The sequence below is a fragment of the Pseudomonas sp. NY11955 genome (assembly GCF_048068035.1).
In the GTDB taxonomy this organism is placed as follows: domain Bacteria; phylum Pseudomonadota; class Gammaproteobacteria; order Pseudomonadales; family Pseudomonadaceae; genus Aquipseudomonas.
The window spans coordinates 57,546-113,920 of sequence record NZ_JBLUPS010000003.1 but is presented as its reverse complement, the minus strand read 5'-3'; the positions used below and the strand labels follow the sequence as shown (position 1 = coordinate 113,920).

Here is a 56,375-nt window from a genome sequence, read left to right as displayed (position 1 = left end):
CTTCGACATGATCCTGGCAGTCGGTGGCGGCAAGTCGATCGACGCCGGCAAAGCCCTGGCCCACGCCTCTGGCGCCGCCCTGATCAGCATGCCCACCGTGGCCTCCAACGATGCGCCGACCTCGAAGAACTTCGTCGTCTACGACGAGCATCATCAGCTCAGCGAAGTCGGCCACCTGCTGAGCAGCCCACGCTATGTGCTGGTCGATACCCGCCTGATCGCCCAAGCCCCCCGCACGTTCCTGCTGGCGGGCATCGCCGATGCCCTGACCAAGAAGTTCGAAGCCGAACAGTGCCTTAAGGCTGGCGGCGTCAATATGTTCGGCGCCCGCCCTTCGCTGGCCGGCGTGACCCTGGCCCGCGAGTGCTACCAGGTGCTGCGCGCGCACGCTGAAGACGGCCTGGCGCTGGCAGGCAGCGGCGAAGTCAACGAATCGTTCGAACGCCTGATCGAGGCCGTGCTGCTGATGAGCGGCCTGGGCTTTGAGAGTGGCGGCCTGTCGATCGCCCACGCAATGACTCGCGGCCTGTCGAAGATCCCTGGCGCACGCGACCAGGTGCACGGCTGGCAGGTTGCCTATGGCCTGCTGGTGCAGCTGGTACTTGAGGACCGCGAAGCGTCGTTCATGGCTGAGCTGCTGGCCTTCTACCGACGTATCGGCCTGCCCTGCAACTTGGTCGATTTGGGCGTCGATGTGCTCGATCAAGCGACCCTGCTGCAGGTTGCCGAGCCGACCCTTCAAGCGCCCCACGCGCGCAATTTCGTGCGCGCCAACGGCCATCCCCTAACCAGTGATGAACTGATCGAGGCCATGCGCGCGCTCGAATCTTTGACCCGCTGAATTTCCCCGGCAACACCCACCCTGCGATGCCTGCATTTGGAGGTAGAGATGGCTACACCCCGTAAAACCCTCGAGGCCTGGAAAGCCAGCGATTTCGTGCCTAGCGCCGAGACCGTCGCCCACCTGCGCGACCGGGCGAAATTCGTCCGCCTGGAAACCATCCGCCTGATCGAGATCGCCAAGACTGGCCACTACACCTCGGTGTTCTCCGCCGCCGAGCTGTTCTCCGCCCTTTACTACGACGTACTGAACCTGCGCCCAGAAGAGCCAAACTGGGCTGGCCGTGACCGCTTCCTGATGGGCAAGGGCCATGCTGCCGTCGGCCAATTTCCGATTCTGGCCGACCTCGGCATCTTCCCCAAGCAATGGCTGGATGACTACACACGCCTGGGTAGCCCTCTGGGCGATCACCCTGATATGCGCAAAGTACCCGGTATCGACTTCTCGTCCGGCTCCATCGGCCATGCCCTGTCCGGCGGCTTGGGCATGTGCCTGGCCCAGCGCTTCACCGGCCATGAATATGACGTTTTCGTCATGCTCGGTGACGGCGAAATGCAGGAAGGCCAGGTCTGGGAAGCAGCCATGGGCGCAGCCCATCACAAGGCCAGTCGACTGATCGCGATTGTCGATCGCAACGGCTTCCAGCTCGACGGCAGCGTTGACGATGTCATCGGCGTCGAGCCGCTGGATGAGAAATGGCGCGCCTTCGGCTGGGAGGTGCACGTGATCGACGGCCACGACATCGCCGAGGTGACCACCACCCTGCGCAAGGTCAAGGCCGACGAAAACCGCGACAAACCGGTCTGCATCATCGCCAAGACCGTCAAGGGCAAAGGGGTTTCATACATGGAAACCGAGCCGGGCTGGCACCTGGGTTACCTGGACCCTGAAGACGCCAAACGCGCCATCGCTGAAATCGAAGCCAAGGAGATCTGAACCATGAGCGCCCCCCTGTCCCCCAACTCCTGGCAATACCGTGGCCTGAACGCCATGAACCCAGGGCTTTCCTACCTCTCCGATGCCCTGATCGAGTTGACCCGCGAGGGTCATCCGGTGATGGCAGGCTCCGCCGACCTGCAGTATTCCAACGGCCTGAACAAGTTCGCCACGGCGTTCCCGGATCGCTACATCCAGTTCGGCATCTCCGAGCAGAACATGGTCACCGCCGCCGCCGGCCTGGCCACCTGCGGGGTGATGCCGTTCGTGGCGACCTTCGCCTCGTTCCTCGGCCTGCTGTGCTGCGAACAGATCCGCATGGACGTCGCCTACTCGGCGCAACCGGTGCGCCTGATCGGCCACCACACCGGGATCTCGCTGGGCTTCTACGGCACCTCGCACCACGCCACCGAAGACATCGCGACCATGCGCTCGATCGCCGACCTGGCAGTGGTTTCGCCCTCCGACGGGCCGCAACTGGCCGCAGCGATCAAGGCCTCGGCCAGCTACGACAAACCGGTGTACTTCCGTATCGGTCGTGGTCGCGACCCGATCATCTACGAGAACGGCGCCACCTTCGAATTCGGCAAGGCCACCGAGCTTGTGCAGGGCGAAGAGCTGACCATCATTGCCTGTGGCATCACCGTGCATCCGGCGTTGGCCGCTGCGCGCAAGCTCAATGCCGAGGGCCGTTCGGTGGGTGTGATCGACATGGCGTCGATCAAGCCAATCGACCGTGAGGCGATCCTGCAGGCCGCCGCGCGCAGCAAGCGGATGATGACGGTCGAGGAGCACAACGTGCTCGGCGGCTTGGGCGCGGCCGTGGCCGAGGTGCTGGCCGACGAAGGTGTCGGGATCAAGCTCAAGCGCCATGGGATCTATGACGAGTACAGCCTGATCGCACCACCGACCCACCTCTACCAGCACTACAAGCTCGACGCCGCTGGCATCGAGGAAGTGGCGCTCGCGCACCTGGCGAGCTGACATCTGCCGCTGTACGGGCAGCGCCAGCCCTGGCGCTGTCCGCCCCTTTCGCTCGGAGCCAACAATGAACAATATGACCGAGACCCTGCCCGGCAGCGTGGCCCAGGCCACGCCAGGCGCTGTCAACCTGCGCCGCAAATCCTTGCTCGCCACTGGCGTCGGCAACCTGCTGGAGTGGTTCGACTGGACCCTCTACACCGTCGCGTCGGTTTACATCGCCGCCGCCCTGTTCGACAAAAGCAACCCCACCTCTGCGCTACTGGCCACCCTTGCCGTGTTCGCCGCAGGCTTTTTGTTGCGCCCCTTGGGCGGCATCGTCTTCGGCATCCTCGCCGACCGCCTCGGCCGGCGCACCGTGCTGCTCAGCACCATGCTGCTGATGGCCGGCGCCAGCCTGCTGATCGCCTTTATCCCCTCCTATGAAGCCATTGGCAGTTGGGCCTCGGCCTTGTTACTAGGTGCGCGGCTGGTCCAGGGTTTCGCCCATGGCGGCGAGACCACCACCTCCTACGCCTATATCGCCGAAATTGCCCCGCCGAAACGCCGTGGGCTATGGTCGAGCACGGTGTTTTTCGCCGTCGGCAGCGGCTCGTTGCTGGCGACCTTCTACATGGCCCTGCTGACCTCGGTGCTCAGCGTCGAAGAAATGCAGCAATGGGGCTGGCGTATCCCGTTCGCCACTGGAGGTGTGCTGGCCGTGGTCGCCCTGTGGCTGCGGCGCAACATGATGGAGAGCGAGCACAGCCCAAGTGCCAGCCACAATTCGCTGCAGGCGCCTTGGAGCCGCGGCCAGGTCGTGCAACATGGAGTGCGCTTGTTCCTCTATGAAGCCGGAGCGACCCTGACCTACTACACCTGGGTGACCTCGGCGTCGATCTACGCCATGACCGTCAAGGGCATGGATCCGCACAGTGCGTTCATGATGAGTTGCGTTGCCCAGGTGATCTACCTGGCCTTCCTGCCGGTGTGTGGCTGGCTGTCGGACCACTGGGGGCGCAAGGTCTGCGCGCTGATCTCGCTGCTGGGCATTGCCGCGACGCTGTTCCCGCTGTGGGGCATGATCTCCAGCGAGCCATGGACACTGATGGTGGCGCAGACAGCCGGGTTGATGCTGGTGGCGTTCATCACCGGCTGCAAGCCGGCATCGATCTCCGAGCAGATTCCGACGCGCTATCGCACGCGGATGTTTGGGGTGTGCATTTCCTTGGGGGTGGCCGTGTTTGGCGGGACCGCCTCATACCTGACCACTTGGTTGTACTCGGAGCAGATCGGTTGGGTATTTAATGTTTATCTAATCGTGGTGGCAGTAATTGCCAGTGCAGTGGTATTGATGTGGAAAAACAACCACGGTATTCCGATCAACCAGGTTTGAGTCGTTTATCGCAGCTGACTCCATGTAGATCCGGATGATCTGCATGGAGACTTCAATACGCCGAAGCGCATGTCCTTTGGCAGCTATCCCCAAGTGGGGCTGCGTGACGCTCGGACACGGCGCGACGAGGCCCGAACGCTGATTGCTCAGGGCACCAACCCCAGTAACTCGGGCATGCCGAATCGCCATTTCCGAAAGAGCCATGGTGACCTCCTGAACCTGCCGGAAGCCAAATGCTCATCTCGTCAGCGATCCTGCTCCATCGAGAAACCGAATTGGGGTCTATCCCATTCTGGCCTCAAATCTGGCCTTAAAATGCGCGGCTACCCCGGTTGCCGGTGGTTTTCGCTGGAACGAAAAAAGGGCCTTTCGGCCCTTTTTTCAACGACTTACAGACTTCCATGGAACTCTGTAGATCTATAACTGGAGCGGGAAACGAGACTCGAACTCGCGACCCCGACCTTGGCAAGGTCGTGCTCTACCAACTGAGCTATTCCCGCGTCGTGATGGGTGCCATTCTAGCGATTTCTAAAACAGCGTCAACCCCTTGATTCAAAAAAACTTTTATTTTTGTTCCGAGCCTTCGCGCAGGTGCGGCCAGGCAGCCAGCAGGTAGTGCACCATCGACCACAGCGTCAGCCCCGCCGCCACCAGTAGTAGACCGTAGCCCAGGATCACCCAGAAGGTCACTGCTGGTGGGTTGGCCAGCAGAATCACCAGCGCCAGCATCTGCGCCGCCGTCTTCCACTTGCCAAGGTTGGACACCGCCACATGCGCCCGCGCACCCAGCTCGGCCATCCACTCGCGCAGCGCCGACACCACGATTTCACGGCCAATGATCACCGCTGCTGGCAGGGTCAGCCAGAAATTGGCATGGGTCTGCACCAGCAGTACCAGGGCCACTGCCACCATCAGCTTGTCGGCCACCGGATCGAGGAAGGCACCGAACGGCGTGCTTTGCTGCAGACGACGCGCCAGGTAGCCGTCCAGCCAGTCGGTGGCAGCGGCAACGGCGAACACACTGCTGGCTGCCATGTAGCTCCACTGATAGGGCACATAGAACAGCAGGATGAAGATCGGGATGAGCAGGACGCGTAGAACGGTGAGCAGGTTTGGAATATTCATCGGTACGACTGGCTGCAAGTTGAGCCCGGCATTCTACTCGCTATGCAGGCTGGCATAAATTGATTCGGCAAGCTTTTTACTGATGCCGGGGGCTTTGGCGATTTCATCGACACTGGCGCGGTTGAGCTCCTGCAGACCGCCGAAATGTTTCAGCAGGTCGCGCCGGCGCTTCGGCCCTACCCCGGCCACATCCTCGAGGCTGGAGACGCGACGGGCCTTGCCACGGCGGGCGCGGTGGCCAGTGATAGCAAAACGGTGGGCTTCGTCGCGGATCTGCTGGATCAGGTGCAAGGCCGATGAATCGCCTTTGAGGGTAAATTCGTGATGCACATCGTTCAGATAAAGGGTTTCGAAACCCGCCTTGCGCGTTACCCCCTTGGCCACACCGAGCAGGGTCAGGTCGGTAAAGCCCAGTTCCTGCATCACGTCGCGGGCCATGTTCAGCTGGCCTTTGCCGCCGTCCACCAGCAGCACGTCGGGCAGTTTGCCCTCGCCGTCCTTGATACGCCCGTAGCGGCGGGTCAGGGCCTGGTGCATGGCGGCGTAGTCGTCGCCAGCGGTGACACCTTCGATATTGAAGCGGCGGTAATCGGACTTCAGTGGGCCTTCCGGGCCGAACACCACGCAACTGGCCACAGTGGCTTCGCCACTGGAGTGGCTGATGTCGTAGCACTCCAGGCGTTGCGGCACTTCGTCCAGGCCCAGCACTTCGGCCAACGCCTCGAAGCGAGCGGCCATGTGCTGACGGTTGGCCAGGCGGGCGTTCAGCGCCTGCTCGGCATTGGTCACTGCCAACTGCTGCCAGCGAGCGCGGGTGCCACGCACCCGCTGGCTGATGGTCAACTCGCGGCCACGCAGCGTGTGCAGTGCTTCGGCAATGGCGTCGAAGTCTTCGTGAACAACGTTGACGATCAATTCGCCTGGCAGTTCGCGTTCGGCGTTGCCCAGGTAATACTGGGAAAGGAAGGCGGCCATGACCTCGGCCACCTCTTCCTCGATGCCCACCTGCGGGAAAAAGTTCTTGCTGCCCAGTACTCGCCCGCCGCGCACGCTGATCAAGTGCACACAGGCGCCACCCGGGTTGACGAAGGCCGCGATGACATCGACGTCGCCGCTGCCACCCTCGATGTACTGCTGGTCCTGCACACGGCGCAGCAGCGCGATCTGGTCACGAAGTTCGGCGGCTTTTTCGAAATTGAGGGCCATGGCGGCCTGCTCCATCTCGGCATTCAACTCGTTGCCCAGTTGCTGGCTACGCCCTTCCAGGAACATTACCGAATGGCGCACGTCCTCGGCGTACTCCTCAGCGGTCACCAGGTCGGTACAAGGCCCTTTGCAGCGTTTTATCTGGTACTGCAGGCACGGTCGGGTGCGGTTTGCGTAGTAGCTGTCTTCGCACTGGCGCACGGAAAAGGCCTTTTGCAGCAGGCTGAGGCTTTCACGGATGGCCCCGGCGCTCGGGTAAGGGCCGAAGTAGCGGCCCTTGGCCTTTTTCGCCCCACGGTGAATGCCCAGCCGCGGGAACTCGCCGTCGGAAAGGAACACATAGGGGTAGGATTTATCGTCGCGCAACAGAATGTTGTAGGGCGGCCGCCATTGCTTGATCAGGTTCTGTTCCAGCAGCAACGCCTCGGTTTCGTTGGCGGTGATGGTGGTTTCTACCTGGGCGATGCGGGCGACCAGCGCGGCCGTCTTGGGCGCCAGGCCGGTCTTGCGAAAATAGCTGGCCAGGCGCTTTTTCAGGTTCTTGGCCTTGCCCACGTAAAGCAGCCGGGCCTCGCCGTCGAACATCCGGTAAACACCTGGGCGACCACTGCAGGTCGCCAGGAATGCGCTGGCATCAAAAACTTGGGACATGGGGTTTTACAGGCTTGCGTCAACCATACCGTGGCGAACGGCCAGCAAGGTCAGTTCGACGTCGCTGGTGACCGAGAGTTTTTCAAAGATCCGATAACGGTAAGTATTGACGGTCTTGGGCGAGAGGCACAACTTGTCGGAGATGATCTGCACTTTCTGGCAGCCGACGATCATCAGGGCAATCTGGATTTCCCGCTCGGACAACGTGTCGAACGGCGAGCCCTGAGGCTGGAAGGGTTTCAACGCCAGCTGCTGGGCGATCTGCGGGCTGATGTAGCGTTGGCCGGCAAACGCCAGGCGGATGGCCTGAACCATTTCATCGAGGCCTGCGCCCTTGGTCAGGTAGCCGGCGGCGCCGGCCTGCAACAAGCGTGTGGGAAACGGGTCTTCCTCGCACACCGTCACCGCCACCACCTTGATGTCCGGATGGCTGCGCAGCAACTTGCGGGTGGCTTCCAGGCCACCGATGCCGGGCATTTTCACGTCCATCAGCACCACGTCCGGCTTCAGCTCTCGAGCCAGCTTGAGCGCCGACTCGCCTGAATCCCCCTCACCCACCACCTGCAGGCCATCGATGTCAGCCAGCATGCGGGTAATACCGGTTCGTACCAGATCGTGATCATCGACCACTAAGACCCTAATCAAGCACACACCTCGTAAACTGGGCGATTGGATCCCGCCACCTTAACAAAATTTTTCACGCCGGGCCTAGCGCTATGCTTCCGTAAGAAACGCCTGACGTTCAACGGTATGAGGCCTTACAGCTTGCCGGGGCTTCACGTTGTTGGCCAAGCGCCCCAACAGATGCCAGAACGCCACCTGATCGTCCAACGACAATTGTCGAAAAGCCCCCAGCAAACCGGACTCATCCGTGCTCAAGCCTTCCAGCGGTGCCGGGGTGCGCAGGCCGCTGAGCACGTACAGCGCATCCACGCCCCTGGCCGCCAGCGCTGCCAGGTAATCGACTCGGGGCGTGCGTTCACCGCTTTCGTACTTACCTTGGGCGTTGGGCTCGACCCCGCCGATATCGCCGAATACACGCTGAGTCATGCCCAACCGTTCACGTTCTTCCCGCAGCCGCGGGCCTATTCCACTCATAGCGGTCTCTCCTCTTCCCTGATTTCCCTCATGCACGGTCTACCCGCCTGCAGCCGCCAACATGTGGATCCACTATGCCCCTGCTCCTCGGTCGCGACAAGCCATCATTTAGCTATTAGCTGATTGCCCGCTGCATACGCACAAAGCAATCGTCTTCACCCATTTCGACGAAGCCGTGGCGCTGGTACAACAGGCGGGCCGGGTTGCTGCGGAACACCATCAGCCGCAACAGCGGGAGCTGCCGCTGCCTGGCCCACAGCGCCAACTGTTCCAACACCCAGCTACCGACCCCACGCCCACGGTGCTCGGGCAACAGGTGCAACTCGCGGATGAACAGCGCCTGGCGGTCCTGGCTGAGGCTGCAGAAACCCAGCAGGGTGTGGTCTTCGATCACCAGCCACTGCTCGCGCCAGCCCCAGGCTTCGTCGAAGGCCTCTTCGATCCACAGCAGGTCGTATTCGCGGTAGTACGGCAACATGGCGCGGCGCGTGAGATCACGGGCGAAGGTGCAGTGGCTGTCGTCGGCGGGGATCAACTGTAAAGGCATCGCATAGCGCTCATCGGGCATAACACACAGGCGAACTGCCAGGTCCACGCCTGTCCAGTTCGTCTTCCAGCCACTCGGCCAGCACCCGGGCATTGTTGTGCTCGCTGTCCTTGCCGGCATAAAGCAATGTCAGCGTGCCCTTCCCGGCCATGTCCAGTAGCGGATACCAGTGCTCGGGATGGGCCGCCAGCTCTTGCTGGTAGCGCTGGGTAAAACCGGCAAAATCGACCTCACCTTGGTGAAACGCCTTGCGCAATGCCGCCGTGGGTGCCACTTCGCGCAACCATTCCCCATGCAGGTCTTCCTTGCGTTTGTTGCGCGGCCACAGGCGGTCGACCAGCACGCGCCGGCCATCGTCATCCTCAACCGCATCGTAGACGCGCTTGCAGCGAATCATGGGCTTCTCCCGCCATTACCGCTCGTCTTGAGCCTAGATAATTCATTGATCGAGGTCACGGCTGGTTTACGAATTGTTTCTATGCTCAAGGCCTTTGGCAACTTCGCCCACGCCAATCGGAGCCCTCATGGCAACCCCGTCAGTGGCCAGCCAGCCGCAACTGGCCCAACGCGACTCCCGCCCACAGCTTGCCCATAAGCCTGGGCGTGCCACTTTGCTGCTGTTCTTCGGCCTGTTGCTGGCAGGCATCGCCTACACCGCCTGGAGCCTCAAGCAGGATGTGACCGCCAGCGGTACGGTAATCACCACGGTCACACCGTTCCTGCTGCTGGGCCTGGCACTGCTGATTGCCCTTGGCTTCGAGTTCGTCAACGGCTTCCATGACACCGCCAACGCGGTGGCCACGGTGATCTACACCCATTCGTTGCCGGCGCCGGTAGCGGTAATGTGGTCCGGGCTGTGCAATTTCCTGGGGGTGCTGCTTTCCAGCGGCGCGGTAGCGTTCGGCATCATCGCCCTGCTACCGGTAGAGCTGATTCTGCAGGTCGGCTCGTCAGCCGGCTTCGCCATGGTCTTCGCCCTGCTGCTGGCAGCGATCATCTGGAACCTTGGCACCTGGTGGCTGGGGCTGCCGGCGTCGTCCTCGCACACCCTGATTGGCTCGATCATCGGTGTGGGCGTGGCCAATGCGCTGATGCATGGGCGTGACGGCACCAGCGGCGTGGACTGGGCCCAGGCCAGCAAGGTGGGTTACGCCCTGCTGTTCTCGCCGCTGATCGGCTTTGCCTGCGCCGCCCTGTTGCTGCTGGCCCTGCGCGCACTGGTCAAACGCCAGGCGCTGTACCAGGCACCGGAAGGCCGCACACCGCCACCGTGGTGGATTCGCGGTGTGCTGATCCTCACCTGCACCGGGGTGTCTTTTGCCCACGGCTCCAACGACGGCCAGAAAGGCATGGGCCTGATCATGCTGATTCTGGTCGGTACCCTGCCGATGGCCTACGCGCTGAACAAGACCATGCCCAACGAACAGGCCCTGCAGTTTTCCGCGGTCGCCGAGGTAACCCGTCAGGCACTGGTACGTAGCGACCCGCAAGCGGCGCCGGCCGACCCGCGCCAGGTACTGACCTTGTTCATTGCCGAACCCAAGGCCAGCCCGCAACTGGTACCAGCACTGGCAGCGCTGACCGGAATCATCGGCGAACAAGTCAAAGGCTATGGCTCGATTAAACGCGTCCCGGCCGAAGCCATGGCCAACGTGCGAAATGACATGTACCTGACCAGCGAAGCCATTCGCCTGATCGAAAAGAACCGGCTGGTTGCGTTCGATGCGGATACCCGCGGCCACCTGCAGTTGCTCAAGACCCAGTTGGACGACGCCACTCGCTACATCCCGCTGTGGGTGAAGGTGGCCGTGGCCATTGCGTTGGGGCTGGGGACCATGGTTGGCTGGCGGCGCATCGTGGTCACGGTGGGCGAGAAGATCGGCAAGACCCACCTCAGTTACGCCCAAGGGGCTTCGGCCGAAGTGGTAGCGATGTGCACCATTGGTGCGGCGGACATGTTCGGGCTGCCGGTGTCGACCACCCATGTCCTGAGTTCAGGGGTGGCCGGGACCATGGTGGCCAACGGTTCGGGAATCCAGAAGCGGACGCTGATCAACCTGCTGATGGCGTGGGTGCTGACCTTGCCAGCAGCGATGTTGCTGGCAGGTAGCCTGTACTGGCTGCTGAACCAGATTTTCTAGCAGCCAGTAGGAGCAGCCTTGTGCTGCGAAAAGGCCGGAAACTGCTTTCTGCCTTACCGGCCTCTTCGCAGCACAAGGCTGCTCCTACAGGGTGAATTGCGCCCTGCCTGATCAGCTCGGAATCTTCAGGCCACGCTGTACGGCTGGCCGCTCAAGGAACGCCGCCAGTACCCGCTGCACTTCCTTGAACTGATCGAAGCCCACCAGCTCACGAGCGTTGTAACGCTCCACCAGGTTGCGCACCCACGGGAAAATCGCGATATCGGCGATGCTGTATGCGTCGACCATCCATTCCCGGCCCAGCAAATGCCGGTCAAGCACACCCAGCAGGCGCTTGGACTCGTTGACATAGCGGTCGCGCGGACGCTTGTCCTCGTATTCCTTGCCAGCAAAGAAATGGAAGAAACCAACCTGCCCAAACATCGGCCCGATGCCGCCCATCTGGAACATCAGCCACTGCAGGGTCTGGTAACGCTGGGCGGGATCCTGGCTAAGCAACTGGCCACTCTTCTCTGCCAGGTACTGCAGGATCGCCCCCGACTCGAACAGCGGCAGCGGCTGGCCACCCGGCCCGTTGGGGTCGAGGATGGCCGGGATCTTGTTGTTGGCACTGAGCGAGATGAACTCGGCACTCAGCTGGTCATCGTTGTCGAAGCTGACCTTGTGCGGCTCATAGGCCAGGCCGATTTCCTCGAGCATGATCGACACCTTGACGCCATTGGGCGTCGGCAGCGAGTAAAGCTGAAGGCGTTCGGGGTGTTTGGCGGGCCACTTGCGGGTAATGGGGAAAGCACTGAGATCGGTCATGATCAACCTTGCCTGGGGGATGAACCTGTCACTCTAGAGACATCCCCGGCCGCTGACCATCACCGACCACTTGTCAGGCCTGGCCGTGGGCCTTGAGCTTGAGTTTTTCGGTATCGACACGCACGAACACCGAATCGGCGCTCACGGTCAGTACATCGTCAGCCCAGACTTCGCAGACCACCCGGCTCTTGCGCCCCACTTCGCCCTCCACTCGCGCCTTGAGCAACAGCTCGACACCCATGGGCGTGGGTTTGAGATAGGTCAGGTTGAGCGTGCCGGTGACGCAATCGATACGCGGCAGGCTGCCCGGCTCGCGGCCTTCGTTGCGGTAGTGGTACGCCATGGCTGTCCAGTTGGAATGGCAGTCGACCAGCATCGCCAGCAGGCCGCCGTAAACCAGGCCGGGCCAGCCGATGAAAGTGCTGTCGGGCGCGTGCCGGCACAGCAGGTGAACGCCGTCGGCGTCCCAGTAGCTTTGCAGGTGCAGGCCGCTGGGGTGGGAGCAGCCGCAGCCATAGCAGGTGCCCTCAGGCGCCGCGAGGGCCTGGAGGGAGAGTGTGTGATCAGTCATACGCTTCCTGTGCTTGTTGGAATGGGGGCGCGCAACGCCCCCATTAAAGCAGAAACGTCAGGCCGTCTGGGCAACCGCATTGGCACGCCGTTGGGTCAGCGAAACCAGCAGGATGAACGCGGTCACCCCGGCAGTCATCAGCGTTTCATAGCGGTAGGCATCGCTGACCAGCATGTAGCCCAGCACCATGACGATGGTGCCGATCACCAGCCAGGTCAGCCACGGGAACAGCCACATCTTCAGCTCAAGCGGGCGCCCTTCACGCTCGGCACGGGCACGCATGCGCAACTGCGATACGGCAATCACCAGGTACACCAGCAAGGCGATGGCGCCCGTGGTGGACAACAGGAAGCCGAATACCTTGCCTGGGAACACATAGTTGACCAGGCAGCCGGCAAAACCTGCCAGGGTAGAGAAGATCACCGCCACGGTCGGCACGCCGGAACCTGAGATGCGCTTGGTCACGCTCAGCGCCTGGCCACGAGCCCCCAGCGAATAGAGCATGCGCGAGGCAGTGTACAGCCCGGAGTTCATGCAACTGGTCACCGCCACCAGCACCACCAGGTCAACCAACAGTTTGGCACCCGGTACATTCAACACTTCCAGCACACGCTGGAACGAACCGACCGCTTTCAGCGCTGGGTCGTTCCAGGCTACCAGCGACACCACCAGGAAGATCGACGCCAGGTAGAAGATGGCGATGCGGTACACCACCAGGTTGGTGGCGCGGCGGATCTTGTCCTTCGGGTTGGCGGTTTCATCAGCAGCGATGGTGACAATTTCGGCACCGAAGAACGAGAAGATGGTGATCAGCACGCCACCCAGCACCGTCCCAAAGCCGTTAGGCATGAAGCCGCCGTTGTCCCACAACCGGCTGACCCCAGAGACTTCGGCCAGGGGCCAGAAGCCGAACACCGCCAAGGTGCACACCCCGATGAAGCCAATGATCGCCAGCACCTTGACCAGCGCGAACCAGTACTCGAAGGCACCGAAATTCTTCACGCTAACCAGGTTGGTACCCGACAGCACGATCATGATCAGGAAGGCGAACAGCCAGGACGGCACACCGGGGAAGTAGGCATGCAGGATGTCAGCCCCCGCGATGGCTTCCACTGGAATGATCAACACCCAGAACCACCAGTACAACCAGCCGATGGTGAAGCCCGCCCAAGGGCCGATGGCTTCCGAGGCATAAGTGGAGAACGAGCCGCTGTTGGGGTTGGCGATGGCCATTTCGCCAAGCATGCGCATCACCAGCAGCACCAGCAGCCCGGTCATGGCGTAGGAAATGAGGATGGCCGGGCCGGCGGTGGCGATGGCGTTGGAGGAACCGATGAACAGGCCGGCACCGATGATGCCGGCGATGGAAATCATGGAAACCTGACGGGAGGTCAGGCCGTGCTGCAGAGAGCGCTGTTTCTTGTTGTCTTGCGAAGCCATGAAGAACCCTCGAGTGGGTCGGCCGCAGCAAAGCGGCTGAAGGTCGGAGCAGAATTCTTATAAATTTCTGTTGTTCGTTGTTGTTGTTTTGCAGATACCGGCGCGTGTTCTGACCTCCTCTTCGCATGACCGGTTGTCATCGTTGATCCAGGTCAGTATTAATCTATAGGCCGGGGTCAACAAACGACCTTTTCGAACCACATGATTCCGTTTTGGAATGAACTTCTTCCTTTTTTGCTCGGTATTTGCCCGTCATGTCCAAACGCCTGATGCCCTCGACCACCGCCCTTCAGTGCTTCGAAGCGGCCGCTCGCCACCTCAGTTTCACCCGCGCGGCGCAGGAACTGCACCTGACCCAGAGCGCCGTCAGCAAGCAGGTGGCGCAGCTCGAGGACATGCTCTCGCACTCGCTGTTCCAGCGTATTCGCCGGCGCCTGCACCTGACACCGGCCGGCGCGCTGTACCTCACCGAAGTGAACAAGATCCTCACCCAGATCGACATTTCCAGCCGCTACATCCTCAGCTACGGCGACGAAACCGAAGTGCTGCGCATCGCCACCCAGCCCACTTTCGGCGCCCGCTGGCTGGTGCCCAAGCTCAAGGGTTTTGGCGACCGCTACCCCCGTATTCACCTGGATGTACGCAACGAACTGGAACCGTTCGACCTGGTGCAGGCCAAGGCCGACATCGCCTTTTTCTTCGGCCAGGGCACCTGGCCCGGGGCGACTTGCATCGAGCTGTTCAGGGAAGAAGTGGTGCCGGTATGCAGCCCGCAGCTGCTGGCCGACCATCGATTCGACAGTGCCCAGGCATTGACCGAGCACCGCCTGTTGCAGTGCGTGTCGCGGCCGGAGGCCTGGCATGAGTGGTTCCTGGGGCTTGGGCTGCATAGCCAGAACAGCTACCACGGGCCGCGCTTCGACACGTTTTACCTGTGCATACGCGCGGCGATTGCAGGCTGCGGCATTGCCCTGATACCGCGCTACCTGGTGGCCGAAGAGCTGAGCGAGGGCAAGCTGGTGGTGGCCTGGGACCACCCAGTGGCGAGCAATGGCAAGCACTTCATTGCCCACGCCGAACATGCGGCCGAAGTGCCAAAGATCAGAGCCTTTGTGCAGTGGATTCAGGAGCGGGTGGCTGAGGGGGATTGATTCAACCGGTACCGGCAACGCAAAGCAAGGGCGAGATCAAGAATCCAGGGAATGATCGCAATCGAATAATTCGTTTGCGGACTAACCCCTCGACACGCTTGGATAATAACAAACTCGAACAAAGGTCCCGCGTGCCCATGAACCAGGAAAGTATCAGCCAATCCATTGCCATCGTTCACCCGATCACACTTTCCCATGGCCGTAATGCCGAAGTTTGGGACACCGATGGCAAACGTTACATCGACTTCGTCGGCGGTATCGGTGTGCTCAACCTGGGCCACTGCAACCCGGCCGTGGTCGAGGCTATCCAGGCCCAGGCCACCCGCCTGACCCACTACGCCTTCAACGCGGCCCCGCACGGCCCGTATCTGGCGCTGATGGAGCAGTTGAGCCAGTTCGTACCCGTCAGCTACCCACTGGCAGGCATGCTCACCAACAGCGGCGCGGAAGCCGCGGAAAACGCCCTGAAAGTGGCCCGTGGCGCGACGGGCAAGCGCGCCGTCATCGCCTTCGACGGCGGCTTCCATGGCCGCACCCTGGCCACCCTGAACCTCAATGGCAAGGTCGCCCCGTACAAGCAACGGGTCGGTGAATTGCCCGGGCCTGTCTACCACCTGCCCTACCCCAGCGCCGACACCGGGGTGACCTGCGAGCAGGCGCTCAAGGCCATGGACCGCCTGTTCAGCGTCGAGCTGGCCGTGGAAGACGTGGCAGCGTTCATCTTCGAGCCGGTGCAGGGCGAAGGCGGTTTCCTCGCCCTTGACCCGGCCTTTGCCCAGGCCCTGCGCCGCTTCTGCGACGAGCACGGCATCCTGATCATCATCGACGAGATCCAGTCGGGCTTTGGCCGCACCGGCCAGCGCTTCGCCTTCCCGCGCCTGGGCATCGAGCCCGACCTGCTGCTGCTGGCCAAGAGCATTGCCGGTGGCCTGCCGCTGGGTGCGGTGGTCGGGCGCAAGGAATTGATGGCGTCGCTGCCCAAGGGCGGCCTGGGTGGCACCTATTCAGGCAACCCGATTGCCTGTGCGGCAGCCCTGGCCAGCCTGGCCCAGATGACCGATGAAAACGTCGCCACCTGGGGTGAGCGCCAGGAGCAGGCGATCGTCAGCCGTGTCGAGCGCTGGAAGTCCTCGGGCCTGAGCCCGTACATCGGCCGCCTGACTGGCGTGGGCGCCATGCGTGGCATCGAGTTCGTCAATGCCGATGGCAGCCCGGCACCGGCGCAACTGGCCAAGGTGATGGAGGCAGCCCGGGCCAAGGGCTTGCTGCTGATGCCCAGCGGCAAAGCGCGGCACATCATCCGCCTGCTGGCACCCCTGACCATCGAGGCCGAGGTGCTCGAAGAAGGCCTGGATATCCTCGAGCAGTGCCTGGTGGAGCTGAACTGAGGCTTACAGGCCCAGTTCCTGCGGGGTGAGCATGTCGGACTCGAAGGCAATCCAGCCGCCTTCGAGCTCGGCGTGGCCGTTGACGATCGGGCCGTAGTAGGTCAGGCCGTTCTCCAGGGTCACGCAGATGTGCGTGGCCGACTTTTCGGGGGCTGCGAGCGTACCGACGAAATGCACCTTTTTAAGGGTTTCGGTCACCGCCTCCAGGCCTACGCGCATATTGGGGTTTTCCGAGGCTTCGGTGTCTCCGCCACGGTCTTCGGCGCTGATGGTCACGGTGGCGATGTAAGGGTACTTGCTGCTCAAACGGGGTTACCTCGATGGGTGTGTAGGCGTATGGGCGCGTAGAGTACGGCAGGCAATCTCCGTTGTCTCTACCGGCCTCTGTGGGAGCGGGCGTGCCCGCGAAGAGGCCAGGCCTGCAAAAGGTGATCTGGACGGCCCGATCTGTTAGGGTGCCCGCCGATGCACGCCACACCACACGAGGATCCCGAGTGAGCGCCGAAGAACCCCTGATCGCCGACCTGTTCGAAGTCGACAAACGCCTGTCCCTCAAGCCCGTCGTGGACTTCAACAGCTACCTGCGCAATGCCTTCGGCGAAGGCCCGTGCCGCTGCCACCGCTGCCTGGAAGGTGCCGACCCAAGCACCTATAGCCATGCCCATGACTTCACCTTCGAGGGCCGCCAGTGGCACCGCCGCTTCGCCAGCACCGCCGGCAGCGACGTCGCCCAGGTGTTGAAAAAAGCGTGGTTGTCCTACACCAAAGCCGACCTCAACCTGATCGGCCCGCTGGACCTGACCACCCTCAAGACCTTTACCGAACACGCCCTGCACGCGCGCCTGCTGGCCCTGCTGCCGGCCAGCGGCCTGGCCCGCGAAGTGGATGGCCAGTGGATGCTGCAAGCCCAGGCCGACTGACGGCCCGGCGGCACGGCAGGATTCCACCGGTCTGCTAACGTGGTGGAATCCGCCCATTCGCAGGTAGTCCGCCATGGCCCGCACAACGCCCATCGAGCTGTACCGCAACATCGGCATCGTCGCCCACGTGGACGCCGGCAAGACCACGACCACCGAGCGGATCCTGTTCTACACCGGGGTCAACCACAAGATGGGCGAGGTGCACGATGGCGCGGCGACCATGGACTGGATGGCCCAGGAGCAGGAACGCGGCATCACCATCACCTCGGCGGCAACCACAGCGTTCTGGCAAGGCTCGACCAAGCAGTTCGCCCACAAGTACCGCTTCAACATCATCGACACCCCCGGCCACGTCGACTTCACCATCGAGGTGGAGCGCTCCTTGCGCGTGCTCGATGGCGCGGTGGTGGTGTTCAGCGGCGCTGACGGCGTGGAGCCGCAGTCCGAGACGGTGTGGCGTCAGGCCAACAAGTACCATGTGCCACGCCTGGCCTATATCAACAAGATGGACCGCCAGGGTGCCGACTTCCTGCGCGTGGTCAAGCAGATTGACCAGCGCCTGGGGCACCACCCGGTACCGATCCAACTGGCGATTGGCAGCGAAGAAAACTTCATCGGCCAGATCGACCTGGTGAAAATGAAGGCCATCTACTGGAACGATGCCGACCAGGGCACCAGCTACCGCGAAGAAGACATCCCCGCCGAACTGCAGGCGCTGGCCGACGAATGGCGTGCGCACATGATCGAAGCCGCGGCCGAAGCCAACGACGAGCTGACCATGAAGTTTCTCGAAGGCGAGGAACTGAGCGTCGACGAGATCAAGGCGGCACTGCGCCAGCGCACCATCGCCAACGAGATCGTACCGACCATCCTCGGCTCATCGTTCAAGAACAAAGGCGTGCCGCTGATGCTCGACGCGGTGATCGACTACCTGCCCGCGCCGTCGGAAATCCCGGCGATCAAAGGCACCGATCCCGATGACGAAGAAAAGCACCTGGAGCGCCATGCCGACGACAAGGAACCGTTCTCGGCCCTGGCCTTCAAGATCGCCACCGACCCCTTCGTCGGCACCCTCACCTTCGCCCGCGTGTATTCCGGCGTGCTCAGCTCCGGCAACGCAGTGCTCAACTCGGTCAAGGGCAAGAAAGAGCGTATCGGCCGCATGGTGCAGATGCACGCCAACCAGCGCGCGGAGATCAAGGACGTGTGTGCCGGCGATATCGCCGCACTGATCGGCATGAAGGATGTGACCACTGGCGACACCCTGTGCGACATGGACAAGCCGATCATCCTCGAACGCATGGACTTCCCCGACCCGGTGATTTCCGTGGCGGTGGAACCGAAGACCAAGGCCGACCAGGAAAAGATGGGCATCGCCCTGGGCAAGCTGGCCCAGGAGGACCCGTCATTCCGCGTGCGCACCGATGAAGAGACCGGCCAGACCATCATCTCCGGCATGGGCGAGCTGCACCTGGACATCATCGTCGACCGCATGCGCCGCGAGTTCAACGTCGAAGCCAATATCGGCAAGCCGCAGGTGGCCTACCGCGAAAAAATCCGCAACACCTGCGAAATCGAGGGACGCTTCGTCCGTCAGTCTGGCGGTCGGGGCCAGTACGGCCACTGCTGGATCCGCTTCGCCCCTGGCGACGAAGGCAAGGAAGGCCTGGAGTTCATCAACGAGATCGTCGGCGGCGTGGTGCCGCGCGAGTACATTCCGGCGATCCAGAAAGGTATCGAGGAGCAGATGAAGAACGGCGTGCTCGCCGGCTATCCGCTGATCAACCTGAAGGCAGCGGTGTACGACGGTTCGTATCACGATGTCGACTCCAACGAGATGGCCTACAAGATCGCCGCTTCGATGGCCACCAAGCAGTTGTCGCAAAAAGGTGGCGCGGTGCTGCTGGAGCCAGTGATGAAGGTCGAGGTGGTCACGCCCGAGGAGTACCAGGGCGATATCCTCGGCGACTTGAGCCGACGTCGCGGCATGATCCAGGACGGTGACGAGACGCCGGCCGGCAAGGTGATCCGCGCCGAGGTGCCGTTGGGTGAAATGTTCGGCTATGCCACCTCGATGCGTTCGATGACCCAGGGCCGGGCAAGCTTCTCGATGGAGTTCATTCGCTATGCCGAGGCACCGGCGAGCATTGCCGATACCATCTTCAAGAAAAACCGCGGCGAATGAATCATTCGCCTGTACCGGCCTCTTCGCGGGCCTGCCCGCTCCCACAGGTGCCGCACCAAGGTTGAGTCCTTTGGTGATGCTGTGGGAGCGGGCAAGCCCGCGAAGAGGCCGACACAGGCAGCCATTGTTTATCAGTGCTGCTCGCCAGCCCGCTTCAACAGTTTTTTGCACCGCTCCGACAAATGCACAACCCGCAAATGCTTGCCCGCCTTGGAATACCGCTCGCGCAGGGTCTGCAGCGCCGCAACCGCCGAATAGTCGACAAAGCTCAAATGCTGGCAATCCAGCGTGACCTGGGCCGGGTCCTTGGCCGTGTCGAACTGATTGAGGAACGAAGTGGTGGAGGCGAAGAACAGCGTGCCGTGTACCTGATAACGCTTGCCGCCTTCCCCATCTTCATGGCTGTCGGCATACAACTCCCGCGCATGCTGCCAGGCAAAGTTCAGCGCCGCGATGATGATGCCGAACAGCACTGCCATGGCCAGGTCGGTGAAGACTGTCACGACAGTTACCGCAATGATCGCCAGCACATCGTTCACCGGCACCTTGTTCAGCACCCGCAGCGATGCCCAGGCGAAAGTCTGCTGGGCCACCACGAACATCACGCCTACCAGCGCCGCCAGCGGAATACGCTCGATCAACGGCGACAGGAACAACACGAAGAGCAAAATCATCACCCCGGCCACTACACCCGACAACCGACCACGGCCATTGGAGCTGAGGTTGATCACCGTCTGCCCGATCATCGCGCAGCCACCCATGCCACCGCACAGGCCCGAGACCATGTTGGCGGCACCCAATGCCACACATTCGCGGTCCGGAAAGCCACGGCTCTCGGTGATTTCATCGGTCAGGTTAAGGGTGAGCAAGGTTTCCAGCAGGCCGACCATGGCCATCAACACTGCGTAAGGGGCAATGATCTTCAGGGTTTCCAGGTTCCAAGGCACATCCGGCAGCGCCAGCCCCGGCAGGCCGCCGGCGATATGCGCCATGTCGCCCAGGGTGCGGGTGGGCAACCCCAGCAGGTACACCAGCAGGCCAACGCCAAGGATCGCCACCAGCGCCGGCGGCACCGCGCGAGTCAGTTTCGGCAGCAGGTAAACCACCGCCATGGTGAGTGCGACCAGGCCGATCATCAGGTAAAGCGGCGTGCCACTGAGCCAGTGTTCGCCATCCTTGAAATGCTCCAGCTGGGCCATGGCGATGACGATGGCCAAGCCGTTGACGAAGCCAAGCATGACCGGGTACGGCACCAGGCGCACCAGCTTGCCCAAACGCAGCAAGCCGAACAGGATCATTACCACGCCCCCCAGCAGCACCGTGGCCAGCAGGTACTGCACGCCGTGCTGTACGACCAGCGCGACGATCACCACCGCCATCGAGCCGGCAGCGCCGGAGATCATCCCAGGTCGGCCGCCGAACAGCGCAGTCAGGGTACAAATGATGAATGCACCGTACAGGCCCATCAGCGGGTTGAGGTGAGCCACCAGGGCAAAGGCGATGCACTCAGGCACCAGGGCGAACGAAGTGGTCAGGCCGGCGAGCAAGTCGGCGCGTAGTCGGGCGGGCTTCATGGGCTTCCTGTGGTGCAGTCCGGGGGGACGTTACAAAAACGAGGGGCGCGATGTTACGGAATTTATCTGACAGCGGCCACCGCTCCACGCACCCGGCCCCGGCGCTGCACCGTCAGGTACCCATGCTCGCCTGGCGCGCTGGACAAGCGTCGAAACAAGACAACTTGTGATCTGGACCCGGCACAACCCAGGCAAATTTGCCATCATGATCATTCCACCTGCGGAGATCATGGACATGCCGCTACGCCCCCTTTTCGCTTCCCTGCTGCTGGTCGCCAGCCTCACCGCCCAGGCCGCCACCGAAGTGCTGCCCCTGCAGCACCGCAGCAGCGCCGAACTGCTGCCCACCGTCCAGGCATTCATCGGTAACGACGGTACGGTCAGCGCCTTCGAAAACAAACTGATCGTCAACACCAGCCCCGAGCGCATCGATGACCTGCGCGCCTTGCTGCAGCAGCTGGATACCGCCCCCAAGCGCTTGCTGATCAGCGTCGACAACAACGACAGTAATTTCCAGGACAACCGCGGTAACGCACGCGTCATCCACTACGGCACCAGCAATCGCGAAGGCGGCATGCAACAGGTGCAAGCCAGCGAAGGCCAACCGGCACTGATCCAGGTTGGCCAGAGCATTCCGATCACCAGCACCAGCACCGACAGCTATGGGCGCATCCAGAGCAACACCGAATACCGCAACGTGACGCAAGGGTTCTACGTAACGCCAAGCCTGAGTGGTGATACGGTTCGTCTGCAAATAAGCAGCAATAATGATCGTATAAGCCATGAACGTGCAGATGTAGTGAAAGTGCAAAGTACCGACACGACAGTCACCGGCAGGCTTGGTGAATGGATCACCCTGGCGGGCTACAACCAGCAGAGCCAAGCCGAGCGCAGTGCGTCAAGCCGCAGTTACAGCACTCAGCGCGGAGAAAACATGACTTTACGTGTCAAAGTCGACCTTCTCGACGGATCCCAGGCAATTCAAGGCCTCGACCAAAGGCCTTGAAACTGACTGCCAAGTCGCATTAGACCAAAGATGTAGTAAGTGAAAAGTTCCACTACAAAACATTTGACAGGGTCTTTTTCCCAAGGGCATGATGGCCTCGCTCCCGCTAATCAGGGGCCCTGGCAAGGGCCTTCGAGGCGCACTCCTCCCACCCCTGGAGGCACCTCGTGTCTATACGGCCCACAAGGCGGTTCGACGGATTGCGACTGCAACGAAGAAGTTGTCCCGAGGGACGGAAGCGCATCACCGCAGCACTGGCAATCGCGTAGCACCGCAGCAAGGCAACCACGAGCCGACCTGCCGGAGCGCACCTTCGCCTGGCCTGCCCACCCTTCCCCTTCGAGCCTTCGCGTTCGCCGCCGCACTCCCGCGAACAGGACAGCCGCCAGGCACCTGATCTGCTCCGAGCATCAGCACAATTAACCCAAGATCGATGCGACGAGGTTTATTTCCATGGCACTGACACGCGAACAGCAAATTGCAGCCCTCGAGAAAGACTGGGCCGAGAACCCGCGCTGGAAAGGCGTGACCCGTACCTACACCGCCGCCGATGTCGTTCGCCTGCGTGGCTCCATCCAGCCAGAGCACACCTTTGCTCGCCAAGGCGCAGAAAAACTGTGGAAGCTGGTCACCGAAGGTGCCCACCCCTCCTTCCGCCCAGAAAAAGATTTCGTCAACTGCATGGGCGCCCTGACCGGCGGCCAGGCAGTACAGCAAGTAAAAGCCGGCATTCAGGCCATCTACCTGTCCGGCTGGCAGGTTGCCGCCGACAACAACTCGGCCGAGTCGATGTATCCTGACCAGTCGCTGTACCCGGTCGATTCGGTACCGACCGTGGTCAAGCGCATCAACAACGCGTTCCGCCGCGCCGACCAGATCCAGTGGAAAGCCGGCAAGAACCCGGGCGACGAAGGCTACATCGACTACTTCGCGCCGATCGTCGCTGACGCCGAAGCCGGTTTCGGTGGCGTACTGAACGCCTACGAGCTGATGAAGAACATGATCGAAGCGGGCGCCGCGGGCGTGCACTTCGAAGACCAGCTGGCCTCGGTGAAAAAATGCGGCCACATGGGCGGCAAGGTACTGGTACCTACCCAGGAAGCCGTACAGAAGCTGGTGGCCGCGCGTCTGGCCGCTGACGTATCGGGCGTACCGACCATCATCCTGGCCCGTACCGACGCCAACGCCGCCGACCTGCTGACCAGCGACTGCGACCCGTACGACCAGCCGTTCGTGATTGGCGAGCGCACCCGCGAAGGCTTCTACAAGGTGCGCGCCGGCCTCGACCAGGCCATCGCCCGCGGCCTGGCCTACGCACCGTACGCCGATCTGATCTGGTGCGAAACCGCCAAACCGGACCTGGACGAAGCCCGTCGCTTTGCCGAAGCGATCAAGAAGGAGTACCCGGACCAGATCCTGTCGTACAACTGCTCGCCGTCCTTCAACTGGAAGAAGAACCTGGACGACGCCACCATCGCCAAGTTCCAGCGCGAACTGTCGGCCATGGGCTACAAGCACCAGTTCATTACCCTGGCTGGCATCCACAACATGTGGCACGGCATGTTCAACCTGGCGCACGACTACGCCCGCAACGACATGACCGCGTACGTGAAACTGCAAGAGCAGGAGTTCGCTGACGCCAGCAAAGGCTACACCTTCGTGGCGCACCAGCAGGAAGTGGGCACCGGCTACTTCGACGACATGACCACCGTGATCCAGGGTGGCGCCTCGTCGGTAACCGCACTGACCGGCTCGACAGAAGAAGAGCAGTTCCACTGATAGTGGGCTACCGCTGAATAAAGGCCCGGGGCTTGCGAAAGCTCCGGGCCTTTCTTATTGCCTGCACGAGATCCGCCAGGCGTGCATCGTTCCTACAGAATTGCGCCAGGGCGACGAGGTGACCGGTTTGAATTTTGTGGTGTTGCGTAGATCGAGCGCCGCCCGCGCGGCGCATCGCGAGCAAGCTCGCTCCTACATTTGTTTCGGGCCAATTATTCCCAGGGGAAACGCACGCGCCCCCTTGGTGCTCACCTCGATATCGTGCCGGACACCCAAGGCGGTCGCGCGCGCTGACACGGGCGATACTGGCCCGAAACAAATGTAGGAGCGAGCTTGCTCGCGATGCGCCGCGCGGGCGGCGCTCGGTCTCACAGGCGCCGCATTCCTTATCGCCAAGCCCATGCCAGCCCTAACACAATCCAAAGGCATCACCAGCAAAACCCATTTTCAGGTCTATGCTTGAGGCAGCACAGCAGCAAGGACCGCCCATGTTTCGTCCAAGCCATCTGCTCCTCCTCGCCCTGGCCGCCGCTGCCCTCTATATATATGCACTGGCCAGCGACAACACCGTGCTTGCCCTACTGGCCAAACCTATCCCGGTGCTGGCACTGATCGCCTGGCTGCGCAGCGCACCCGCCTCACCCTACCGCAACTGGATCTCGATCGGCTTGGGGTTCTCGGTACTCGGCGACATCCTGCTGGCCATCCCCGCCGATCTGTTCGTGTTCGGTTTGGCCGCCTTCCTCTGCGCCCACCTGAGCTACTTGCGCGCCTATTGCAACATTACCCTGCGTCCCGCGCTGCCCGCGCTGATATTCAGCGGCATCACTGGCATCACGCTGCTCTGCATACTCGCCAGCCATGGCCTTGGCCCGCTGCTGATCCCTGTCGCGCTGTACGCCCTGGCCATCAGCGCCATGCTCTGGCGCGCCTTGGCCTGTGGGGGACTGGCCGCGCTTGGGGCCTGCCTGTTCGTGCTCTCCGACAGCCTGATCGGCATCGACCGCTTTGTCAGCCCGCTCGCCGCCGCGCCATACCTGATCATCCTCACCTACTGGCTGGGTCAGTGGGCGATCGCTTCATCAGTCGGTCATCGCTCAATCGATAAAGTATTGACCCAGAGCGGTGCAAGCAGCACAGGAAGCTGCTAGAACACGAGACTTTCGCATTTACAAGTAGGGGGATTCGCCAGATGAACTTTACAAGGCACAGAACAGCCAAATTACATGGCATCAGGCCAAATGATATTAATTATCATTCCGAAACTTGTAATTCGTTACCACTCGCAAGAAACATAATTAACAAAACCGCACGCAATGCCCGAATCTCAAGGCTTTCAGCCAGTTACGAGAGTGTTTTGTTCTTAATCCTACGAATAAATTTGCGACAGAAATTTTACTTGCACCGGGTTTACCCATAAAATCAGCGCGATTGATTCAGCTGCGACATTTGGTCACTGCGCCTGCGACACCACGTCGCCGCTTTACTTATTTCAGACTGCAGAGCTGGGTCTCTGTATAAGGATCTCTAGCATGTCCGATTCGGCAGGACTCATCGCCCACAACTGGGGCTTTGCCATCTTCCTCCTGGGTGTCGTCGGCCTGTGTGCCTTCATGCTCGGCCTGTCCAGCCTGCTCGGTAGCAAGGCTTGGGGCCGCGCCAAGAACGAGCCCTTCGAATCCGGCATGCTGCCCGTCGGCAGCGCCCGCCTGCGCCTGTCCGCCAAATTCTATCTGGTCGCGATGCTGTTCGTGATCTTCGATATCGAAGCCCTCTTTCTCTTTGCATGGTCTGTGTCCGTCCGCGAAAGCGGCTGGACCGGGTTCGTCGAAGCTCTCGTTTTCATAGCAATTCTGTTGGCAGGTCTTGTCTACCTATGGCGCGTCGGTGCTCTTGATTGGGCTCCCGAAGGTCGCCGCAAGCGGCAAGCGAAGCTGAAACAATGAGGCTTTGGCAATGCAATACAATCTCACCAGAATCGATCCGGATGCGCCTAACGAGCAGTACCCGGTAGGTGAACGGGAAACCGTCACCGACCAGCTGCTAGAGGACCAGGTCCACAAGAACATCTACATGGGGAAACTCGAAGATGTGCTGCGTGGCGCGGTCAACTGGGGTCGCAAGAACTCCCTCTGGCCGTACAACTTCGGCCTGTCCTGCTGCTACGTGGAAATGACCACGGCCTTCACGGCACCCCACGACATCGCCCGCTTCGGCGCCGAAGTCATCCGGGCATCGCCGCGTCAGGCCGACTTCATGGTCATCGCCGGCACCTGCTTCGTCAAAATGGCGCCGATCATCCAGCGCCTGTACGAGCAGATGCTCGAACCCAAGTGGGTCATCTCCATGGGTTCGTGCGCCAACTCCGGCGGCATGTACGACATCTACTCGGTCGTTCAGGGGGTCGACAAGTTCCTCCCCGTGGACGTCTATGTGCCTGGCTGCCCGCCACGCCCTGAGGCTTTCCTGCAAGGCTTGATGCTGCTGCAGGAGTCGATCGGCCAAGAACGACGCCCGCTTTCCTGGGTTGTTGGTGATCAAGGTATTTACCGTGCCGAGATGCCAGCCCAGAAAGATCTGCGTCGTGAGCAGCGCATTGCAGTAACCAACCTGCGCAGCCCCGACGAAGTCTGATCCAGCGACCTGCCGCCCGCTCCCGATGGAGCCGGCGGCCTGGCTTCATTCTTAACGTTGACCCAAAGCGACCGAGACCATGACAGCGGACAACGCTATTTTCATTCCGCCCTACAAGGCTGACGACCAGGATGTGGTCGTCGAACTGCACAACCGTTTTGGCGCCGAAGCATTCGTCGCCCAGGAAACCCGCACCGGCATGCCCGTGCTGTGGGTCAAGCGCGCCCAACTCAAGGAGGTGCTCAGCTTCCTGCGTGGCGTGGCCAAGCCATACAGCATGCTGTACGACCTGCACGGCGTCGACGAGCGCCTGCGCACCCAGCGCCGTGGCCTGCCGGCCGCCGACTTCAGTGTGTTCTACCACCTGCTGTCGGTCGAGCGTAACAGCGACGTGATGATCAAGGTCTCGCTCAGCGAAGGCGACCTGAACCTGCCGACCGTGACCGGTATCTGGCCAAACGCCAACTGGTACGAGCGCGAAGTCTGGGACATGTTCGGCATCGACTTTGCCGGCCACCCTCACCTCAGCCGCATCATGATGCCGCCGACCTGGGAAGGTCACCCGCTGCGCAAGGACTACCCGGCCCGCGCCACCGAGTTCGACCCCTACAGCCTGACCCTGGCCAAGCAGCAGCTTGAAGAGGAATCGGCACGTTTCAACCCCGAAGCCTGGGGCATGAAGCGTCAGGGCGCCAACGAGGACTACATGTTCCTCAACCTCGGCCCCAACCACCCGTCGGCGCACGGTGCGTTCCGTATCGTCCTGCAGCTGGACGGTGAAGAAATCGTCGACTGCGTACCGGACATCGGCTACCACCACCGTGGTGCCGAAAAAATGGCCGAGCGCCAGTCCTGGCACAGCTTCATCCCTTATACCGACCGTATCGACTACCTCGGCGGGGTGATGAACAACCTGCCGTACGTACTGGCTGTGGAAAAGCTCGCCGGCATCCAGGTGCCGCAGAAAGTCGACGTGATTCGCATCATGCTCGCCGAATTCTTCCGCATCACCAGCCACCTGCTGTTCCTGGGTACCTACATCCAGGACGTGGGTGCGATGACGCCGGTGTTCTTCACCTTCACCGACCGCCAGCGCGCCTACACGGTGATCGAAGCCATCACCGGCTTCCGCCTGCACCCGGCCTGGTACCGCATCGGTGGCGTCGCCCACGACCTGCCACGCGGCTGGGACAAGCTGGTCAAGGACTTCGTCGAATGGCTGCCCAAGCGCCTTGACGAATACACCAAGGCCGCCCTGCAGAACAGCATCCTCAAGGGCCGTACCATCGGCGTTGCCGCGTACAACACCAAGGAAGCGCTGGAATGGGGCACCACCGGTGCCGGCCTGCGTGCCACCGGTTGCGACTTCGACCTGCGTAAAGCCCGCCCCTACTCCGGTTACGAGAACTTCGAGTTCGAAGTACCGCTGGCCCACAACGGCGATGCCTACGATCGCTGCATGGTCCGTGTCGAGGAGATGCGCCAGAGTATCCGCATCATCGACCAGTGCCTGCGCAACATGCCGGAAGGCCCGTACAAGGCGGACCACCCGCTGACCACGCCGCCGCCGAAAGAGCGCACTTTGCAGCACATCGAAACCCTGATCACGCACTTCCTGCAAGTCTCGTGGGGCCCGGTCATGCCGGCCAACGAGTCGTTCCAGATGATCGAGGCGACCAAGGGCATCAACAGTTACTACCTGACGAGCGATGGCGGCACCATGAGCTACCGCACCCGGATCCGTACCCCGAGCTATCCGCACCTGCAGCAGATCCCTTCGGTGATCAAAGGCAGCATGGTCGCCGACCTCATTGCGTACCTGGGCAGTATCGACTTCGTTATGGCTGACGTGGACCGCTAAGCATGAACAGCACGCTTATCCAGACAGACCGTTTCGCCCTGAGCGAAACCGAGCGCTCGGCCATCGAGCACGAAATGCATCACTACGAGGACCCGCGCGCGGCGTCCATCGAAGCCCTGAAAATCGTCCAGAAGGAACGTGGCTGGGTGCCGGACGGCGCCATCCACGCCATCGGCGAAGTGCTGGGCATCCCAGCCAGCGATGTCGAGGGTGTCGCCACCTTCTACAGCCAGATTTTCCGCCAGCCGGTCGGCCGCCACATCATCCGCGTGTGCGACAGCATGGTCTGCTACATCGGCGGCCATGAGTCGGTCGTCAGCCAGATCCAGAGCGAGCTGGGCATCGGCCTCGGCCAGACCACCGCCGACGGCCGCTTCACCCTGCTGCCCGTGTGCTGCCTGGGCAACTGCGACAAGGCTCCGGCACTGATGATCGACGATGACACCTTTGGCGACGTACAGCCTGCTGGCGTTTCCAAACTGCTGGAGGGTTACGTATGACCATTACTTCCTTCGGCCCGGCCAACCGCATCGCGCGCACGGCCGAAACCCACCCGCTGACCTGGCGCCTGCGTGACGACGGCGAGCCGGTTTGGCTGGCCGAGTACGAATCGAAAAACGGCTACGCCGCAGCCCGCAAGGCCCTGGCGCAGATGTCGCAGGACGATATCGTGCAAGCGGTCAAGGACTCCGGCCTCAAGGGCCGTGGTGGCGCAGGCTTCCCCACTGGCGTGAAGTGGGGCCTGATGCCCAAAGACGAATCCATGAACATCCGCTACCTGCTGTGCAACGCGGACGAAATGGAGCCGAACACCTGGAAGGACCGCATGCTGATGGAGCAACAGCCCCATCTGCTGGTCGAGGGCATGCTGATCAGCGCCCGCGCCCTGAAGGCCTACCGCGGCTACATCTTCCTGCGTGGCGAATACACCACCGCGGCGAAAAACCTCAACCGCGCCATCGATGAAGCCAAGGCCGCCGGCCTGCTGGGCAAGAACATCCTGGGCAGCGGTTTCGATTTCGAGCTGTTCGTGCACACCGGTGCCGGCCGCTATATCTGCGGTGAAGAAACCGCGCTGATCAACTCGCTGGAAGGCCGCCGCGCCAACCCGCGCTCCAAGCCGCCCTTCCCTGCCGCCGTGGGCGTATGGGGCAAGCCGACTTGCGTGAACAACGTCGAAACCCTGTGCAACGTGCCGGCCATCGTCGCCAACGGCAACGACTGGTACAAGTCGCTGGCCCGTGAAGGCAGCGAAGACCACGGCACCAAGCTGATGGGCTTCTCCGGCAAGGTGAAGAACCCAGGCCTGTGGGAATTGCCATTCGGCGTCACCGCCCGCGAGCTGTTCGAAGACTACGCCGGCGGCATGCGCGACGGCTTCAAGCTCAAGTGCTGGCAGCCAGGCGGCGCCGGTACCGGCTTCCTGCTGCCCGAGCACCTCGACGCACAAATGTACGCCGGTGGCATCGCCAAGGTCGGCACCCGTATGGGTACTGGCCTGGCCATGGCAGTGGACGACAGCATCAACATGGTTTCGCTGCTGCGCAACATGGAAGAGTTCTTCGCCCGCGAGTCGTGCGGCTGGTGCACCCCATGCCGTGATGGCTTGCCGTGGAGCGTGAAGATGCTGCGCGCACTGGAAAAAGGCCAGGGCCGCGCCGAAGACATCGAGACGCTGCTGGGCCTGGTCAACTTCCTCGGCCCAGGCCGTACCTTCTGTGCTCACGCACCGGGTGCCGTCGAGCCGCTGGGCAGTGCCATCAAATACTTCCGGTCCGAGTTCGAGGCCGGTGTCGCCCCAGCATCCGCTGGCGACACCCTGCGCCCTAACCTGGCCAAGCCGATCGTGGTCGGCGCATAACAAGATGATAAGGCGGGTGGTCCGTGCCACTCGCCAGCTTGCCGGCAGGCCCGAGTCGATCGAGGCGTGTCGCAAGCTCACCGATTTCCATTAGCCACGCCCGCTCACGCGGGCCAACGAAGAACTTTGAACAATGGCCACTATCCACGTAGACGGCAAAGCGCTCGAAGTCAACGGTGCGGACAACCTGTTACAGGCGTGTCTGTCGCTCGGCCTCGACATCCCTTATTTCTGCTGGCACCCGGCGCTTGGTAGCGTTGGCGCCTGCCGGCAGTGCGCGGTCAAGCAGTACACCGACGAGAACGACACCCGTGGTCGTATCGTCATGTCCTGCATGACCCCTGCCTCCGACGGCACCTGGATCTCCATCGAAGATGAAGAGTCCAAGGCATTTCGCGCCAGCGTCGTCGAATGGCTGATGACCAACCACCCGCACGACTGCCCGGTGTGCGAGGAAGGCGGTCACTGCCACCTGCAAGACATGACGGTAATGACCGGCCACAACGAGCGCCGCTACCGTTTCACCAAGCGTACCCACCAGAACCAGGACCTCGGCCCGTTCATCGCCCATGAGATGAACCGCTGCATCGCCTGCTATCGCTGCGTGCGCTACTACAAGGACTACGCCGGTGGTACCGACCTGGGCGTGTACGGCGCCCACGACAACGTGTACTTCGGCCGCGTCGAAGACGGCGTGCTGGAAAGCGAATTCTCCGGCAACCTGACCGAGGTCTGCCCGACCGGCGTGTTCACCGACAAGACCCACTCCGAGCGCTACAACCGCAAGTGGGACATGCAGTTCGCCCCAAGCATCTGCCATGGCTGCTCCAGCGGCTGCAACATCAGCCCGGGTGAACGCTACGGCGAGCTGCGCCGGATCGAAAACCGCTTCAACGGTTCGGTCAACCAGTACTTCCTGTGCGACCGTGGCCGCTTCGGCTACGGCTATGTCAACCGCAAGGACCGCCCACGCCAGCCACACCTGGCCGATGGCACCAAGCTGGGCCTGGACGCCGCCCTGGACAAAGCCGCCGACCTGCTGCGCGGCCGTACCATCGTCGGTATCGGCTCGCCACGCGCCAGCCTCGAAAGCAACTACGGCCTGCGTGAGCTGGTCGGTGCCGAGTACTTCTACTCGGGCATGGAAGCTGGCGAGCTGGCCCGCGTGCGCCTGGCCCTGAACGTGCTGAACAACAGCCCGCTGCCAGTGCCGACCCTGCGCGACATCGAAGACCACGACGCGGTGTTCGTGCTCGGTGAAGACCTGACCCAAACCGCCGCCCGCGTTGCCCTGGCCGTGCGCCAGGCCACCAAAGGCAAGGCCGAGGCCATGGCCGAAGCCATGAAAGTGCAGCCGTGGCTTGACGCTGCGGTGAAGAACATCGGCCAGCACGCGCTGTACCCGCTGTTCATCGCGTCCCTGGCTGAAACCAAGCTCGACGACGTCGCCGAAGAGTGTGTACACGCCGCCCCGGCCGACCTGGCTCGTATCGGTTTCGCCGTGGCCCACGCCATCGACCCGAGCGCACCGGCAGTCGCCGGCCTGGACGAAGAAGCCAAGGCCCTGGCCCAGCGCATCGCCGACGCCCTGGTCGCCGCCAAGCGCCCACTGGTTGTAGCCGGTACTTCCCTGGCCGACCCGGCGCTGATCGAAGCCGCCGCCAACATTGCCAAGGCCCTGAAGCTGCGCGAGAAGAACGGCTCGCTGAGCCTGGTAGTGCCTGAAGCCAACAGCATCGGCCTGGCCATGCTCGGTGGCGAGTCCGTGGATGCCGCGCTGGACGCGGTGATCAGCGGCAAGGCCGACGCCATCGTCGTGCTGGAAAACGACCTGTACGCCCGCGTACCGGCCGCCAAAGTCGATGCAGCCCTGGCTGCGGCCAAGGTGGTGATCGTTGCCGACCACTCCAAAACCGCCACTGTCGACCGCGCCCACCTGGTGCTGCCAGCGGCTTCGTTCGCCGAAGGCGATGGCACCCTGGTCAGCCAGGAAGGCCGCGCCCAGCGCTTCTTCCAGGTGTTCGACCCGCAGTACCTGGACAGCAGCATCCAGATCCACGAAGGCTGGCGCTGGATGCACGCCCTGCGTGCCACCCTGCTGAACAAGCCAGTCGACTGGACCCAGCTGGACCACGTCACCAGCGCCTGCGCCGAAGCCGCTCCGCAACTGGCCGGCATCGTCAACGCCGCACCAAGCGCCGCATTCCGCATCAAGGGCATGAAACTGGCCCGTGAGCCGCTGCGCTACTCCGGTCGTACCGCCATGCGCGCCAACATCAGTGTGCACGAGCCACGCACCCCGCAAGACAAGGACACCGCGTTCGCCTTCTCCATGGAAGGCTACTCGGGTTCGGCCGAACCGCGCCAGCAGGTGCCGTTCGCCTGGTCGCCGGGCTGGAACTCGCCGCAAGCCTGGAACAAGTTCCAGGACGAAGTCGGTGGTCACCTGCGTGCCGGTGACCCGGGTGTGCGCCTGATCGAGTCGCAAGGCGACCGCCTGAACTGGTTCAACGCTATTCCGGGTGCTTTCAACCCGGCACGTGGCACCTGGACTGCCGTACCGTTCTTCCACCTGTTCGGCAGCGAAGAAAGTTCCTCGCGCGCCGCCCCGGTGCAACAGCGCATCCCGGCTGCCTACGTGGCCCTGGCCAAGTCCGAAGCCGACCGCCTGGGCGTCAACGACGGTGCCCTGCTGAGCCTGAACGTGGCTGGTGTGGCTCTGCGCCTGCCACTGCGTATCAATGAAGAGCTGGGCGCTGGCCTGGTCGCGTTGCCGAAAGGCCTGGCCGGCATCCCGCCTGCCATCTTCGGTGCATCCGTCGAAGGTCTGCAGGAGGCAGCACAATGAGCTGGTTCACCCCCGAAGTAATCGACGTGATCCTCACCGTGCTGCGAGCCATCGTGGTCCTGCTGGCGGTGGTGGTCTGCGGCGCGCTGCTCAGCTTCGTCGAGCGTCGCCTGCTGGGCTGGTGGCAGGACCGTTACGGTCCGAACCGCGTCGGCCCGTTCGGCATGTTCCAGATCGCTGCCGACATGCTGAAGATGTTCTTCAAGGAAGACTGGAACCCACCCTTCGTCGACCGCGTGATCTTCACCCTGGCACCGGTAGTGGCCATGAGCGCCCTGCTGATCGCCTTCGTGGTCATCCCGATCACCCCGACCTGGGGCGTTGCCGACCTGAACATCGGCCTGTTGTTCTTCTTCGCCATGGCCGGCCTGTCGGTCTATGCGGTGCTGTTCGCCGGCTGGTCGTCGAACAACAAGTACGCCCTGCTGGGCAGCTTGCGTGCTTCGGCACAGACCGTGTCGTACGAAGTGTTCCTGGGCCTGGCGCTGATGGGCGTGGTGGTGCAAGTAGGCTCGTTCAACATGCGCGACATCGTCGAGTACCAGGCACAGAACCTGTGGTTCATCATTCCGCAGTTCTTCGGCTTCTGCACCTTCTTCATCGCTGGCGTCGCCGTGACTCACCGTCACCCGTTCGACCAGCCAGAAGCAGAACAGGAACTGGCCGACGGCTACCACATCGAGTATGCCGGCATGAAATGGGGCATGTTCTTCGTCGGTGAGTACATCGGCATCATCCTCATCTCGGCGCTGCTGGTAACCCTGTTCTTCGGCGGCTGGCACGGTCCGTTCGGCATCCTGCCGCAACTGTCGTTCCTGTGGTTCGCACTGAAGACCGCGTTCTTCATCATGCTGTTCATCCTGCTGCGCGCCTCGATCCCGCGCCCACGCTATGACCAGGTGATGGACTTCAGCTGGAAGTTCTGCCTGCCGCTGACCCTGATCAATTTGCTGGTGACCGCTGCGATCGTGCTCTACAACACGCCAGCCGTCGCGGCCCAGTGAGGATTTGACCCATGTTCAAGTATATCGGCGACATCGTTAAGGGCACCGGCACACAGCTGCGCAGCCTGGCCATGGTGTTCTCCCACGGGTTCCGCAAGCGCGACACCCTGCAGTACCCCGAAGAACCCGTGTACCTGCCGCCGCGCTATCGCGGCCGCATCGTCCTCACCCGCGACCCCGATGGCGAGGAGCGCTGCGTAGCGTGCAACCTCTGCGCGGTGGCCTGCCCGGTCGGCTGCATTTCGCTGCAGAAGGCCGAGACCGAGGACGGCCGCTGGTACCCGGAATTCTTCCGCATCAACTTCTCGCGTTGCATTTTCTGCGGCCTGTGTGAAGAAGCGTGCCCGACCACCGCGATCCAGCTGACCCCGGATTTCGAAATGGCCGAGTTCAAGCGTCAGGACCTGGTGTACGAGAAAGAAGATCTGCTGATCTCCGGCCCCGGCAAGAACCCTGACTACAACTTCTACCGTGTTGCGGGTATGGCAATCGCTGGCAAGCCGAAAGGCTCTGCACAGAACGAAGCCGAGCCGATCAACGTGAAGAGCTTGCTCCCATAAGGACAGAAAGATGGAATTCGCTTTCTACTTCGCATCCGGGATCGCCGTGGTCTCCACCCTTCGGGTGGTCACCGGCACCAACCCCGTGCACGCCTTGCTTTACCTGATCATTTCGCTGATTTCCGTGGCCATGATCTTCTTCGCCCTGGGTGCGCCGTTCGCCGGCGCCCTGGAAGTGATCGCCTACGCCGGCGCCATCATGGTGCTGTTCGTGTTCGTGGTGATGATGCTCAACCTCGGGCCGGCTTCGGTCGCCCAGGAACGCGGCTGGCTCAAGCCCGGTATCTGGGCCGGGCCGGTGATTCTTGCCGCACTGCTGCTGCTGGAACTGCTGTACGTGCTGTTCGTCACCCCGAGCGGCGCCGGCATCAGCGGCACCACCGTGGGCCCGAAAGAAGTGGGCATCAGCCTGTTCGGCCCTTACCTGCTGGTGGTCGAACTGGCGTCGATGCTGCTGCTGGCTGCGGCCGTCACCGCCTTCCACCTGGGCCGCAACGAGGCGAAGGAGTAAATCATGGGTGCTATCCCTCTCGAACATGGTCTGGCAGTCGCCGGCATCCTGTTCTGCTTAGGTCTGGTTGGCCTGATGGTCCGCCGCAACATCCTCTTCGTGCTCATGAGCCTGGAAGTCATGATGAACGCCTCTGCCCTGGCGTTCGTCGTCGCCGGTGCCCGTTGGGTCCAGCCCGACGGCCAGGTGATGTTCATTCTGGTGATCAGCCTGGCAGCCGCCGAGGCCAGTATTGGCCTGGCCATCCTGCTGCAGCTGTATCGCCGCTTCCACACTCTCGACATCGATGCTGCCAGTGAGATGCGCGGATGAACCTTCTCTTCCTGACTTTCGTCTTCCCCCTCGTCGGCTTCCTGCTGCTGTCGTTCTCGCGCGGGCGGTTCTCGGAGAACCTGTCCGCCCTGATCGGCGTCGGCTCGGTGGGCCTGTCGGCCGCCACCGCCGCCTACGTCATCTGGCAATTCAACGTCGCCCCGCCTGAAGGCGGCGCGTACAGCCAGCTGCTGTGGCAGTGGATGTCGGTGGACGGCTTCGCGCCGAACTTCACTCTGTACCTGGACGGCCTATCGGTGACCATGCTCGGCGTGGTAACCGGTGTCGGCTTCCTGATCCACCTGTTCGCCTCCTGGTACATGCGTGGCGAAGCCGGCTACTCGCGCTTCTTCTCGTACACCAACCTGTTCATCGCCAGCATGCTGTTCCTGATCCTGGGCGATAACCTGCTGTTCATCTACTTCGGCTGGGAAGGCGTGGGCCTGTGCTCGTACCTGTTGATCGGTTTCTACTACAGCAACCGCAACAACGGTAACGCGGCACTCAAGGCCTTCATCGTCACCCGTATCGGCGACGTGTTCATGGCCATCGGCCTGTTCATCCTGTTCGCCCAGCTGGGTACCCTGAACGTGCAGGAACTGCTGGTGCTGGCACCGCAGAAGTTCCAGGCTGGCGACACCTGGATGGTGCTGGCAACCCTGATGCTGCTGGGCGGTGCGGTCGGTAAGTCGGCCCAGCTGCCACTGCAGACCTGGCTGGCCGACGCGATGGCTGGCCCGACCCCGGTTTCGGCACTGATCCACGCCGCTACCATGGTGACCGCGGGCGTTTACCTGATCGCCCGTACCAACGGCCTGTTCCTGCTGGCACCCGACATCCTGCACCTGGTCGGTGTGGTCGGTGGCGTAACCCTGGTACTGGCCGGCTTCGCCGCGCTGGTGCAGACCGACATCAAGCGTATCCTCGCCTACTCGACCATGAGCCAGATCGGCTACATGTTCCTGGCCCTGGGCGTAGGTGCCTGGGATGCGGCGATCTTCCACCTGATGACCCACGCCTTCTTCAAGGCCTTGCTGTTCCTTGCTTCCGGTGCGGTGATCGTTGCCTGCCACCACGAGCAGAACATCTTCAAGATGGGCGGCCTGTGGAAGAAGCTGCCGTTGGCCTACGCCAGCTTCGTGGTCGGTGGCGCAGCCCTGGCTGCCCTGCCGATCGTGACCGTGGGCTTCTATTCCAAGGATGAGATCCTCTGGGAAGCCTTCGCCAGCGGCAACACCGGCCTGCTGTACGCTGGCCTGGTGGGCGCGTTCATGACCTCGCTGTACACCTTCCGCCTGATCTTCATCGCCTTCCACGGCGAAGCCAAGACCGAAGCGCATGCTGGCCACGGCATCAGCCACTGGCTGCCGCTGGGCGTGCTGATCGTGCTGTCGACCTTCGTCGGTGCCTGGATTCACCCGCCGCTGGCAGGTGTATTGCCGGAAAGCGCCGGCCACGCCGGCGGCGAAGCCAAGCATGCGCTGGAAATCACCTCCGGTGCCATCGCCATCGCCGGTATCCTGCTGTCGGCCCTGCTGTTCCTGGGCAAGCGCACCTTTGTCAGCGCGGTTGCCAACAGCGGCATCGGTCGTGTCCTGTCGGCCTGGTGGTTCGCCGCCTGGGGCTTCGACTGGATCTACGACAAGCTTTTCGTCAAACCGTACCTGCTGATCAGCCACATCCTGCGCAAGGACCCGGTTGACCGCACCATCGGCCTGATTCCTCGGATGGCGCGTGGCGGTCATGTCGCCATGAGCAAGACCGAGACTGGCCAACTGCGCTGGTACACCGCCTCTATCGCCGTGGGTGCCGTGCTGGTGCTCGGTGCCGTGGTAGTGGCTGCGGTATGACTATGAATCTTGCGACTTTGCCAAAGGAAACCAACCCGTCATGATTTTGCCTTGGCTGATCCTGATCCCCTTCATCGGCGGCTTCCTGTGCTGGCTGGGTGAGCGCTTCGGCGCCACCCTGCCGCGCTGGATCGCGCTGCTGACCATGTCCCTGTTGCTTGGCATCGGCCTGTGGCTGTGGGGCACCGGCGACTACACCCTGGCCCCTGCTCCGGGTGCCGAACCTGCCTGGGCACTCGAATACAAAGTCGAGTGGATCAAGCGCTTCGGCATCAGCATCCACCTGGCCCTCGACGGCCTGTCGCTGCTGATGATCCTGCTCACCGGCCTGCTCGGTGTGCTGTCGGTACTGTGCTCCTGGAAAGAGATCCAGCGCCACGTCGGCTTCTTCCACCTCAACCTGATGTGGATCCTCGGCGGCGTGGTCGGCGTGTTCCTGGCCCTGGACCTGTTCCTGTTCTTCTTCTTCTGGGAAATGATGCTGGTGCCGATGTACTTCCTCATCGCGCTCTGGGGTCACAGCTCGGCAGACGGCAAGAAAACCCGGATCTACGCGGCGACCAAGTTCTTCATCTTCACCCAGGCCAGCGGCCTGATCATGCTGGTGGCGATCCTGGGCCTGGTGCTGGTCAACTACAACACCACCGGCGTGCTCACGTTCAACTACAGCGACCTGCTCAAGGCCGAACTGCCAGCCGGTGTCGAGTACGTGCTGATGCTGGGCTTCTTCATCGCCTTCGCGGTGAAGCTGCCAGTCGTGCCGTTCCACTCCTGGCTGCCTGACGCTCACGCCCAGGCACCGACCGCAGGTTCCGTGGACCTGGCGGGTATCTTGCTGAAGACTGCGGCCTACGGCCTGCTGCGCTTCGCCCTGCCGCTGTTCCCGAATGCCTCGGCCGAGTTCGCGCCCATCGCCATGACCCTGGGCCTGATCGGTATCTTCTACGGTGCCTTCCTGGCCTTCGCACAAACCGACATCAAGCGCCTGATCGCCTTCTCCAGCGTCTCGCACATGGGCTTCGTGCTGATCGGTATCTACTCCGGCAGCCAGCAGGCCCTGCAAGGCGCGGTGATCCAGATGCTGGCCCACGGCCTGTCGGCTGCAGCGCTGTTCATCCTGTCCGGCCAGCTGTACGAGCGCCTGCACACCCGTGACATGCGTCAGATGGGTGGCCTGTGGCACCGCATCGCCTACCTGCCGGCCATCAGCCTGTTCTTCGCCGCGGCATCGCTGGGCCTGCCAGGCACCGGCAACTTCGTCGGCGAGTTCCTGATCCTGATCGGCAGCTTCGTGCATGTACCGTGGATCACCGTGATCGCCACCACTGGCCTGGTGTTCGGTTCGGTGTACTCGCTGATCATGATCCACCGCGCCTACTTCGGCCCGGCCAAGAGCGATACCGTGCTGGCCGGCATGGACGGCCGCGAACTGATCATGGTTCTGGGTCTGGCGGTATTGCTGATCCTGCTGGGCGTGTATCCGCAGCCGTTCCTCGACACCTCTGCCGCCACCATGAGTGGTGTGCAGCAGTGGCTCGGTTCCGCTTTCACTCAACTCGCTTCGGCCCGGTAAGAGCGCTATGGAATTCACCACTCAACACTTCATCGCATTGGCGCCGATGCTGATCACCACCATCACCACGGTGGTGGTGATGCTGGCGATCGCCTGGAAGCGCAACCACTCGCAGACCTTCCTGCTGTCCACCGTGGGCCTGAACCTGGCCCTGCTGTCGATCCTGCCGGCGCTGAAGGTCGCGCCGCTGGCGGTTACCCCGCTGATCACCATCGACAAGTTCGCCTGCTTGTACATGGCGATCATCCTGGTCGCCACGCTGGCCTGCGTCACCCTCGCTCACGCCTACCTCGGCGAAGGCTCCAAGGGTTTCCCGGGTAACCGTGAAGAACTGTACCTGCTGCTGCTGATGTCGGCCCTTGGCGGCCTGGTGCTGGTCAGCGCCAACCACCTGGCTGGCCTGTTCATCGGCCTGGAGCTGCTGTCGGTACCGGTCTATGGCCTGGTGGCGTATGCCTTCTTCAACAAGCGCTCGCTGGAAGCCGGCATCAAGTACATGGTGCTGTCGGCCGCAGGCTCGGCCTTCCTGCTGTTCGGCATGGCCTTGCTGTACGCCGACGCCGGCAGCCTGAGCTTCGACCAGATCGGCAAGGCCCTGGCCACCACCAGCATGCCAAGCCTGGTGGCCCAACTGGGCCTGGGCATGATGCTGGTCGGCCTGGCCTTCAAGCTGTCGCTGGTACCCTTCCACCTGTGGACCCCGGACGTGTATGAAGGCGCCCCGGCGCCGGTCGCCGCGTTCCTGGCAACCGCCAGCAAGGTGGCAGTGTTCGCCGTTGTCGTGCGCCTGTTCATGCTCTCCCCTGCCGCCAGCAGCGGCGTGTTGAGCACCGTGCTGGCGGTAATTGCCGTGGCCTCGATCCTGATCGGCAACCTGCTGGCGCTGACCCAGAGCAACCTCAAGCGCCTGCTGGGTTACTCGTCCATCGCCCACTTCGGTTACCTGGTCATCGCCTTGGTCGCCAGCAAAGGCCTGGCCCTGGAAGCCATGGGCGTGTACCTGGTCACCTACGTGATCACCAGCCTCGGTGCCTTCGGTGTCATTACCCTGATGTCCTCGCCATACGGCGGCCGTGACGCCGATGCGCTGTACGAGTACCGCGGCCTGTTCTGGCGCCGTCCGTACCTGACCGCGGTACTGACCGTGATGATGCTGTCGCTGGCGGGCATCCCGCTGACCGCAGGCTTCATCGGCAAGTTCTACATCATTGCCACCGGCGTCGAGTCGCACCTGTGGTGGCTGGTCGGTGCACTGGTGATCGGTAGTGCCATCGGCGTCTACTACTACCTGCGCGTCATGGTGACCCTGTACCTGGTCGAGCCGAACCTGCGGCGCCACGATGCCCCGTTGAAGTGGGAACAGCGCACTGGCGGCGTCATGCTGCTGGCCATCGCCATTCTCGCCTTCGTGCTTGGCGTCTACCCGCAGCCACTGCTGGATTTGGTTCAGCAAGCGGGCCTGCAACTGATCGGCTGATCACCGCGACAGCTCGGTAAAACAAAGCACCCCGCCTAGGCGGGGTGTTTTTTTATCTGCACGTTTTGTTAGCTGCGCCCAATGGTGCCTCATCAGTCGAGTTGCCCTGGCCTGCACCCGGCAGGGCGGCCCTACGCAAATCACCATTGGCCGAAGGCAGGTACACTCCCGGGTTGGGCATTCCGCTAGGGGAAAGTTCATGGGTCATTTCAAACTCGGCGCGCACTGACCAGCCACACGCCTCGGTGGTGCATTGCAAATAAGCGATTCGCAGGAAAATATGGCGCCCTTCGCTAGTACGTATGCGCATCCGGCTGTGGCAATGCGGGCAAACCAGCTTGTAAGTACTCACGGCAAGTACCTGCTAGCATTGGTCAGGCTAGCCTGTATGTAAGAATTGGCTGCAACTGTAGGTGTACTATTCAATTTGATGCTTCTCATTGAAGAAATGCTCCTTAAAACGCAGGGCTGTATTCATAACGAGTAGTTTAAGCCCATGGAATATTATTAAACCAGTCATGGATAATTGTTATGAGTACTCACGTACTTGCTCCGGTGCTCACACGCCTTAAGCTCCTCACTGGTGCGCAGACTGATGCCGAGTTGTCACGTGCGCTGTCGGTCAGTCCGCAGACGCTGAGCAGTTGGAAGGTGCGCGACAGCATCCCATACTCACTTTGCATAGAAATCGCCAGGCAACATGCATGCTCACTGGACTGGCTATTAATGGGCCAAGCCGAGCACAGCGTTGCCGGCCCAAATGACAAAGGCTGGGAGTACGACATGCTTGAACGGCTGCGCACCTTATCGCCCTGCGATCGTCAAGCCATCCTGCTGTTCATCCAGGACAAGCAGCGTATCCAGCAACTGGAGCAGCAACTGAGTGAGCTTGCTGGGGCGGCCAGTGGCTAACCCCGACGACGCCAGCGCTGGAGGAGCTCTCGCGGGTCCAGCGTGTCCACGAAGACCATGACCTTGAGGCTGATGGGAATCACCACCACAGCTGCTACGAATGCCGCCATACCCCGGGTCAGCAAAGGCAGCAGTGACGAAACCAGCGGCTCGAACAAATGGCCCACACCTACGGTCACGAATACCAGCAGCACTTTCTTGCCCTGTGTCAGGCGCCTGGTGGCATTGGTGATTAATCGGTCGCGTGCGGCGCTCACCAGCAATGCCCCCAGTAGCGCGGCGAACAGCACCTTGCCGTCCACACTCAGTAGCTCCACCATTGCCGGGGCCAATTTATCGAATTCAGAATGCTCAGGCATGCGCCAGCCCTCGACGCCGAACTGGCAGGTAGTCGGTAGAGCCCAGGCGATGCATGACCGCAGCTTCGACAAAACGGATGTAGCACACCCGCAAGGCTCGCCCATGGTCATGCCCGGCCACATCCTCAAGGCGCTTGTAGCCGCGCTCGCGCAATACCGCCCGCCAGCGGGCGAACTCGCGAGCTGCGTCGATGGCAGCACAGCGCGCAGCCACCTCCAACGCCGCTTCACTGACTGGCCGCCGCAATTGCAGACGCTCACGCAATGTGCCCAGGTCCACCCGTGGCCAGAACGGATCATGGCAATCGGCAAAACGCGGTAGCTGCAAATCGTTGCTCATGCATCCCCCCTCATTGCTCGGCCAGCATGCCGTAACGAATGGCCTTGATCACCGCAGCCACGCGGGTAGGCACTTCGAACTTGCGCAGGATGTTGGACACATGGAAGTTCACCGTCGACTCCTTGCAGTCAAGAATTCGGCCGATCTCCCACGAACTCTTGCCGTAGGCACACCACAAAAGCACCTGCCGCTCACGTGGCGTCAGACGAACCAGGGCGTCCGCTGGAGGTTGCTGCGAGTGTCGAGCGTTGTCAGTCATGTATGAACTCCACGGGTGATTCAAAGAGGCATCGCTGCCGATCAGCAGTCACCTTACGAAGTACATGCCACCCGCCTCCACTGGTGGGGTTTGTAAAGAACTTTCGTACAAAAACGTCTGACGAAAGTTACGCAATATTTCCTGGCTTCTTCGTGCTCCAAGCCGCATTTCGCTCGTCCCAACGCCGTTGTTTATTCGCCTTTCGTCTGGAGTCGTACAAATGCGTTCCGATTTACCCCTCTCGTCCTGCCTCGGCCTGCTGGCTGCCTTGGCCGCCACCCAGCCCGCCCTGGGGGCGTCCTCGGTCGAATTGGGCCAGGTGCTGATCACCGATGAGGAGCAGAACGAGCTGACGGCAGCCAGCGAGCGCCTGCGCGAAATACCAGGAGCCAGCAATCTGGTGGACATGCAGCGCGTGGGGCAAGGCCGGGTGGCCAGCAACCAGGACGTGTTGGCCTACCAGCCTGGGGTGTTCGCCCAATCGGCAGGCAACGACGGCATCAAGCTGTCGATTCGCGGATCGGGGATCAACCGTGCACCGGGGGCGCACGGCTCCGGGGTGTACACGATGTTCGACGGCCTGCCACTGACTGGCCCAGGCGGCACACCGTACGAACTGTTCGAGCCGCTGTGGCTGAGCCGTGCCGAGGTGTTGCGCGGTGCCAATGGCTTCGACCAAGGCGCCTTGGCCCTGGGTGGCGCGATCAACTACGTCACGCACACAGGCTACGACGCGGCCCCCCTGCAAGTACGCTATGAGGTTGGCAGCCGCGGCTACCAGCACCGGCACATCAGCTCGGGCCAGGTGCTGGGCAACCTCGACTATTACGTGGCCCTGACCGATTCGGAATATGACGGCTACCAGGCGCACAGCAGCGGCAGCGCCAAGGGCATTGCGGCCAATGTCGGCTACCGCTTCAACCCAAACCTGGAAACCCGCTTCTACCTGCGCTACCGGGAAACCGAAAACGAACTGGCCGGGCGCCTGACCAAAGACCAGATCAAGCACCATCCGCGTGCGGCCAACCCGGCCTATCTGGCCCGCGACGACAGCCGCCCCCAGCCAGGCAGCACCTGGGTGGGCAACAAGACCACCTTCTACCTGGACGACGATGCGCGCTTGGAAGCGGGTCTGGTTTACCACGACTATCCGATGGACCTGCGTGAAGGCCCGATGCGCCTGAAGGTGGCCTACACCGATGTTAGCGGCACGCTGAACTACTTCCGCCGCGACACGCTGCTTGGCCACGAAAGCAAAACCACCCTCGGCTGGCGCACCACCAAGCACCTGCCCAACAGCGGCGCCTCACAATTTACCCGCAATGGCGATGTGTTCGGCGAGCGCACCCGTGACTTCACCTACCAGGGCTCGGACACCGTGCTGCATGTCGGCAATGACCTGGAACTGGCCCCAAACCTGTGGCTGACCACCGGCCTGGCAATGATTTACACCCGCCGAGAAAGTGACGTGACCTACCCCGCCGAAGGCGGCAAGGTGAGCATGCATGATTGGGACTATGCACCACGCCTGGGGCTGCGCTACGACGTCCGCCCGGACCTGCAGGTGTACGGCAACCTGAGCCGCTCGGTAGAGCCGCCGCACCCGTGGTCGCTGATCTGGAGCGCGCCCAGCACAGGCGGCAAGCAGATCCAGCCGATCGAGATGCAGAATCAGACCGCCACCACCCTGGAGCTGGGTGCCCGTGGCGACTCGGCGTTCGGCCGCTGGGACCTGGCCTGGTACTACTCGCAGGTGCGCCACGAACTGCTGGCCGTTGAGGTAGTGCCGAACTTCACCTCGGAGTTCAACGCCAGCGCCACCGTGCACCAAGGCGTCGAAGCCGGCCTCGACAGTACCCTGTGGGAACACCCAGGCGCCGGCAAGCTGAGCCTGCGCCAGGCCTACACGTTCAGCGACTTCCACTACCGTGATGACGACAAGTTTGGTGACAACCGCCTGCCCGGCATCCCCATGCACTACTACCAGGCCGAGCTGCGCTATGACTGGCCGAGCGGTTTCTACGCCGGGGTGAATACGCAGATGGCGTCCAAGGTGCAGGTGGACTATGCCAACAGCTACCACGCCGATGAATATGCCTTGCTGGGGGCGCGTGTTGGCTGGGATTCACCGAAACAGGACTGGCAGACCTGGCTCGATTTGCGCAACCTGACCAACAAGCGCTATGCGGCGACGGTGACGCCAGCCTACAACGATGCCGGCAGAGACAATGCCCGCTCGACGCCGGGCGAAGGGTTTGGAGTATATGCCGGAGTTTCCTACAGCTTCCGCTAGCGCCTGCAGCGCACTGTTTCTGTAGGAGCAGCCTTGTGCTGCGAAGAGGCCGGTACAGAGCATACTGATGTGTGATCTGTACCGGCCTCTTCGCAGCACAAGGCTGCTCCTACAAAGAGCGCGTTCATCCAACGAATGCGGATCAAACCGCCCTGTTCAACTTCACCCACGAAGCGAACTTGTCGACGAACGCCTGCAAGAACGGCCGGGTCTTGTCATTGAGCTTGCCCGAATCCTCGAACAGGCTCGCTGCCCCGCCAATGTAGGCCTCGGGCATCTGCATGCATGGCATGTCGAGAAACACCAGCGACTGGCGCACGGCATGGTTGGCGCCAAAGCCCCCAATAGCCCCCGGTGACACGCTCACCACCGCCGTCGGCTTGCCACTCCAGGCGCTTTGCCCATAGGGCCGCGAGCCCACATCGATGGCGTTCTTCAGGCAGCCCGGCACCGAACGGTTATATTCCGGCGTGACGAACAGCACCGCATCACTGCGGCGGATCTCCTCGCGAAAACGCTTCCAGGCCTCAGGCGGTGAATCGGCCTCGACATCTTCGTTGTACAACGGCAGGTCGCCAATTTCGACGATCTTCAAGGCAAGGCTGGACGGCGCCAGCTCCGAAAGTGCGCGGGCGACCTTACGGTTGTAGGACTCCTTGCGCAAGCTACCGACGACGACTGCTACCGAATACACCTGGCTCATGGCAATTCCAACCTTTGCGGGGTAAAGAGACGTTGTAGTTATAGATGACCGTTCCTCGGCGCTTTGGTTTTTTTTCCGCAGGTCGAAAACTTCCGAGGCTGTTTCACGGTCTATGCCTTCAGACATTTCCTACGTAATTCAGAGGTTTCCACCCAAATGGCAGCAGTAATGGTCGGCCAATTCCACGCCCGTGACGCCGAAGGCCGCATCTACCCCGTGCACGAGTTCCAGGAGTCCACCCTGCAACTCGACGGCAGCACGCTGGGCGCCCCCATCACCACCTATCGCCTGGCCATCGGCGACAAGGTCAACCACCTGGGTGAAAACCGTTTCGAACTGGCGCGTTCCGGCGTCGAGATCACGCGCATTCCGTGATGCAGTCCACGGTGTAACGGCCACTTTCGTTCTGCAAGCCGTGCACGTCTGCGACAAACCCCGGGAAGCCCTGGTTGAACGCCCGGGCGAAGGCCAGGTAGTCAAGTATCGAGCGGGTCGCCTCAGTGAACCGCTCGCCCGGCATGATCAACGGAATACCAGGCGGGTACGGCACCAGCATCACCGCGGCCACACGCCCCTGCAATGCTTCGATCGGAACCGCTTCCACCTCGCCACGCACCATCTGGTCATAGGCCCGAGCCGGGCTCACGGCCACCTCCGGCAAACGCGTGAACAGCCGCTTCAGCTGCTTGGCCGTGGCATTGGCACGATAACAATCATGCAACTGGTCACACAGGTCGCGCAGCCCCATGCCCTGGTAGCGTGAGGCATCGGCAGCCCCCACACTCGGCAGACAACCGCTCAGCGGGGTATTGCCGTCATAATGGCGCTTGAACTCCAGCAGTTCGGTGAGCAAGGTGCTCCACTTACCCTTGGTGATGCCCATGGAGAACAGCACCAGAAAGCTGTACAGGCCGGTTTTTTCCACCACCAGCCCGCGCTCCCAGAGAAACTTGCTGACCACCACCGCGGGGATGCCACGCTCGCCCAATACACCGCCTGCATTGAGCCCCGGCATGACCAGGGTCACCTTCAGCGGGTCGAGCAACACGTAGTCGTCCGCCACCTCGCCAAAACCATGCCACTCTGCCCCCGGCTGCAGCAGCCAATCCTGCGCGACCAAGGCGTGGATACCTTCAGTGCTCGGTGGCTGCCAGATACTGAACCACCAGTCATCCGCAGCAATGTGCTCGCGCAAGTTGGCCAGGGCACGACGAAAGCTCAGCGCCTCATCGAACATTTCTTGCAACAGTGAACGCCCAGCCTGCCCCTCCATCATGGTCGAGGCCACATCCAGCGAGGCGAGGATGCTGTACTGCGGCGAGGTCGAGATATGCATCATGAACGCTTCGTTGAAACGATCCCGGTCCAGCTGACGCCTGGCCCCGTCCTGCACATGGATCATCGAGGCCTGGCTGAACGCAGCCAGCAGCTTGTGGGTGGAATGGGTGCTGAACACCAGTGGGCTGTCGTCCGAGCAGGCAGTGCCCATGGCATAGCGCCCGGTGAAGAAGTCGTGGAACGCCGCATAGGCAAACCAGGCCTCGTCGAAGTGCAGCACCTCGACACTGCTGCCCAGGCTTTGTTTTATCAGCCCGGCGTGGTAGCACAGCCCGTCGTAGGTGGAGTTGGTCACTACCGCCAGCTTGATGCGCTGCCCACGATCACGGGCAAGGGGGTTGGCCTGGATCTTCGCCTCGATTGCCTCGGGGCTGAACTCGCTGAGCGGGATCGGGCCGATGATGCCCAGCTCGTTGCGCTCCGGGCATAGGTACAGCGGGATGGCGCCGGTCATGATGATCGCGTGAACCACCGACTTGTGGCAGTTGCGATCCACCAGCACCAGGTCGTCTCGGCCGACCATGGCGTGCCAAACGATCTTGTTGGCCGTGGAGGTTCCATTGATCACGAAGAAGGTATGGTCGGCGCCAAAGTTGCGCGCAGCCCTCGCCTCGGCTTCGGCCAAGGGGCCCGTGTGGTCGAGCAACGAACCCAGCTCCGGCACAGAAACAGACAGGTCAGAGCGCAGGGTGTTTTCCCCGAAAAACTGGTGAAAGGCTTGGCCAACCGGGCTTTTGCGGTAGGCCACGCCGCCTCCATGGCCCGGGGTATGCCAGGAATAGTTGGACTGCGCGGTATGCTGCACCAGGGCCTTGAAGAACGGCGGCAGCAGGCCATCAAGGTAGGTGCGTGCCGCACGGGCCACCTGGCGAGCGAGAAACGGCACGGTGTCTTCGAACAGGTAAAGGATGCCACGCAGCTGGTTGAGCTCGCTCATGGCTTCGGCGGGGGCGTTTTCCAGGGTTACCTGCTCGCCCAGGGCGAAAATCGGCAGGTCAGGCGCTCGCATACGCGCCAAGCGGATCAGCTCGGCCATGTTCTGCAGCAGGTGAGTGTTCTCGCCAACACCTTCGGCGGCGATCAGCATGCAGGCCAGGCCGTGGTGGGTAGCGGCAACCAGGCGCGCTTCGGCGTGGTCGGCGGCGGCCAGAATGGCGAAGCCGTCCTGGCGCAGTTCCTCGGCGATGCCCCGCACACGCTCGCCGGCGACGCTGTCGGCCTTGATGGCGCGGTGGACGATGAGGATCGGGAACTTGAGGTCCTTGTACATCAGGTGGCTACCTCCGAAGGACATGGCGTCCATTTCAGGGTAGTTGACGTGCCTGGCTTGAGTGTTGAAGCGACGCGTAAATCGAGCGCCGCCCGCGCGGCGCATCGCGAGCGAAGCTCGCTCCTACATTTGTTTCAGGCCAGTATCGCCTGTGGCAGGCGCGCGCGACCGCCTTGTTTGTACGACGCGATATCCAGCCATGCGCCAAGGCGTTCGCGCGCAAATCCCACAGGCGTAATTGGCCCGAAACAAACGTAGGAGCGAGCTTCGCTCGCGATGCGCCGCGCGGGCGGCGCTCGATCTCACTGACACCACAAAACCCGCGACGAGCGCATAGAATCAGCCAGCAGGTGTCTCGGTAAGGGCCTGCCACATGGATGGCCCACCCGCCGACTTGGCAATGGCCGCCAGACGCTCGGCATGCGCCTCCAGTTCCTCGGCATTGGCCAGGATCACCCGTCCCGGCGTACGCCCGCTAATCCTGCGAATCTCGCTGCCGCCAGCCCCCTGCCCGTCATCCTCGGCCTCGGCCCCATGCCCAGCCAGCGACAAGCTGGTCTGGCCACCGGTCATTGCCAGGTAAACGTCGGCCAGCAGTTCCGAGTCGAGCAGCGCGCCGTGCAGCTCACGGCCCGAGTTGTCGATGTCGTAGCGTTTGCACAGCGCATCCAGGCTGTTGCGCTGCCCCGGGTGGCGCGAACGTGCCAGCAGTAGCGTATCGAGGATGGTGCAGTGCTGCGAAACGTCGGCGCGTTGCTGCTGGCCCAGCAAGGCGAATTCGTTGTTGATGAAGCCAACGTCGAACGCCGCGTTGTGGATGACCAGCGTGGCGCCCTGGATGAAGTCGAAGAACTCGTCGGCGACATCGGCAAAGCGTGGCTTGCCGACCAGGAAGGCATCGGTGATGCCGTGGACGTTGATCGCGCCCTCGTCACTCTCGCGGTCCGGCTGCAGGTAGACGTGGAAGTGCCGCCCGGTCAGGCGCCGACCGATTACCTCGACACAACCGATCTCGATGATCCGGTGGCCTTCGCCAACTGGCATACCCGTGGTTTCGGTATCGAGAATGACGAACCGTTTATCTTGCTGCTGCTCCACGCGGGGCGCTCCAACTTGCATCAGTTACAAAGGCCGCGATTGTACCCCAGCTCAACGCTGGGCGCGCACCTCATCGACCCCACGGTTGGCCAGCTGGTCGGCGCGTTCGTTGCCAGGGTGGCCGATATGGCCGCGCACCCACTTCCAGGTCACCTTGTGGCGGTTGACCTGCTCATCGAGCTGCTGCCACAGGTCGGCATTCTTCACCGGCTCCTTGGCCGCGGTCTTCCAGCCGCGTTTCTTCCAGTTGACCATCCACTCATTGATGCCCTTCATCACGTATTGCGAGTCGGTGGTCAGCACCACCTCGCATTCGCGCTTCAGCGACATCAGGCCCTGGATCGCGGCCATCAGCTCCATGCGGTTGTTGGTGGTCTCACGCTCGCCGCCCCACAGTTCCTTCTCGACGCCCTTGTAGATCATCAGGACGCCCCAGCCACCAGGGCCTGGGTTGCCCTTGCAGGCACCATCAGTAAACATCTCGACGCTATCGCTCATGTACCACTCTTGAATTCAGTGCTTGTCAGTTTCGGGGTTGGCCGCCGTGCGGTTGACCTTGGCCAGCGGCAGCGGCAGCAATTTGCCCATCGGCTCGCGGCGTTCCGGGCGCAGTGGCCGTAGCCCCACCACCATCTTGCGCGCCACCAACAGGTACACCCCGCCACCGGAGCCCTGCCAGCCACCGGCCAACCGTTCCCAGCCTTCCAGGCGTTGCTGCCAGGCCGGTGAGGCGAGCGGCGGACGATAGCACCCGAAGCGGCGTTTCTCCAGCGCGAAGCCCAGCAGGTTGAGCCAGTCGCCCACCCGCGACGGCGAGATGCAGCGCGCCTTGCGCAGCGCGCCATGGCTGAAGAAGTGGCGCATGCCCCAACTGCTCCATGGGTTGATTCCAACGATCAGCAAGTGCCCGCCCGGGCGCACGGCACTGGCAGCCTCGCGCAGCAAGCCATGGGGCGACAGGCAGAAATCCAGGCCATGCTGCAGCACGACCACGTCGGCGGCATGCTCGCTCAGCGGCCAGGCTTGCTCTTCGCAGACAATCTCCACCCCTGGCAACGGCGCGCCGAGGCGCACATTGCGCTGTACCTGGGGCGCACTCGGTGGTGGCTCGGCGCAAGGCCCGTAGTGCACGAGGTAACCGCCGAAGAAGCGTCCAAGCTCTTCTTTGAGCAGTTTTTCTTCCTCTTTGAGCATCAGTTGGCCGAGTGGGCCATTGAACCACTCACGGGCCAGGCTGATCAGCTCGACCCAGTCCGGGTCGGCCTGGGCAAAGGCTTGGTCGGTCATTGCGCTCTCCCTCGAAGGTTCTCCCACCGCGCCATCGCGGCTAAGATGCCCTCATGTGCCACGCTAGGCGAATCGGATCCGCACCATGATACAGATCGATGCTCTTCCCGCTTTCTCCGACAACTACATCTGGTTGTTACAGGATACTGCCAAACGCCGTTGTGCGGTGGTCGATCCGGGTGATGCCGGCCCGGTGGAGCGCTGGTTGGCTGCCAACCCCGAATGGGTGCTGAGCGATATCCTCGTCACCCACCACCACAACGACCATGTCGGCGGTGTGGAGCGGCTCAAGCAACTCACCGGCGCGCGCGTCTGCGGCCCCGCCAACGAACGCATTCCCGGCCGCGACCTGGCCCTGGACGAAGGCGACCGGGTGGACGTGCTGGGCGTGGTATTCCAGGTACTGGCGGTGCCCGGCCACACCCTGGGGCACATTGCTTTCTACAGCGATCAGCCGGCAACCCCCGTGCTGTTCAGCGGCGACACGCTGTTCGCCGCCGGTTGCGGGCGCATGTTCGAAGGTACACCCGAACAGATGCAGCCCGCCCTCGCCCGCCTGGCGGCCTTGCCAGAGCAGACCGAAGTGTACTGCGCCCATGAATACACCCTCAGCAACCTGCGCTTCGCCAAGGCGGTGGAACCGAGCAACCCGCACGTTCAGCAACGGTTCGAGGACGTTACCCGTCTGCGCGCCGACAATCGCATCAGCTTGCCATCAACGATTGGCCTGGAGCGCCTGACCAACCCGTTCCTGCGTACCTCTGAAACATTAGTTAAACAAAAAGCAGACGAATGGAAGGGACATTCAAACACCACGCATGTCGCTGTTTTTGCTGCCTTGAGGTCTTGGAAGGACACCTTCTGATAACCTCAAGATATATCGCAAGTGATGGTCAAAGGTTGACCAGGCCCGGAGCGGTTTCTAGAATCGCCGAAATTTTTCGCCCGGATACCTGTGTCAGCCGATGTCTTCCCGTAGCCGCAGAACCTCTCATTCCGTCGCCCTGACGCGCCTGGCCCAAATCAGTGCGCTGGCCCTGGCCGCCACCTTGGTGGGCTGCCAGAGCACCCGTCAGCTCGACGAATCCGATAGCGTTCGCGCGCACAACTACCAGGCGCGGATCAAACACAAACCTTCACCGCTGCTGGTCAAGCCGGCCGAGCAGGCGCCACAGGATGTCTGGGAGCGCATGCGCCAGGGCTTCGCCTTGCAGGACAGCATCGACGTCAACCCGCGCATCGAGCAGCAACGCCTGTGGTTCGCCAGCAACCCGACCTTCATCGAAAGCGCTGGCGAGCGTGGCAGCCTCTACCTGCACTACATCGTCGAGCGTCTTGAAGAACGCGACATGCCCCTGGAGCTGGCCCTGCTCCCGGCCATCGAAAGCGCCTACAACCCGATGGCCTACTCACGCGCCAGTGCTGCCGGCATGTGGCAGTTCATGCCAGCGACAGGTCGTCACTTCAACCTGCGCCAGACCAACTTCTACGATGGCCGCCGCGACATTACCGCGTCGACCAACGCTGCGCTGGACTACCTGACCCGCCTGCACGATATGTTCAACGGTGACTGGCTGCTGGCCCTGGCGGCCTACAACGCTGGCGAGGGCACGGTCAGCCGCGCCATCGAACGCAACGAACGGCTCGGCCTGCCAACCGACTACTGGAACCTGCCGCTGCCGCAGGAAACCCGCGACTACGTGCCCAAGTTGCTGGCCCTGTCGCAGGTAGTGCTCACGCCTGAAGCCTACGGCGTGAACCTGAACCCGATCGCCAACGAACCGTACTTCGAGGCAGTGGCCATCAACGACCGCCTCGACTTGTCGCGGGTGGCAGCCTTCGCCAACATCGACGAAGACGAACTGATCCAGCTCAACCCGGCCTTCAAGAAGCGCATGACCGTGGATGGCCCGCAGCAATTGCTGGTACCGACCGCCAAGGCGCAGCTGCTGAGCGACAGCCTGTCCAACCTCAAACCCGAACAGCTGGTGAGCCTGCAGCCAAACAAGGCCGTGTTCGCCCGTGCCGTGGCCGAAGCCAAGGCGCCTGTGGCCGCACGCAGCTACCGGGTCAAACGTGGCGACAGCCTGGGCGCCATCGCCAAGGCCAACCGTGTGGCGGTCAAGGACATCAAACGCTGGAACCGCTTGTCCGGCAACAGCCTGCGCGCTGGCCAGGTTCTGGCCCTGCGCGGTGGCAACGCGCCAAGTACCGCTGGTAACCGTGTGGCGGCATCCGCAAAGCGCTCCACCCAATACAAGGTACGCAAGGGCGACTCCCTTTATCTGGTGGCCAAGCGCTTCAACGTGGAAATGCAACACCTCAAGCGCTGGAACCCACGCAGCGGGCATGCCCTCAAGCCAGGCCAAACCCTGACCGTCTACCTCTCGCACTGATACAAAGGCCGGGGCTGCAAAGTAGCCCCTGGCAATCCTCTGGGCCGCACTCTTTTTCCAACCCCAGCAAGCTGTTACTGTACCCGATCAAAGCCCAACGCCTCTGGATCGGATGCCGACTTGATACGTCCCCTCCTGCTGTCACTCAGCCTGGCCTTGAGCTTTCCCGCAGCCGCGATGGTGAGCGAAAGCCACGGATACGCGCAGTTCGGCACGCTCAAGTACCCAGCCACCTTCACCCACTTCGACTGGGTCAACCCGCAAGCCCCCAAGGGCGGCACCTTGCGGGCCATGGCTTTTGGCACTTTCGATACCCTCAACCCCTATACGTTCAAGGGGTCGAGCCCGATTACCACGCCCAATTTCCAGCAGTACGGCATCAGCGAGCTAAACGAGCCGCTGATGATCGGTACTGGCCAGTACGACCCCTCTGGCGACGAGCCCACCTCCAGCTACGGCCTGATCGCCCGCTCGGTGGAGTACAGCGAGGACCGCAGCTGGGTAGTGTTCAACCTGCGCCCGGAAGCCCGCTGGCATGACGGCCAGCCGATCACCTCGGCCGACGTGGCCTTCTCCTACCGCACACTGCTCAAGGACGGCCACCCGATCTACCGCACCAATCTGCAGGAAGTACAGCGGGTAGACATCCTCGGCCCGCTGCGTATCCGCTTCGTGTTCAAGCGCGCCGGCAACCCGCTGCTGATCCTGCGCCTGGGCGAAATGCCGGTGCTGCCCAAACACTACTGGCAAAAGCGTGACTTCAAGGCCACCACCTTCGAGCCGCCCTTGGGCAGCGGCCCCTACCGCATCACCCAAGTACAACCCGGGCGCCGGCTGGTGTTCGAACGGGTGAAGAACTATTGGGGCAAGGACCTGGCGGTCAACCGTGGCAAGTACAATTTCAAGCGGGTGGAATACGAGTTCTACCGCGACGCCACGGTGGCATTCGAAGCGTTCAAGGCCGGCGAGTTCGATATCTATATCGAGCACCAGGCAAAGAACTGGGCCAACGGTTACAACTTCCCGGCCGTGCGCCGTGGCGAGGTGATCAAGGCACAAATCCCGCACAGCATCCCCACGCAAACCCAGGGCCTGTTCATGAACAGCCGCCGGGCCACGTTCAGCGACCCACGGGTACGCCAGGCACTGGGGCTGATGCTCGACTTCGAGTGGACCAACCGTGCACTGTTCAGCAGCGCCTACCGCCGCTCGACCAGCTACTACCCCAACAGCGAATTCGCCGCCAGCGGCCTGCCCACTGGCAAGGAGTGGCTGCTGCTGGCGCCGTTCCGTGACCAATTGCCAGCCAAACTGTTCAGCGAGCCCTACACGGTCAGCCACACCGATGGCCGTGGTATCAGCCGCCAGACCCTGCGCCAGGCCCTGGGCCTGCTCGCCGAGGCCGGCTGGAAACTGAACGGCCAGCGCCTGGTCGACAGCAAGGGCCAGCAGCTGCGTATGGAACTGCTGCTGGTAAACCCCAACCTTGAACGCATCTTGCAACCTTATGTCGAAAATCTGTCCAGCATCGGCATCGATGCGCGCTTGCGCACCGTGGACCGTGCCCAGTACAAACAACGCCTGGACCAGTTCGATTTCGACATGATTCTGATGACCCTGAACCAAACCCTGAGCCCCGGCCTCGAACAGTGGCTGTACTTCCACTCCAGCCAGGCCGCGACCAAGGGCAGCAAGAACTATGCTGGGGTCAAGGACCCGGTGGTCGACCACCTGCTCGACACCTTGCTCGCCGCCCGCACCCGCGATGACCAGGTCGCCGCCGCCCGTGCCCTGGACCGCGTGCTCTCATGGCAGTACTACATGATCCCCAACTGGTACCTCGACAATCATCGCCTGGCCTACCGCAACCGGTTCGCCTTCGTCACCACACCGCCCTACACCCTTGGGCTGAACAGCTGGTGGATCAAGACTTCGGAGAAAGCCCAATGACGCCAACGCACCCTCTGCGCCGGCTGGCAGGCAGCCTGTTGCTCGCCTGCCTGAGCCTTCCCGCCCTGGCCGCACCGCAACACGCGCTGACCTTGTACGACGAGCCACCCAAGTACCCCGCCAACTTCAAGCACTTCGACTACGTCAACCCGGATGCGCCCAAAGGCGGCACCTTCCGCCAGTCCAGCTTCGGCGGCTTCGACAGCCTCAACCCGTTCATCAACAAAGGCGTGGCGGCCGAGAACATCGGCAGCATCTACGACACCCTGATGCGCCAGAGCCAGGATGAGCCGTTCACCGAGTACGGCCTGGTCGCCGGCAAGATCGAAAAGGCCCCGGACAACAGCTGGGTGCGGTTCTACCTGCGCCCCGAAGCACGCTTCCATGACGGCCACCCGATGCGTGCCGACGATGTGGTGTTCACCTTCAACGCCCTGATCAAGGACGGTGCACCACTGTACCGGCAGTACTACGCCGACGTTGCCGAAGTGGTCGCCGAAGACCCGCTGAAGGTGCTGTTCAAGTTCAAGCACACCAACAACCGCGAACTGCCGCTGATTCTCGGCCAGTTGCCCGTGCTGCCCAAGCACTGGTACGAAAACCGTGACTTCAATCGCGGCAACCTGGAAATCCCACTGGGCAGCGGCCCGTACAAGGTCGCCGAAGTCAAAGCCGGGCGCTCGGTGCGCTACGAGCGGGTCAAGGACTACTGGGCCAAAGACCTGCCAATCAACCGTGGCTTCTACAACTTCGATGTCATGACCTTCGACTCCTACCGGGACACCACCGTCGCCCTGGAAGCACTCAAGGCCGGTGCGTTCGACTATGCCCTGGAAGTCAGCGCAAAAAACTGGGCCACCGCCTACAACGTACCCGCCGTGCGTGATGGCCGTCTGATCAAGGAAGAACTGCCCAACGGCAACCCCACCGGCATGCAGGGTTTCATCTTCAATATCCGCCGCCCGGTGTTCCAGGACGTGCGGGTGCGCCAGGCGCTGAGCCTGCTGCTGGACTACGAATGGACCAACAAGCAGCTGTTCAACGGCGCCTACACACGCACCGGCAGCTACTTCGACAATTCGGAAATGGCCGCCCATGGCCTGCCCAGCCCCAGTGAGTTGAAGATCCTCGAACCCTTGCGCGGCAAAGTGCCCGAACAGGTGTTTAGCGAAGCCTTCCACAACCCGGTCAGCGATGGCAGCGGCATGATCCGCGAGCAACAGCGCCAGGCCTACAAGCTGCTACAGGAAGCCGGCTGGAAAATCGTCGACGACAAAATGGTCGACGCCCAAGGCAAGCCAGTGAGCATCGAGTTCCTGCTGGCGCAGACCGAGTTCGAGCGCATCCTGCTGCCGTTCAAGCGCAACCTCGCCGACCTCGGAATCGAGCTGAATATTCGCCGGGTCGATGTTTCGCAATACATCACCCGCCTGCGTTCTCGTGACTACGACATGATCGTCGGCGGCTACCCACAGTCCAACTCGCCGGGTAATGAACAACGCGAGTTCTGGTCCAGCGCCGCCGCCGACAACCCTGGCAGCCGCAACTTCATCGGCCTGCGCGACCCGGCCATCGACCAGTTGGTGGAACAGCTGATCAACGCCGATTCGCGCCAGAGCCTGGTCGACCACTGCCGTGCTCTCGACCGTGTATTGCTGTGGGGCTACTACGTGATCCCCAACTGGCACATCAAGACGTGGCGTGTGGCCTACTGGAACCACATTGGCCATCCGAAAGTGTCGCCCAAGTACGACATCGGCATCGATACCTGGTGGATCAAGCCCGGGGTAACCCCGGCGGTCAGCCAAGGCCACGCGGACGAGGCCAACTAAGATGCTGGCCTACATCCTGCGCCGCCTGCTACTGATCATCCCGACCCTGTTCGGCATCCTGATCATCAACTTCATCATCGTCCAGGCCGCCCCTGGTGGCCCGGTCGAGCAGATGATCGCCAAGC

Annotated in this window: 54 protein-coding genes and 1 tRNA gene (2 of these 55 cut by a window edge); 34 read left to right on the top strand and 21 right to left on the bottom strand. The window is 62.2% G+C overall.

The window, feature by feature from the left end:
- From ACNFBR_RS06285 to ACNFBR_RS06265, 5 genes are all read left to right on the top strand, one after another.
- Window positions 1-841 carry the 3' portion of a glycerol dehydrogenase gene (locus ACNFBR_RS06285; protein WP_416734107.1) on the top strand. It extends 251 nt beyond the left edge of the window, so 841 of the gene's 1,092 nt are visible here — the last part of the coding sequence; its start codon lies beyond the left edge, outside the window; it ends in the stop codon at window positions 839-841.
- Between the two features lie 48 nt (window positions 842-889).
- On the top strand, window positions 890-1,777 hold the full coding sequence (locus ACNFBR_RS06280) for a transketolase (protein ID WP_416734106.1): 888 nt from the start codon (window positions 890-892) through the stop codon (window positions 1,775-1,777).
- A gap of 3 nt (window positions 1,778-1,780) precedes the next feature.
- Window positions 1,781-2,761 (top strand): transketolase family protein, encoded by a 981-nt coding sequence (locus tag ACNFBR_RS06275; protein WP_416734105.1) that lies wholly within the window; start codon window positions 1,781-1,783, stop codon window positions 2,759-2,761.
- A gap of 64 nt (window positions 2,762-2,825) precedes the next feature.
- Window positions 2,826-4,133: an MFS transporter gene (locus ACNFBR_RS06270; RefSeq protein ID WP_416734104.1), complete on the top strand. Its 1,308-nt coding sequence runs from the start codon at window positions 2,826-2,828 to the stop codon at window positions 4,131-4,133.
- Window positions 4,134-4,202: 69 nt separating this feature from the next.
- On the top strand, window positions 4,203-4,556 hold the full coding sequence (locus ACNFBR_RS06265; RefSeq protein ID WP_416734103.1) for an Arm DNA-binding domain-containing protein: 354 nt from the start codon (window positions 4,203-4,205) through the stop codon (window positions 4,554-4,556).
- Window position 4,557: 1 nt separating this feature from the next.
- Here the strand turns inward: ACNFBR_RS06265 and ACNFBR_RS06260 are convergent.
- From ACNFBR_RS06260 to ACNFBR_RS06230, 7 genes are all read right to left on the bottom strand, one after another.
- A tRNA-Gly gene (locus tag ACNFBR_RS06260) sits at window positions 4,558-4,633 on the bottom strand.
- A 64-nt stretch (window positions 4,634-4,697) separates the two neighbouring features.
- Complete coding sequence (gene pgsA / locus ACNFBR_RS06255) at window positions 4,698-5,258, bottom strand: CDP-diacylglycerol--glycerol-3-phosphate 3-phosphatidyltransferase (RefSeq protein WP_012273272.1); 561 nt, start codon at window positions 5,256-5,258, stop codon at window positions 4,698-4,700.
- 33 nt (window positions 5,259-5,291) lie between these two features.
- Window positions 5,292-7,115 (bottom strand): excinuclease ABC subunit UvrC, encoded by a 1,824-nt coding sequence (gene uvrC, locus ACNFBR_RS06250; RefSeq protein ID WP_416734102.1) that lies wholly within the window; start codon window positions 7,113-7,115, stop codon window positions 5,292-5,294.
- Between the two features lie 6 nt (window positions 7,116-7,121).
- Window positions 7,122-7,760, bottom strand: a complete 639-nt coding sequence (gene uvrY / locus ACNFBR_RS06245) for a UvrY/SirA/GacA family response regulator transcription factor (protein ID WP_023047491.1) — start codon at window positions 7,758-7,760, stop codon at window positions 7,122-7,124.
- Window positions 7,761-7,829: 69 nt separating this feature from the next.
- Window positions 7,830-8,213, bottom strand: coding sequence for a helix-turn-helix domain-containing protein (locus ACNFBR_RS06240; RefSeq protein WP_416734101.1), 384 nt, complete (start codon window positions 8,211-8,213; stop codon window positions 7,830-7,832).
- Window positions 8,214-8,328: 115 nt separating this feature from the next.
- On the bottom strand, window positions 8,329-8,760 hold the full coding sequence (locus ACNFBR_RS06235; protein ID WP_416734100.1) for a GNAT family N-acetyltransferase: 432 nt from the start codon (window positions 8,758-8,760) through the stop codon (window positions 8,329-8,331).
- Window positions 8,761-8,770: 10 nt separating this feature from the next.
- Window positions 8,771-9,157 (bottom strand): DUF488 domain-containing protein, encoded by a 387-nt coding sequence (locus ACNFBR_RS06230; protein WP_416734099.1) that lies wholly within the window; start codon window positions 9,155-9,157, stop codon window positions 8,771-8,773.
- 127 nt (window positions 9,158-9,284) lie between these two features.
- Between ACNFBR_RS06230 and ACNFBR_RS06225 the strand changes: the two genes are divergently transcribed.
- Window positions 9,285-10,901: an inorganic phosphate transporter gene (locus ACNFBR_RS06225; protein ID WP_416734098.1), complete on the top strand. Its 1,617-nt coding sequence runs from the start codon at window positions 9,285-9,287 to the stop codon at window positions 10,899-10,901.
- Window positions 10,902-11,012: 111 nt separating this feature from the next.
- Here the strand turns inward: ACNFBR_RS06225 and ACNFBR_RS06220 are convergent, their stop codons facing one another.
- The 3 genes from ACNFBR_RS06220 to ACNFBR_RS06210 all read right to left on the bottom strand — a co-directional run bounded on the left by ACNFBR_RS06220 (window position 11,013) and on the right by ACNFBR_RS06210 (window position 13,719).
- Window positions 11,013-11,708 carry a glutathione S-transferase N-terminal domain-containing protein gene (locus ACNFBR_RS06220; protein ID WP_416734097.1) on the bottom strand — a complete coding sequence of 232 codons (696 nt, stop codon included), beginning with the start codon at window positions 11,706-11,708 and terminating at the stop codon, window positions 11,013-11,015.
- Window positions 11,709-11,781: 73 nt separating this feature from the next.
- On the bottom strand, window positions 11,782-12,279 hold the full coding sequence (locus ACNFBR_RS06215) for a PaaI family thioesterase (RefSeq protein ID WP_416734096.1): 498 nt from the start codon (window positions 12,277-12,279) through the stop codon (window positions 11,782-11,784).
- Between the two features lie 57 nt (window positions 12,280-12,336).
- Complete coding sequence (locus ACNFBR_RS06210; protein WP_416734095.1) at window positions 12,337-13,719, bottom strand: amino acid permease; 1,383 nt, start codon at window positions 13,717-13,719, stop codon at window positions 12,337-12,339.
- A 254-nt stretch (window positions 13,720-13,973) separates the two neighbouring features.
- On the opposite strand from ACNFBR_RS06210, the gene gcvA reads away from it, so the two are divergent.
- A complete protein-coding gene (gene gcvA, locus ACNFBR_RS06205; protein WP_416734094.1) occupies window positions 13,974-14,870 on the top strand; it encodes a transcriptional regulator GcvA in 897 nt (298 codons plus the stop codon).
- A 137-nt stretch (window positions 14,871-15,007) separates the two neighbouring features.
- Window positions 15,008-16,258 carry an aspartate aminotransferase family protein gene (locus tag ACNFBR_RS06200; RefSeq protein WP_416734093.1) on the top strand — a complete coding sequence of 417 codons (1,251 nt, stop codon included), beginning with the start codon at window positions 15,008-15,010 and terminating at the stop codon, window positions 16,256-16,258.
- Window positions 16,259-16,261: 3 nt separating this feature from the next.
- Here ACNFBR_RS06200 and ACNFBR_RS06195 read toward each other — a convergent pair whose 3' ends face one another.
- Window positions 16,262-16,564 (bottom strand): hypothetical protein, encoded by a 303-nt coding sequence (locus tag ACNFBR_RS06195; RefSeq protein WP_416734092.1) that lies wholly within the window; start codon window positions 16,562-16,564, stop codon window positions 16,262-16,264.
- Between the two features lie 188 nt (window positions 16,565-16,752).
- Between ACNFBR_RS06195 and ACNFBR_RS06190 the strand changes: the two genes are divergently transcribed.
- Together ACNFBR_RS06190 and fusA are read left to right on the top strand one after the other, a co-directional pair.
- Window positions 16,753-17,178 (top strand): hypothetical protein, encoded by a 426-nt coding sequence (locus tag ACNFBR_RS06190; RefSeq protein WP_416734091.1) that lies wholly within the window; start codon window positions 16,753-16,755, stop codon window positions 17,176-17,178.
- Between the two features lie 73 nt (window positions 17,179-17,251).
- Window positions 17,252-19,363, top strand: coding sequence for an elongation factor G (fusA, locus tag ACNFBR_RS06185; protein ID WP_416734090.1), 2,112 nt, complete (start codon window positions 17,252-17,254; stop codon window positions 19,361-19,363).
- A 131-nt stretch (window positions 19,364-19,494) separates the two neighbouring features.
- Here the strand turns inward: fusA and ACNFBR_RS06180 are convergent, their stop codons facing one another.
- Window positions 19,495-20,937, bottom strand: a complete 1,443-nt coding sequence (locus ACNFBR_RS06180) for a SulP family inorganic anion transporter (protein ID WP_416734089.1) — start codon at window positions 20,935-20,937, stop codon at window positions 19,495-19,497.
- Window positions 20,938-21,142: 205 nt separating this feature from the next.
- On the opposite strand from ACNFBR_RS06180, the gene ACNFBR_RS06175 reads away from it, so the two are divergent.
- From ACNFBR_RS06175 to nuoN, 16 genes are all read left to right on the top strand, one after another.
- Complete coding sequence (locus ACNFBR_RS06175) at window positions 21,143-21,943, top strand: secretin N-terminal domain-containing protein (RefSeq protein ID WP_416734088.1); 801 nt, start codon at window positions 21,143-21,145, stop codon at window positions 21,941-21,943.
- Window positions 21,944-22,396: 453 nt separating this feature from the next.
- The gene (gene aceA / locus ACNFBR_RS06170; RefSeq protein WP_416734087.1) at window positions 22,397-23,722 is read left to right on the top strand and encodes an isocitrate lyase; all 1,326 of its coding nucleotides are present in this window, start codon (window positions 22,397-22,399) and stop codon (window positions 23,720-23,722) included.
- A 488-nt stretch (window positions 23,723-24,210) separates the two neighbouring features.
- Window positions 24,211-24,873: a lysoplasmalogenase gene (locus tag ACNFBR_RS06165; RefSeq protein WP_416734086.1), complete on the top strand. Its 663-nt coding sequence runs from the start codon at window positions 24,211-24,213 to the stop codon at window positions 24,871-24,873.
- A 381-nt stretch (window positions 24,874-25,254) separates the two neighbouring features.
- Complete coding sequence (locus ACNFBR_RS06160; protein WP_003251427.1) at window positions 25,255-25,668, top strand: NADH-quinone oxidoreductase subunit A; 414 nt, start codon at window positions 25,255-25,257, stop codon at window positions 25,666-25,668.
- 10 nt (window positions 25,669-25,678) lie between these two features.
- A complete protein-coding gene (locus tag ACNFBR_RS06155) occupies window positions 25,679-26,356 on the top strand; it encodes a NuoB/complex I 20 kDa subunit family protein (RefSeq protein WP_008096180.1) in 678 nt (225 codons plus the stop codon).
- Between the two features lie 79 nt (window positions 26,357-26,435).
- The gene (gene nuoC, locus ACNFBR_RS06150; protein ID WP_416734085.1) at window positions 26,436-28,217 is read left to right on the top strand and encodes an NADH-quinone oxidoreductase subunit C/D; all 1,782 of its coding nucleotides are present in this window, start codon (window positions 26,436-26,438) and stop codon (window positions 28,215-28,217) included.
- 2 nt (window positions 28,218-28,219) lie between these two features.
- A complete protein-coding gene (gene nuoE / locus ACNFBR_RS06145; protein WP_003251433.1) occupies window positions 28,220-28,717 on the top strand; it encodes an NADH-quinone oxidoreductase subunit NuoE in 498 nt (165 codons plus the stop codon).
- Window positions 28,714-30,078: an NADH-quinone oxidoreductase subunit NuoF gene (nuoF, locus tag ACNFBR_RS06140; protein WP_416734084.1), complete on the top strand. Its 1,365-nt coding sequence runs from the start codon at window positions 28,714-28,716 to the stop codon at window positions 30,076-30,078. Before nuoE ends, nuoF begins: the two co-directional genes overlap by 4 nt.
- A gap of 133 nt (window positions 30,079-30,211) precedes the next feature.
- On the top strand, window positions 30,212-32,926 hold the full coding sequence (gene nuoG / locus ACNFBR_RS06135; RefSeq protein ID WP_416734083.1) for an NADH-quinone oxidoreductase subunit NuoG: 2,715 nt from the start codon (window positions 30,212-30,214) through the stop codon (window positions 32,924-32,926).
- Entirely contained in the window at window positions 32,923-33,930 is a 1,008-nt protein-coding gene (gene nuoH / locus ACNFBR_RS06130; protein WP_003251440.1) for an NADH-quinone oxidoreductase subunit NuoH, read from the top strand. Before nuoG ends, nuoH begins: the two co-directional genes overlap by 4 nt.
- Before the next feature lie 11 nt (window positions 33,931-33,941).
- Window positions 33,942-34,490 (top strand): NADH-quinone oxidoreductase subunit NuoI, encoded by a 549-nt coding sequence (gene nuoI, locus ACNFBR_RS06125; protein ID WP_003251442.1) that lies wholly within the window; start codon window positions 33,942-33,944, stop codon window positions 34,488-34,490.
- A gap of 10 nt (window positions 34,491-34,500) precedes the next feature.
- Complete coding sequence (gene nuoJ, locus ACNFBR_RS06120) at window positions 34,501-35,001, top strand: NADH-quinone oxidoreductase subunit J (RefSeq protein WP_003261007.1); 501 nt, start codon at window positions 34,501-34,503, stop codon at window positions 34,999-35,001.
- Window positions 35,002-35,004: 3 nt separating this feature from the next.
- The gene (nuoK, locus tag ACNFBR_RS06115; protein WP_003251446.1) at window positions 35,005-35,313 is read left to right on the top strand and encodes an NADH-quinone oxidoreductase subunit NuoK; all 309 of its coding nucleotides are present in this window, start codon (window positions 35,005-35,007) and stop codon (window positions 35,311-35,313) included.
- On the top strand, window positions 35,310-37,163 hold the full coding sequence (gene nuoL, locus ACNFBR_RS06110; protein ID WP_416734082.1) for an NADH-quinone oxidoreductase subunit L: 1,854 nt from the start codon (window positions 35,310-35,312) through the stop codon (window positions 37,161-37,163). Before nuoK ends, nuoL begins: the two co-directional genes overlap by 4 nt.
- A gap of 40 nt (window positions 37,164-37,203) precedes the next feature.
- Window positions 37,204-38,736 (top strand): NADH-quinone oxidoreductase subunit M, encoded by a 1,533-nt coding sequence (gene nuoM, locus ACNFBR_RS06105; RefSeq protein WP_012273300.1) that lies wholly within the window; start codon window positions 37,204-37,206, stop codon window positions 38,734-38,736.
- Window positions 38,737-38,743: 7 nt separating this feature from the next.
- A complete protein-coding gene (gene nuoN / locus ACNFBR_RS06100; protein ID WP_416734081.1) occupies window positions 38,744-40,213 on the top strand; it encodes an NADH-quinone oxidoreductase subunit NuoN in 1,470 nt (489 codons plus the stop codon).
- Between the two features lie 52 nt (window positions 40,214-40,265).
- Here nuoN and ACNFBR_RS06095 read toward each other — a convergent pair whose 3' ends face one another.
- A complete protein-coding gene (locus tag ACNFBR_RS06095) occupies window positions 40,266-40,565 on the bottom strand; it encodes an ogr/Delta-like zinc finger family protein (RefSeq protein ID WP_416734080.1) in 300 nt (99 codons plus the stop codon).
- A 179-nt stretch (window positions 40,566-40,744) separates the two neighbouring features.
- On the opposite strand from ACNFBR_RS06095, the gene ACNFBR_RS06090 reads away from it, so the two are divergent.
- On the top strand, window positions 40,745-41,125 hold the full coding sequence (locus ACNFBR_RS06090) for a helix-turn-helix domain-containing protein (RefSeq protein WP_416734079.1): 381 nt from the start codon (window positions 40,745-40,747) through the stop codon (window positions 41,123-41,125).
- On the opposite strand, the gene ACNFBR_RS06085 is transcribed toward ACNFBR_RS06090, so the two are convergent.
- The 3 genes from ACNFBR_RS06085 to ACNFBR_RS06075 are packed head-to-tail and all read right to left on the bottom strand — an operon-like array spanning window position 41,122 to window position 42,083.
- Window positions 41,122-41,484, bottom strand: a complete 363-nt coding sequence (locus tag ACNFBR_RS06085; RefSeq protein ID WP_416734078.1) for a hypothetical protein — start codon at window positions 41,482-41,484, stop codon at window positions 41,122-41,124. The genes ACNFBR_RS06090 and ACNFBR_RS06085 overlap by 4 nt on opposite strands.
- Window positions 41,477-41,824, bottom strand: a complete 348-nt coding sequence (locus ACNFBR_RS06080) for a head completion/stabilization protein (protein WP_416734077.1) — start codon at window positions 41,822-41,824, stop codon at window positions 41,477-41,479. Before ACNFBR_RS06080 ends, ACNFBR_RS06085 begins: the two co-directional genes overlap by 8 nt.
- Before the next feature lie 10 nt (window positions 41,825-41,834).
- Window positions 41,835-42,083, bottom strand: coding sequence for a helix-turn-helix domain-containing protein (locus ACNFBR_RS06075; RefSeq protein ID WP_416734076.1), 249 nt, complete (start codon window positions 42,081-42,083; stop codon window positions 41,835-41,837).
- A gap of 220 nt (window positions 42,084-42,303) precedes the next feature.
- Between ACNFBR_RS06075 and ACNFBR_RS06070 the strand changes: the two genes are divergently transcribed.
- On the top strand, window positions 42,304-44,376 hold the full coding sequence (locus tag ACNFBR_RS06070) for a TonB-dependent receptor family protein (RefSeq protein WP_416734075.1): 2,073 nt from the start codon (window positions 42,304-42,306) through the stop codon (window positions 44,374-44,376).
- Window positions 44,377-44,518: 142 nt separating this feature from the next.
- On the opposite strand, the gene chrR is transcribed toward ACNFBR_RS06070, so the two are convergent.
- Entirely contained in the window at window positions 44,519-45,079 is a 561-nt protein-coding gene (gene chrR / locus ACNFBR_RS06065) for a class I chromate reductase ChrR (RefSeq protein WP_416734074.1), read from the bottom strand.
- A 156-nt stretch (window positions 45,080-45,235) separates the two neighbouring features.
- Between chrR and ACNFBR_RS06060 the strand changes: the two genes are divergently transcribed.
- Window positions 45,236-45,454 (top strand): hypothetical protein, encoded by a 219-nt coding sequence (locus ACNFBR_RS06060; protein WP_010954911.1) that lies wholly within the window; start codon window positions 45,236-45,238, stop codon window positions 45,452-45,454.
- On the opposite strand, the gene ACNFBR_RS06055 is transcribed toward ACNFBR_RS06060, so the two are convergent.
- The 4 genes from ACNFBR_RS06055 to ACNFBR_RS06040 form a co-directional block, all read right to left on the bottom strand.
- Window positions 45,438-47,687: an Orn/Lys/Arg decarboxylase N-terminal domain-containing protein gene (locus tag ACNFBR_RS06055; RefSeq protein ID WP_416734497.1), complete on the bottom strand. Its 2,250-nt coding sequence runs from the start codon at window positions 47,685-47,687 to the stop codon at window positions 45,438-45,440. The genes ACNFBR_RS06060 and ACNFBR_RS06055 overlap by 17 nt on opposite strands.
- Window positions 47,688-48,026: 339 nt before the next feature.
- On the bottom strand, window positions 48,027-48,785 hold the full coding sequence (gene dnaQ / locus ACNFBR_RS06050; RefSeq protein ID WP_416734073.1) for a DNA polymerase III subunit epsilon: 759 nt from the start codon (window positions 48,783-48,785) through the stop codon (window positions 48,027-48,029).
- 51 nt (window positions 48,786-48,836) lie between these two features.
- Window positions 48,837-49,283, bottom strand: a complete 447-nt coding sequence (gene rnhA / locus ACNFBR_RS06045; protein ID WP_003251460.1) for a ribonuclease HI — start codon at window positions 49,281-49,283, stop codon at window positions 48,837-48,839.
- Window positions 49,284-49,298: 15 nt separating this feature from the next.
- Window positions 49,299-50,072, bottom strand: a complete 774-nt coding sequence (locus ACNFBR_RS06040) for a class I SAM-dependent methyltransferase (protein ID WP_012273310.1) — start codon at window positions 50,070-50,072, stop codon at window positions 49,299-49,301.
- 85 nt (window positions 50,073-50,157) lie between these two features.
- Between ACNFBR_RS06040 and gloB the strand changes: the two genes are divergently transcribed.
- The 5 genes from gloB to ACNFBR_RS06015 form a co-directional block, all read left to right on the top strand.
- The gene (gloB, locus tag ACNFBR_RS06035; RefSeq protein WP_416734072.1) at window positions 50,158-50,937 is read left to right on the top strand and encodes a hydroxyacylglutathione hydrolase; all 780 of its coding nucleotides are present in this window, start codon (window positions 50,158-50,160) and stop codon (window positions 50,935-50,937) included.
- 100 nt (window positions 50,938-51,037) lie between these two features.
- Window positions 51,038-52,468: a transglycosylase SLT domain-containing protein gene (locus ACNFBR_RS06030; protein ID WP_416734071.1), complete on the top strand. Its 1,431-nt coding sequence runs from the start codon at window positions 51,038-51,040 to the stop codon at window positions 52,466-52,468.
- Between the two features lie 120 nt (window positions 52,469-52,588).
- Window positions 52,589-54,418 (top strand): extracellular solute-binding protein, encoded by a 1,830-nt coding sequence (locus ACNFBR_RS06025; protein WP_416734070.1) that lies wholly within the window; start codon window positions 52,589-52,591, stop codon window positions 54,416-54,418.
- A complete protein-coding gene (locus ACNFBR_RS06020) occupies window positions 54,415-56,250 on the top strand; it encodes an extracellular solute-binding protein (RefSeq protein ID WP_416734069.1) in 1,836 nt (611 codons plus the stop codon). Before ACNFBR_RS06025 ends, ACNFBR_RS06020 begins: the two co-directional genes overlap by 4 nt.
- Before the next feature lies 1 nt (window position 56,251).
- Window positions 56,252-56,375 carry the 5' end (the start) of a microcin C ABC transporter permease YejB gene (locus tag ACNFBR_RS06015; RefSeq protein ID WP_060514466.1) on the top strand. 950 nt of this gene lie beyond the right edge of the window, so only the first 124 of its 1,074 coding nucleotides appear in the window; it begins with the start codon at window positions 56,252-56,254; its stop codon lies beyond the right edge, outside the window.

Excerpts from the sequence above, each read along its gene's own strand:
- uvrC (WP_416734102.1), bottom strand. The coding sequence starts at position 7,115 with ATGTCCCAAGTTTTTGATGCCAGCGCATTCCTGGCGACCTGCAGTGGT.
- ACNFBR_RS06080 (WP_416734077.1), bottom strand. The coding sequence starts at position 41,824 with ATGAGCAACGATTTGCAGCTACCGCGTTTTGCCGATTGCCATGATCCG.
- nuoJ (WP_003261007.1), top strand. The coding sequence starts at position 34,501 with ATGGAATTCGCTTTCTACTTCGCATCCGGGATCGCCGTGGTCTCCACC.
- ACNFBR_RS06235 (WP_416734100.1), bottom strand. The coding sequence starts at position 8,760 with ATGCCTTTACAGTTGATCCCCGCCGACGACAGCCACTGCACCTTCGCC.
- ACNFBR_RS06075 (WP_416734076.1), bottom strand. The coding sequence starts at position 42,083 with ATGACTGACAACGCTCGACACTCGCAGCAACCTCCAGCGGACGCCCTG.
- chrR (WP_416734074.1), bottom strand. The coding sequence starts at position 45,079 with ATGAGCCAGGTGTATTCGGTAGCAGTCGTCGTCGGTAGCTTGCGCAAG.
- ACNFBR_RS06030 (WP_416734071.1), top strand. The coding sequence starts at position 51,038 with ATGTCTTCCCGTAGCCGCAGAACCTCTCATTCCGTCGCCCTGACGCGC.
- pgsA (WP_012273272.1), bottom strand. The coding sequence starts at position 5,258 with ATGAATATTCCAAACCTGCTCACCGTTCTACGCGTCCTGCTCATCCCG.
- nuoM (WP_012273300.1), top strand. The coding sequence starts at position 37,204 with ATGATTTTGCCTTGGCTGATCCTGATCCCCTTCATCGGCGGCTTCCTG.
- ACNFBR_RS06160 (WP_003251427.1), top strand. The coding sequence starts at position 25,255 with ATGTCCGATTCGGCAGGACTCATCGCCCACAACTGGGGCTTTGCCATC.
- nuoC (WP_416734085.1), top strand. The coding sequence starts at position 26,436 with ATGACAGCGGACAACGCTATTTTCATTCCGCCCTACAAGGCTGACGAC.
- nuoL (WP_416734082.1), top strand. The coding sequence starts at position 35,310 with ATGAACCTTCTCTTCCTGACTTTCGTCTTCCCCCTCGTCGGCTTCCTG.
- ACNFBR_RS06200 (WP_416734093.1), top strand. The coding sequence starts at position 15,008 with ATGAACCAGGAAAGTATCAGCCAATCCATTGCCATCGTTCACCCGATC.
- ACNFBR_RS06220 (WP_416734097.1), bottom strand. The coding sequence starts at position 11,708 with ATGACCGATCTCAGTGCTTTCCCCATTACCCGCAAGTGGCCCGCCAAA.
- ACNFBR_RS06230 (WP_416734099.1), bottom strand. The coding sequence starts at position 9,157 with ATGATTCGCTGCAAGCGCGTCTACGATGCGGTTGAGGATGACGATGGC.
- ACNFBR_RS06155 (WP_008096180.1), top strand. The coding sequence starts at position 25,679 with ATGCAATACAATCTCACCAGAATCGATCCGGATGCGCCTAACGAGCAG.
- nuoH (WP_003251440.1), top strand. The coding sequence starts at position 32,923 with ATGAGCTGGTTCACCCCCGAAGTAATCGACGTGATCCTCACCGTGCTG.
- ACNFBR_RS06085 (WP_416734078.1), bottom strand. The coding sequence starts at position 41,484 with ATGCCTGAGCATTCTGAATTCGATAAATTGGCCCCGGCAATGGTGGAG.
- gcvA (WP_416734094.1), top strand. The coding sequence starts at position 13,974 with ATGTCCAAACGCCTGATGCCCTCGACCACCGCCCTTCAGTGCTTCGAA.
- ACNFBR_RS06215 (WP_416734096.1), bottom strand. The coding sequence starts at position 12,279 with ATGACTGATCACACACTCTCCCTCCAGGCCCTCGCGGCGCCTGAGGGC.
- ACNFBR_RS06180 (WP_416734089.1), bottom strand. The coding sequence starts at position 20,937 with ATGAAGCCCGCCCGACTACGCGCCGACTTGCTCGCCGGCCTGACCACT.
- ACNFBR_RS06175 (WP_416734088.1), top strand. The coding sequence starts at position 21,143 with ATGATCATTCCACCTGCGGAGATCATGGACATGCCGCTACGCCCCCTT.
- ACNFBR_RS06225 (WP_416734098.1), top strand. The coding sequence starts at position 9,285 with ATGGCAACCCCGTCAGTGGCCAGCCAGCCGCAACTGGCCCAACGCGAC.
- nuoN (WP_416734081.1), top strand. The coding sequence starts at position 38,744 with ATGGAATTCACCACTCAACACTTCATCGCATTGGCGCCGATGCTGATC.
- ACNFBR_RS06060 (WP_010954911.1), top strand. The coding sequence starts at position 45,236 with ATGGCAGCAGTAATGGTCGGCCAATTCCACGCCCGTGACGCCGAAGGC.
- ACNFBR_RS06090 (WP_416734079.1), top strand. The coding sequence starts at position 40,745 with ATGAGTACTCACGTACTTGCTCCGGTGCTCACACGCCTTAAGCTCCTC.
- ACNFBR_RS06020 (WP_416734069.1), top strand. The coding sequence starts at position 54,415 with ATGACGCCAACGCACCCTCTGCGCCGGCTGGCAGGCAGCCTGTTGCTC.
- nuoG (WP_416734083.1), top strand. The coding sequence starts at position 30,212 with ATGGCCACTATCCACGTAGACGGCAAAGCGCTCGAAGTCAACGGTGCG.
- ACNFBR_RS06265 (WP_416734103.1), top strand. The coding sequence starts at position 4,203 with ATGTCCTTTGGCAGCTATCCCCAAGTGGGGCTGCGTGACGCTCGGACA.
- ACNFBR_RS06070 (WP_416734075.1), top strand. The coding sequence starts at position 42,304 with ATGCGTTCCGATTTACCCCTCTCGTCCTGCCTCGGCCTGCTGGCTGCC.
- aceA (WP_416734087.1), top strand. The coding sequence starts at position 22,397 with ATGGCACTGACACGCGAACAGCAAATTGCAGCCCTCGAGAAAGACTGG.
- fusA (WP_416734090.1), top strand. The coding sequence starts at position 17,252 with ATGGCCCGCACAACGCCCATCGAGCTGTACCGCAACATCGGCATCGTC.
- nuoF (WP_416734084.1), top strand. The coding sequence starts at position 28,714 with ATGACCATTACTTCCTTCGGCCCGGCCAACCGCATCGCGCGCACGGCC.
- rnhA (WP_003251460.1), bottom strand. The coding sequence starts at position 49,283 with ATGAGCGATAGCGTCGAGATGTTTACTGATGGTGCCTGCAAGGGCAAC.
- nuoK (WP_003251446.1), top strand. The coding sequence starts at position 35,005 with ATGGGTGCTATCCCTCTCGAACATGGTCTGGCAGTCGCCGGCATCCTG.
- gloB (WP_416734072.1), top strand. The coding sequence starts at position 50,158 with ATGATACAGATCGATGCTCTTCCCGCTTTCTCCGACAACTACATCTGG.
- ACNFBR_RS06240 (WP_416734101.1), bottom strand. The coding sequence starts at position 8,213 with ATGAGTGGAATAGGCCCGCGGCTGCGGGAAGAACGTGAACGGTTGGGC.
- ACNFBR_RS06275 (WP_416734105.1), top strand. The coding sequence starts at position 1,781 with ATGAGCGCCCCCCTGTCCCCCAACTCCTGGCAATACCGTGGCCTGAAC.
- ACNFBR_RS06040 (WP_012273310.1), bottom strand. The coding sequence starts at position 50,072 with ATGACCGACCAAGCCTTTGCCCAGGCCGACCCGGACTGGGTCGAGCTG.
- nuoE (WP_003251433.1), top strand. The coding sequence starts at position 28,220 with ATGAACAGCACGCTTATCCAGACAGACCGTTTCGCCCTGAGCGAAACC.
- ACNFBR_RS06165 (WP_416734086.1), top strand. The coding sequence starts at position 24,211 with ATGTTTCGTCCAAGCCATCTGCTCCTCCTCGCCCTGGCCGCCGCTGCC.
- ACNFBR_RS06270 (WP_416734104.1), top strand. The coding sequence starts at position 2,826 with ATGAACAATATGACCGAGACCCTGCCCGGCAGCGTGGCCCAGGCCACG.
- nuoI (WP_003251442.1), top strand. The coding sequence starts at position 33,942 with ATGTTCAAGTATATCGGCGACATCGTTAAGGGCACCGGCACACAGCTG.
- ACNFBR_RS06210 (WP_416734095.1), bottom strand. The coding sequence starts at position 13,719 with ATGGCTTCGCAAGACAACAAGAAACAGCGCTCTCTGCAGCACGGCCTG.
- ACNFBR_RS06280 (WP_416734106.1), top strand. The coding sequence starts at position 890 with ATGGCTACACCCCGTAAAACCCTCGAGGCCTGGAAAGCCAGCGATTTC.
- ACNFBR_RS06055 (WP_416734497.1), bottom strand. The coding sequence starts at position 47,687 with ATGTACAAGGACCTCAAGTTCCCGATCCTCATCGTCCACCGCGCCATC.